At 43.1% G+C, this 57,671-nt stretch carries 49 protein-coding genes and 3 pseudogenes (1 of these 52 running past the window's edge); 26 read left to right on the top strand and 26 right to left on the bottom strand.

Annotated elements, in window-relative coordinates:
- Positions 1-262, bottom strand: a pseudogene (locus HWQ40_RS24315) (hypothetical protein); the annotation flags it as partial.
- Between the two features lie 545 nt (positions 263-807).
- On the opposite strand from HWQ40_RS24315, the gene HWQ40_RS24320 reads away from it, so the two are divergent.
- The 4 genes from HWQ40_RS24320 (at position 808) to HWQ40_RS24335 (ending at position 4,234) form a co-directional block, all read left to right on the top strand.
- Entirely contained in the window at positions 808-1,968 is a 1,161-nt protein-coding gene (locus tag HWQ40_RS24320; protein ID WP_292782889.1) for a KamA family radical SAM protein, read from the top strand.
- 229 nt (positions 1,969-2,197) lie between these two features.
- Positions 2,198-2,584, top strand: a complete 387-nt coding sequence (locus HWQ40_RS24325) for an SET domain-containing protein (RefSeq protein WP_292782891.1) — start codon at positions 2,198-2,200, stop codon at positions 2,582-2,584.
- 90 nt (positions 2,585-2,674) lie between these two features.
- Positions 2,675-3,673: a D-alanine--D-alanine ligase gene (locus HWQ40_RS24330; protein ID WP_292782893.1), complete on the top strand. Its 999-nt coding sequence runs from the start codon at positions 2,675-2,677 to the stop codon at positions 3,671-3,673.
- Between the two features lie 333 nt (positions 3,674-4,006).
- Complete coding sequence (locus HWQ40_RS24335; RefSeq protein WP_099102136.1) at positions 4,007-4,234, top strand: hypothetical protein; 228 nt, start codon at positions 4,007-4,009, stop codon at positions 4,232-4,234.
- Between the two features lie 126 nt (positions 4,235-4,360).
- Here HWQ40_RS24335 and HWQ40_RS24340 read toward each other — a convergent pair whose 3' ends face one another.
- The gene (locus HWQ40_RS24340; RefSeq protein WP_069074674.1) at positions 4,361-4,801 is read right to left on the bottom strand and encodes a Crp/Fnr family transcriptional regulator; all 441 of its coding nucleotides are present in this window, start codon (positions 4,799-4,801) and stop codon (positions 4,361-4,363) included.
- Positions 4,802-5,335: 534 nt separating this feature from the next.
- Between HWQ40_RS24340 and HWQ40_RS24345 the strand changes: the two genes are divergently transcribed.
- The 4 genes from HWQ40_RS24345 (at position 5,336) to HWQ40_RS24365 (ending at position 12,244) form a co-directional block, all read left to right on the top strand.
- Positions 5,336-6,010: a cadmium resistance transporter gene (locus HWQ40_RS24345; protein WP_292782895.1), complete on the top strand. Its 675-nt coding sequence runs from the start codon at positions 5,336-5,338 to the stop codon at positions 6,008-6,010.
- Between the two features lie 250 nt (positions 6,011-6,260).
- Positions 6,261-6,932 (top strand): pentapeptide repeat-containing protein, encoded by a 672-nt coding sequence (locus tag HWQ40_RS24350; protein WP_292782898.1) that lies wholly within the window; start codon positions 6,261-6,263, stop codon positions 6,930-6,932.
- 365 nt (positions 6,933-7,297) lie between these two features.
- Positions 7,298-8,281, top strand: coding sequence for a formylglycine-generating enzyme family protein (locus tag HWQ40_RS35735; protein ID WP_366934027.1), 984 nt, complete (start codon positions 7,298-7,300; stop codon positions 8,279-8,281).
- Positions 8,282-8,683: 402 nt separating this feature from the next.
- Positions 8,684-12,244, top strand: a complete 3,561-nt coding sequence (locus HWQ40_RS24365) for an AAA-like domain-containing protein (protein WP_292782901.1) — start codon at positions 8,684-8,686, stop codon at positions 12,242-12,244.
- 557 nt (positions 12,245-12,801) lie between these two features.
- Here the strand turns inward: HWQ40_RS24365 and HWQ40_RS24370 are convergent.
- On the bottom strand, positions 12,802-14,487 hold the full coding sequence (locus HWQ40_RS24370; protein ID WP_292782904.1) for a SulP family inorganic anion transporter: 1,686 nt from the start codon (positions 14,485-14,487) through the stop codon (positions 12,802-12,804).
- A 306-nt stretch (positions 14,488-14,793) separates the two neighbouring features.
- Between HWQ40_RS24370 and HWQ40_RS24375 the strand changes: the two genes are divergently transcribed.
- The 6 genes from HWQ40_RS24375 (at position 14,794) to HWQ40_RS24400 (ending at position 22,279) form a co-directional block, all read left to right on the top strand.
- Positions 14,794-15,657, top strand: a complete 864-nt coding sequence (locus HWQ40_RS24375; protein ID WP_292782907.1) for an alpha/beta fold hydrolase — start codon at positions 14,794-14,796, stop codon at positions 15,655-15,657.
- A 25-nt stretch (positions 15,658-15,682) separates the two neighbouring features.
- A complete protein-coding gene (locus HWQ40_RS24380) occupies positions 15,683-17,422 on the top strand; it encodes a DnaJ domain-containing protein (RefSeq protein ID WP_292782909.1) in 1,740 nt (579 codons plus the stop codon).
- 57 nt (positions 17,423-17,479) lie between these two features.
- Positions 17,480-18,097 (top strand): Uma2 family endonuclease, encoded by a 618-nt coding sequence (locus HWQ40_RS24385; protein ID WP_292782911.1) that lies wholly within the window; start codon positions 17,480-17,482, stop codon positions 18,095-18,097.
- Between the two features lie 669 nt (positions 18,098-18,766).
- Complete coding sequence (locus tag HWQ40_RS24390) at positions 18,767-20,221, top strand: glycoside hydrolase 100 family protein (RefSeq protein WP_292782914.1); 1,455 nt, start codon at positions 18,767-18,769, stop codon at positions 20,219-20,221.
- Between the two features lie 90 nt (positions 20,222-20,311).
- On the top strand, positions 20,312-21,799 hold the full coding sequence (locus HWQ40_RS24395) for a 16S rRNA (cytosine(967)-C(5))-methyltransferase (RefSeq protein ID WP_292782917.1): 1,488 nt from the start codon (positions 20,312-20,314) through the stop codon (positions 21,797-21,799).
- Between the two features lie 57 nt (positions 21,800-21,856).
- Positions 21,857-22,279 carry a TerB family tellurite resistance protein gene (locus HWQ40_RS24400; protein WP_292782920.1) on the top strand — a complete coding sequence of 141 codons (423 nt, stop codon included), beginning with the start codon at positions 21,857-21,859 and terminating at the stop codon, positions 22,277-22,279.
- 273 nt (positions 22,280-22,552) lie between these two features.
- On the opposite strand, the gene HWQ40_RS24405 is transcribed toward HWQ40_RS24400, so the two are convergent.
- Together HWQ40_RS24405 and HWQ40_RS24410 are read right to left on the bottom strand one after the other, a co-directional pair.
- Positions 22,553-23,251: an aquaporin gene (locus tag HWQ40_RS24405; protein WP_292782922.1), complete on the bottom strand. Its 699-nt coding sequence runs from the start codon at positions 23,249-23,251 to the stop codon at positions 22,553-22,555.
- 450 nt (positions 23,252-23,701) lie between these two features.
- Positions 23,702-23,827: pseudogene (locus HWQ40_RS24410) on the bottom strand (ISKra4 family transposase); the annotation flags it as partial.
- A gap of 80 nt (positions 23,828-23,907) precedes the next feature.
- Between HWQ40_RS24410 and HWQ40_RS24415 the strand changes: the two are divergent.
- Complete coding sequence (locus HWQ40_RS24415; protein WP_292782925.1) at positions 23,908-24,336, top strand: hypothetical protein; 429 nt, start codon at positions 23,908-23,910, stop codon at positions 24,334-24,336.
- 277 nt (positions 24,337-24,613) lie between these two features.
- On the opposite strand, the gene HWQ40_RS24420 is transcribed toward HWQ40_RS24415, so the two are convergent.
- Positions 24,614-26,050: a cobyrinate a,c-diamide synthase gene (locus tag HWQ40_RS24420; protein WP_292782928.1), complete on the bottom strand. Its 1,437-nt coding sequence runs from the start codon at positions 26,048-26,050 to the stop codon at positions 24,614-24,616.
- Positions 26,051-26,285: 235 nt separating this feature from the next.
- On the opposite strand from HWQ40_RS24420, the gene HWQ40_RS24425 reads away from it, so the two are divergent.
- Positions 26,286-26,921 carry a glutathione S-transferase gene (locus HWQ40_RS24425; RefSeq protein WP_292782930.1) on the top strand — a complete coding sequence of 212 codons (636 nt, stop codon included), beginning with the start codon at positions 26,286-26,288 and terminating at the stop codon, positions 26,919-26,921.
- A 368-nt stretch (positions 26,922-27,289) separates the two neighbouring features.
- Here HWQ40_RS24425 and opcA read toward each other — a convergent pair whose 3' ends face one another.
- The 12 genes from opcA to HWQ40_RS24485 all read right to left on the bottom strand — a co-directional run bounded on the left by opcA (position 27,290) and on the right by HWQ40_RS24485 (position 41,691).
- Entirely contained in the window at positions 27,290-28,666 is a 1,377-nt protein-coding gene (gene opcA / locus HWQ40_RS24430; RefSeq protein ID WP_292782932.1) for a glucose-6-phosphate dehydrogenase assembly protein OpcA, read from the bottom strand.
- A gap of 170 nt (positions 28,667-28,836) precedes the next feature.
- Entirely contained in the window at positions 28,837-30,366 is a 1,530-nt protein-coding gene (gene zwf / locus HWQ40_RS24435) for a glucose-6-phosphate dehydrogenase (protein WP_292783529.1), read from the bottom strand.
- Between the two features lie 148 nt (positions 30,367-30,514).
- On the bottom strand, positions 30,515-31,660 hold the full coding sequence (gene tal, locus HWQ40_RS24440) for a transaldolase (RefSeq protein ID WP_292782934.1): 1,146 nt from the start codon (positions 31,658-31,660) through the stop codon (positions 30,515-30,517).
- 377 nt (positions 31,661-32,037) lie between these two features.
- Positions 32,038-33,087, bottom strand: a complete 1,050-nt coding sequence (fbp, locus tag HWQ40_RS24445; protein WP_292782937.1) for a class 1 fructose-bisphosphatase — start codon at positions 33,085-33,087, stop codon at positions 32,038-32,040.
- 420 nt (positions 33,088-33,507) lie between these two features.
- Positions 33,508-33,771 carry a hypothetical protein gene (locus HWQ40_RS24450; protein WP_292782940.1) on the bottom strand — a complete coding sequence of 88 codons (264 nt, stop codon included), beginning with the start codon at positions 33,769-33,771 and terminating at the stop codon, positions 33,508-33,510.
- Positions 33,772-34,240: 469 nt separating this feature from the next.
- Positions 34,241-36,214 carry a response regulator gene (locus HWQ40_RS24455; RefSeq protein WP_292782943.1) on the bottom strand — a complete coding sequence of 658 codons (1,974 nt, stop codon included), beginning with the start codon at positions 36,212-36,214 and terminating at the stop codon, positions 34,241-34,243.
- Positions 36,207-38,357, bottom strand: a complete 2,151-nt coding sequence (locus HWQ40_RS24460; RefSeq protein ID WP_292782946.1) for an ATP-binding protein — start codon at positions 38,355-38,357, stop codon at positions 36,207-36,209. Before HWQ40_RS24460 ends, HWQ40_RS24455 begins: the two co-directional genes overlap by 8 nt.
- The gene (locus HWQ40_RS24465) at positions 38,354-39,361 is read right to left on the bottom strand and encodes an ATP-binding SpoIIE family protein phosphatase (RefSeq protein ID WP_292782948.1); all 1,008 of its coding nucleotides are present in this window, start codon (positions 39,359-39,361) and stop codon (positions 38,354-38,356) included. The genes HWQ40_RS24460 and HWQ40_RS24465 overlap by 4 nt, the downstream gene beginning before the upstream one ends.
- A gap of 1 nt (position 39,362) precedes the next feature.
- Entirely contained in the window at positions 39,363-39,812 is a 450-nt protein-coding gene (locus HWQ40_RS24470; protein WP_292782950.1) for an anti-sigma regulatory factor, read from the bottom strand.
- The gene (locus tag HWQ40_RS24475; RefSeq protein ID WP_292782953.1) at positions 39,748-40,164 is read right to left on the bottom strand and encodes an STAS domain-containing protein; all 417 of its coding nucleotides are present in this window, start codon (positions 40,162-40,164) and stop codon (positions 39,748-39,750) included. The genes HWQ40_RS24470 and HWQ40_RS24475 overlap by 65 nt, the downstream gene beginning before the upstream one ends.
- A 13-nt stretch (positions 40,165-40,177) precedes the next feature.
- Positions 40,178-41,056, bottom strand: a complete 879-nt coding sequence (locus HWQ40_RS24480; RefSeq protein ID WP_292782956.1) for an STAS domain-containing protein — start codon at positions 41,054-41,056, stop codon at positions 40,178-40,180.
- A gap of 197 nt (positions 41,057-41,253) precedes the next feature.
- The gene (locus tag HWQ40_RS24485; protein ID WP_292782959.1) at positions 41,254-41,691 is read right to left on the bottom strand and encodes a DUF202 domain-containing protein; all 438 of its coding nucleotides are present in this window, start codon (positions 41,689-41,691) and stop codon (positions 41,254-41,256) included.
- Positions 41,692-41,772: 81 nt separating this feature from the next.
- On the opposite strand from HWQ40_RS24485, the gene HWQ40_RS24490 reads away from it, so the two are divergent.
- Both HWQ40_RS24490 and msrA read left to right on the top strand, forming a co-directional pair.
- Positions 41,773-41,958, top strand: coding sequence for a hypothetical protein (locus HWQ40_RS24490; RefSeq protein WP_292782962.1), 186 nt, complete (start codon positions 41,773-41,775; stop codon positions 41,956-41,958).
- Complete coding sequence (gene msrA / locus HWQ40_RS24495; protein WP_292782965.1) at positions 41,912-42,580, top strand: peptide-methionine (S)-S-oxide reductase MsrA; 669 nt, start codon at positions 41,912-41,914, stop codon at positions 42,578-42,580. The genes HWQ40_RS24490 and msrA overlap by 47 nt, the downstream gene beginning before the upstream one ends.
- Positions 42,581-42,648: 68 nt before the next feature.
- Here msrA and HWQ40_RS24500 read toward each other — a convergent pair whose 3' ends face one another.
- Positions 42,649-43,842, bottom strand: a complete 1,194-nt coding sequence (locus HWQ40_RS24500; RefSeq protein WP_292782967.1) for a serine/threonine-protein kinase — start codon at positions 43,840-43,842, stop codon at positions 42,649-42,651.
- Between the two features lie 239 nt (positions 43,843-44,081).
- Here HWQ40_RS24500 and HWQ40_RS24505 point away from each other — a divergent pair.
- Together HWQ40_RS24505 and HWQ40_RS24510 are read left to right on the top strand one after the other, a co-directional pair.
- Positions 44,082-44,347, top strand: a pseudogene (locus tag HWQ40_RS24505) (type II toxin-antitoxin system RelE/ParE family toxin).
- Positions 44,334-45,809: an addiction module antidote protein gene (locus tag HWQ40_RS24510; RefSeq protein WP_292782970.1), complete on the top strand. Its 1,476-nt coding sequence runs from the start codon at positions 44,334-44,336 to the stop codon at positions 45,807-45,809. Before HWQ40_RS24505 ends, HWQ40_RS24510 begins: the two are co-directional and overlap by 14 nt.
- On the opposite strand, the gene rfbB is transcribed toward HWQ40_RS24510, so the two are convergent.
- The 5 genes from rfbB to HWQ40_RS24535 all read right to left on the bottom strand — a co-directional run bounded on the left by rfbB (position 45,736) and on the right by HWQ40_RS24535 (position 49,341).
- A complete protein-coding gene (gene rfbB / locus HWQ40_RS24515; protein WP_292782974.1) occupies positions 45,736-46,797 on the bottom strand; it encodes a dTDP-glucose 4,6-dehydratase in 1,062 nt (353 codons plus the stop codon). The two genes, HWQ40_RS24510 and rfbB, sit on opposite strands and share 74 nt — an antisense overlap.
- A gap of 61 nt (positions 46,798-46,858) precedes the next feature.
- The gene (locus HWQ40_RS24520) at positions 46,859-47,854 is read right to left on the bottom strand and encodes a glycosyltransferase (RefSeq protein ID WP_292783532.1); all 996 of its coding nucleotides are present in this window, start codon (positions 47,852-47,854) and stop codon (positions 46,859-46,861) included.
- Positions 47,855-47,969: 115 nt separating this feature from the next.
- Positions 47,970-48,671 (bottom strand): DUF6391 domain-containing protein, encoded by a 702-nt coding sequence (locus tag HWQ40_RS24525; protein WP_292782977.1) that lies wholly within the window; start codon positions 48,669-48,671, stop codon positions 47,970-47,972.
- Positions 48,668-48,925 carry a hypothetical protein gene (locus tag HWQ40_RS24530; protein WP_292782979.1) on the bottom strand — a complete coding sequence of 86 codons (258 nt, stop codon included), beginning with the start codon at positions 48,923-48,925 and terminating at the stop codon, positions 48,668-48,670. The genes HWQ40_RS24525 and HWQ40_RS24530 overlap by 4 nt, the downstream gene beginning before the upstream one ends.
- Before the next feature lie 152 nt (positions 48,926-49,077).
- Positions 49,078-49,341, bottom strand: a complete 264-nt coding sequence (locus HWQ40_RS24535) for a helix-turn-helix transcriptional regulator (RefSeq protein ID WP_292782981.1) — start codon at positions 49,339-49,341, stop codon at positions 49,078-49,080.
- A 362-nt stretch (positions 49,342-49,703) separates the two neighbouring features.
- Here HWQ40_RS24535 and HWQ40_RS24540 point away from each other — a divergent pair, with 362 nt between their 5' ends.
- The gene (locus tag HWQ40_RS24540) at positions 49,704-50,681 is read left to right on the top strand and encodes a carbohydrate kinase (protein WP_292782984.1); all 978 of its coding nucleotides are present in this window, start codon (positions 49,704-49,706) and stop codon (positions 50,679-50,681) included.
- A 513-nt stretch (positions 50,682-51,194) separates the two neighbouring features.
- On the top strand, positions 51,195-52,325 hold the full coding sequence (locus tag HWQ40_RS24545; RefSeq protein ID WP_292782987.1) for a class I SAM-dependent methyltransferase: 1,131 nt from the start codon (positions 51,195-51,197) through the stop codon (positions 52,323-52,325).
- A gap of 38 nt (positions 52,326-52,363) precedes the next feature.
- Here HWQ40_RS24545 and HWQ40_RS24550 read toward each other — a convergent pair whose 3' ends face one another.
- Complete coding sequence (locus tag HWQ40_RS24550; protein ID WP_292782991.1) at positions 52,364-53,044, bottom strand: polysaccharide deacetylase family protein; 681 nt, start codon at positions 53,042-53,044, stop codon at positions 52,364-52,366.
- Between the two features lie 381 nt (positions 53,045-53,425).
- Here HWQ40_RS24550 and HWQ40_RS24555 point away from each other — a divergent pair, with 381 nt between their 5' ends.
- The 4 genes from HWQ40_RS24555 to HWQ40_RS24570 all read left to right on the top strand — a co-directional run bounded on the left by HWQ40_RS24555 (position 53,426) and on the right by HWQ40_RS24570 (position 57,277).
- Entirely contained in the window at positions 53,426-54,265 is an 840-nt protein-coding gene (locus HWQ40_RS24555) for a calcium-binding protein (RefSeq protein WP_292782993.1), read from the top strand.
- Between the two features lie 77 nt (positions 54,266-54,342).
- Complete coding sequence (locus HWQ40_RS24560; protein WP_292783534.1) at positions 54,343-54,783, top strand: M10 family metallopeptidase C-terminal domain-containing protein; 441 nt, start codon at positions 54,343-54,345, stop codon at positions 54,781-54,783.
- 230 nt (positions 54,784-55,013) lie between these two features.
- Complete coding sequence (locus HWQ40_RS24565) at positions 55,014-55,862, top strand: RnfABCDGE type electron transport complex subunit D (protein WP_292782995.1); 849 nt, start codon at positions 55,014-55,016, stop codon at positions 55,860-55,862.
- A gap of 38 nt (positions 55,863-55,900) precedes the next feature.
- A complete protein-coding gene (locus tag HWQ40_RS24570) occupies positions 55,901-57,277 on the top strand; it encodes a DUF2330 domain-containing protein (protein ID WP_292782998.1) in 1,377 nt (458 codons plus the stop codon).
- 375 nt (positions 57,278-57,652) lie between these two features.
- Here the strand turns inward: HWQ40_RS24570 and HWQ40_RS24575 are convergent, their stop codons facing one another.
- Positions 57,653-57,671 carry the 3' portion of a peptidase gene (locus tag HWQ40_RS24575; protein WP_292783001.1) on the bottom strand. Its footprint extends 266 nt past the window's final position, so 19 of the gene's 285 nt are visible here — the last part of the coding sequence; its start codon lies off the right edge, out of view; its stop codon occupies positions 57,653-57,655.

The raw sequence follows: 57,671 nt of genomic DNA on the forward strand, positions 1-57,671 counted from the left end.
TGGGCTTTCTGCATAGAGAAAGGGAATTATAACTAATTAGCCGGACATGATATAATACCTCAAAAACAGCTTTACTCTGTGTTGCAGCTTGAACAAGAAAAGTTACTTCCTCACGGCGCAACAAAGCAAAAGACTGATCGTTGCGAGTAATTGTAATTGGACGTTCTAAAGCTTTGTCTAGAACTCGTCCAGGCTGACGATTCAACTCAGTGCCTGTAATTAGCTCATCTGAGTAGATATTGCCAAAATTCCCGATAGACATAGAGTATGCGTTTTCAGGAAACGCCGATTTAATCAAATCAATATATACGTAATATACGTATAATTATACGTACTATTCATCTAGTTCAATAGGAATTTTTTGGCTCATTTTTGATCGTTGCGACGGCAAGCCACAATTGAGCAGATGCAGCGTGCGATCGCACCCCAAAAAATCCTTAAATAATTAAATATGCGACATTAGTCTATGTATTAATACGGCGCAACAACACAGAAAGACCGACCGACTCAAGCTAACAAAGACACTCTAAAAGCGATCGCTATTATGACAGCATAGATATATTCTGTATAGGAAGATACTTGTTGTGAACCTGGAAGTAGATTTTTTTATTTTACCTAAAAATATAAGTAAACATACTAATACACTGTGACAGAAATTTGCTTACCTTTAACAAGGGACTTGAGTAGGGACAATTCATGAATTGCTCCTACTTGTCTGCTTGCTTAATTGAGATGGTAGCTGGATTTGCGCCGCACTCTATTAGGCTGTGATTTGTTTATTATTCTCAGCTTAATTTCGGTCTAATCATGATCAAAAACACTATTCTAGAGCCTCTAGTAACTAATATTCGGTGTGAAGAAATTTGTCAGATTTTGGGAGAGACTTACAACCAAGAACGCTGGAACGATTGGCGCTGGCAAATGCGGCATCGGTTGACTAAGCTGGAACACTTTCAGAAGTTATTAAGGCTTAGTGCTACCGAAGAACAGGGACTTTTAATTGCACCAGAAAAGTTTGCTGTAGCTGTAACCCCATACTTTGCATCACTACTCGATCCAGAAGATCCGCTTTGCCCATTACGGTTACAGGTGATACCACGGCAAGAAGAATTAATAGCTAGTCCAGCAGACATGGTAGATCCATGCGGTGAAGATAACGACACTCCAGTGCCAGGACTCGTACACCGCTACCCTGACCGAGTGTTGCTGCTTGCTCTAGACAGTTGCGCCGCTTATTGTCGTTACTGCACCCGCTCTCGTTTGGTGAGCCAAGGTGAGATGTACCCAGTAACGCGGCGGTTGGATGCGATCGCTGCTTACCTGGAGGAACACACCGAGATCCGTGATGTGCTAATTTCCGGTGGCGATCCTCTATTGATGGCTGATGAACCTTTAGATAATTTGCTTGGGCGGCTGCGTGCCATTAAGCATATTGAATTTATCCGAATTGGTTCCCGCGTGCCAAGTTTCTTACCACAGCGAATTACACCGCAATTGGTTGCCTTGCTTCGTAAACATCGTGTATGGCTATCTTTGCACTTTTGTCATCTGCGGGAACTTACCCCAGAAGTCGCACAAGCTTGCGATCGCCTAGTTGATGGCGGCATTCCTTTAGGCAGTCAAACCGTGCTGTTAAAAGGTGTGAATGATTCTGAAAAAGCCCTGAAGAATCTGTTTCACGGTCTTCTCAAGCTGCGTGTGCGACCCTATTATCTTTATCAATGCGACCCAGTTGTTGGTACTGCACATCTGCGAACTAGTGTGCAAACTGGGCTTGATTTAATTTCTAAATTACGTGGTCATACTACTGGCTACGCTGTACCAACTTATGTAATTGATGCCCCTGGTGGTGGTGGCAAAGTCCCAATTCAAGCCGAGACTCTAGTTGCTTATGATAAGGGCACAGTTACAGTGCAAAATTGGGCAGGTAAGACGTACACCTATGTAGATCCAGTGGAGCAGGGCTAATATCGCGTCCGACTAAAGACTTATCATTATAGACCGCAATTCTTGCTGGGGAAAGAGGCTTTTCCGATTTTTGCACAGATGCGGTAATCATAAGTGATTAACCGGACTTGATATAACACTATATATTTGTACACGAGTTGATCGCCATCATCTAAAAGAGCCGATTGGAATGTTTCTATTGAGTTCTTGGCAAACCAAAAAGCTAAGTAATAGCAGGAGATTAGTTGGAATGTTGATTGTTGGTAATACAAACCTAAAAGGTCGAGGTGTCTTCGCACAGAAGCGCTTTTTGAAAGGAGAGATCATTGAGAGAGTGCCAGTTGTTCTTATACCCGCAGAACAGGTTGAATTCCTAGATAAAACAATTTTGGGCAACTATTACTACGATTGGGAAGATAAAGCTGCGGCGATCGCTCTAGGTTTATCTTCCTTGATCAACCATTCTTACCATCCCAATAGTTATTATGTGAAAAAATTCGCCGACCGAGAGTTGGATCTGATTGCCTACCGAGATATAGAAGCGGGAGAAGAAATTACTGCCAACTACAACGGTTCTCCTGATGATAAATCTCCTATATGGTTTGATGTTGTTGATGAGATATTTTCACTTAATTAAGGATTTAGTAATCGAAATTCCTTAATTAAGACACCTAATTTGTACATTAAAGCTAACAGAGAAAGCTTTCTCACTGAAAATTATCGGGCTATGGGATTATTCATTGGTCTGTGTTATGACCTGAAGGCGGACTATCTTAAAGCTGGTTTCAGTGCCTCAGAGGTGATGGAGTTCGACGATGAAGAAACTATCATCGGGCTGGAAACTGCACTATTGCAGTTAGGTCATCAGGTTGAACGTGTCGGTCATGGTAGAGAACTTGCTCTGCGTTTGGCAAAAGGCGATCGCTGGGATCTGGTTTTCAATATTGCTGAGGGTTTAAAGGGTCGCTCTCGTGAAGCTCAAGTCCCGGCAATCTGCGAATTATTCGCTCAACCTTACACCTTTTCCGATCCGCTTACCTGCGCCCTGACGTTAGACAAAGCGCTGGCTAAGAGAGTAGTGCGCGATCGCGGTTTGCCGACAGCCCCCTTTGAGGTCGTGAATACTACTGCAGAAGCAGCAGCTGTGTTGCTGCCAATGCCACTTTTCCTCAAACCTATGGCGGAAGGCAGTTCTAAAGGGGTAACTGGACATTCTCTTGTCAAAGAACATCAGGAGCTAGTAAATGCTTATCAAGTGTTACACGAACTTTTTCAGCAACCAATACTCGTGGAAACCTTTCTTCCTGGTAGAGAAGTAACAGTAGGCATTATTGGCAACGGTAGCAACTCACAGGTAGTAGGTGTGATGGAAGTAATTTTTACAGGGCAAGCGGAAGCTTTTGCCTACACCACCCTCAACAAAGATGAGTATCTGGAACGGGTATCTTATCGTTTGCTCATAGATCCTGAACCACTGGCAGCACAGGCAAGGCAACTGGCACTGGATGCTTACCATACTCTTGGTTGCCGTGATGCTGCCCGCGTGGATCTACGCTGCGATGCTAGCGGTGTGTTGCAGTTTATGGAGGTTAACCCATTGCCAGGATTACATCATATCCGCTCAGACTTGCCAATTATGGGACGTTTAGGTGGTGTGACATACACAGAAATCATTGCTCAAATAGTCGAGTCTGCATGGCAAAGATATAATATCATGTCCGCTTAATTGCTTATTAAACCCTAAGAACCCCACCTCGCCAAAGCTACGCTTTGTCTCCCCTCCCCTTAGCAAGGGGAGGGGTTGGGGGTGGGGTGTAATGACTGTGGTTAGATAACTAATTATGCGGACATGATATAAATACTGAACAAGAGGCAGGGGGGTAGGCTGACAGGTACAACTAGGTGCAACAAACCTACACCTGTCAGCTACTTCCCCCGCCCCTCTGCCCTTATTTTATGCAATATGAAGTTGCTCAAACTAAACTACAGAGGGATGTTAGGTGATACGCTCATCTTATAGTGTGTTAAATACTGTTACCTAACTGTGGAGAATATACTCATGAATTTATTATTTATGCAAACAGCAGCACCAGCTATAGATGCTGCCCCTCATTTTCCTGTTGCTTTTACCTTGGTGTATGTCGTTGGTTTTATTGCCGCTGTCACCATTGGGTCAATAGCTTGGTACAACTCGAAACGCCCCGCAGGTTGGGAAAGCAAAGAACGTCCTGATTTTGTGCCTAAAGTTGATAAAGAAGAAACTCCGGGTCTGGGTGAACCTAAGTAATAAGCAGTGATCAGTGCTGAGTTTAATAATCAAACTTACAGCAGTTTTCATTTATTTTGAACCACATTTTACATTATCCAGAACCCTTGTAGAGACGTAGCAGCGCTACATCTCTACATTTGTCTATTAACTCCGCAAAGAGGTTACATTCATATCGTCGTTCAATCTGCGAATCAGACGGGATAACTCACGAATGATATTCACCGCAATTTCGGGAGTTTCTTCGATCGCATCATACAGTTGCTCTTGCGTCAGTTCTAAAAATTCACAAGGTTCTAGAGTCGTGGCAGTGGCAGATCGAGGTTGAGTATCGAATACTGCCATCTCACCAAAATATTTTCCCTGTTCCACCTCTGCCAACTGTTTATTCCCAATGTGAACTTTAACTCGACCGGACACGACAATATAGAGCGATCGCCCTTCTTCTCCCTGTCGAAAGATGGTGTAATTAGCCGGGAATGACAATTCGTTCATCACTGAAGTGAGCCGCACAATAAAATCATCCCGCAATTCCTTAAAAATCGGGACTCGCCGGACAAATAATAAACGGTCAACACTGGTTAGCATAATTACAAGTTAAAAATCCAACATTACTGAACATCTCAAAACTGAAGTCAGAGGGCGATTAGTCATATTACCGATGTTGAATGCTAGCCGTCAAGGATATCCGAGGCTTTACTATCTGACAAGGGTTCTCTTCAATAAGAGCGATCGCTCTTAAACTTCTCAGATACTAACTCAGTATTCGGTATGACGAACTGCTACTTTTCCCTATACGGTTTAGCAGGAAGTGATTTTGTCACTTAAATAGTACAGTTATCAATCACTTTTATTTATCCTTTTAAGAAACAAGAGTATTTGATCTTATTTCGTTGAAAGTCATAATATTGACTCCATGAGCTCCCAAGGTACCTTGCTGAGAAAAAAATCACCAATTTGATTGGAGGCAATCGCCTCTAAAAATTGGGTAATTGGCTGATAAATAACGAATATCGATCAGTTGTCGTTAGGAAAACAGTCACAAAATGTCCTAACCTGCCCTCACATTGAGAAGCAGAGAGGACTAAGACAAACAGCATTGAATTATCGTGAGCAACAATTATGACTTGGCTAATTAGTACATTATTGATTGGAATCTCTGCCGCTTTTGCAACTACCTTTGACGACAACTTATATTTGACAGCTTTCTTCGGGAAAGTCAATCGTAGCTTTCGTCCTAAGCATATTGTTATCGGTGAATTTCTGGGATTTACTACTTTAGTATGTGCTAGTCTCCCTGGTTTCTTCGGCGGTCTGATTATTCCCAGCACCTGGATTGGTTTGCTGGGTTTGCTTCCCGTCGCCATTGGTATCAGTAATCTCATCAGTCGAGAAGAAGAGGGAGAGACAGTACAAGCTGTATCAGTTGACTTAACCTCTGCTGCAAAATCTGTACGCCAGAAGAAATCACTATTAGCAATCATCCGCGATCCGCAAACCTACCGCGTTTCCACTGTCACCATTGCCAATGGAGGAAACAACATTGGAATTTATGTACCGTTGTTTGCCAGTAGCAATCTTCCAAGTTTGGGTGTAATTCTGTGTGTTTGTTATTTCACTGTCGGGGTGTGGTGTTTCCTCTCTTACAACCTGACTCGTAATCCTCTCATGGCTCCCGTTTTAACTCGCTATGGTCGGAAAATCTTCCCCTTTGTCTTAATTTACTTGGGACTCTCTATCTTGATTAAAAGTGAAACATATCGGCTTTTACCTAGTCTGGCAATGCTTGGGAATTAGGTTGAGGCAATCGCCTCCAGTGATGTCCACGCGATCGCAATTCCTGATGGGTGCTATGTCCCTGATGTAAGTAAACAAATCAGCGATCGTTTCCCATCCAAAAAGATTTTTAATCACTTAAATTTATCAATATGAATAACAATAATATTTGCTCTTATCAATCAAGTTATCTAAAGTGAGAATAAAGCACATTATCGATGGCTCTTATAAAAGCAAGCCCACCAATAGGAATCAGATTATGAAGGAACTAATGAATCAATCAAACTCTAAAAAATTAACTCAGTGGCTCGTAACAGCAGTGTTTCTGGTAGTTGTCGCGGGATTTACTCTGCTTATCCAGCCCAGCGCTAGAGCGCAAACACTAACACCATCCGTACCTACAGAATCTGAACTAGCTCCAGTTGAATCACTAATGGAGTCTGTAACAGTACCAGTAATATCTCCGGTTGTATCGCCAATGCAGCCTGTGACAGCACCAGTGATATCTCCGATTGTATCGCCAATAGTGTCTGTAGCAGAAAACGTTAGACATTTATTACAAACCAATGAATGTGTAGGCTGTAACCTGGCTGGGGCAATGTTAAAGGATGCAAACCTGCAAGCAGCAAACTTGGAGGGTGCTAACTTACAAAATGCAGACTTAGAAAGGGCTAACTTACAGCAAACAAACTTACAAGGGGCTAACTTTCAAGGAGCAGATTTAGGGAAGGTAAACCTTTGGGGAGCAAACCTGGTAGGAGCAAACCTTTTTGATGCAGACCTAGAGAAAGCCAACCTCCTGGGAGCAAATCTGCAAACTGCTAACCTACAAAACGCAGACTTGGAAAATACAAATCTGACAAATGCAAACATCCAGGGAGCTAACCTGATGGGCGTTGATTTGGAAGATGCAATCAGACCAGAAGGATTCGCTATTCAGTAACATCTTTTGTAGGGGCGCAAGGCTTTGCGTCCCTAAGTGGAATGCCCCAGATTCTGAGTCTGTGACTTAAGAGAAAGATGATTTTAACAGCGTAAGCCGTAGCATCAATCAAAAATTAAGAAACGCTTGTGATCACAAAACTGTGGATAGCTGATCACAAGCGTTTTTGGTAGGTAATGCTGTGCAACACTTTTGCGGTGTCGGGGCTATTAATTTTGGTATTAACCACTCTCTACGCGCTTATTAACGTATTATTAAGTGTATAAACATTGGCAAATAATCCTGGTCGAAACGGATGATTGCAGGCTGGTTGCTTATAGCCAAAGAGTACAAAGTACACAACTAAATTTGAGTTTGGCAATACTATGATAGATACGCAAGAACAGAAATATCTCTACCGTTTTAGCAAAGCACAGTTATTCTTTGAAAGCGTTGGTAGTCAAGAGAAACTAGAAATGCTTGCAATTCCCAGCGGCATTTTTCAAATGGGATCTCCAGAAACAGAAATGGGGAGGGATGAGCATGAAAGTCCAAGGCACTTAGTAAAGGTAGCGCCTTTCTTCATGAGTAAGTATCCAATCACCCAGTTACAGTGGCGGCTCGTAGCAGCCCTACCCCAAATTAACCGCCCACTTGACCCTGAACCATCCGATTTTTTAGGAGACAACAGACCAGTCGAACGGGTCTGTTGGAATGATGCGGTAGAATTTTGTGCTCGGTTAGCCAAACAAACCGGACGAAATTACCGACTACCCAGCGAAGCTGAGTGGGAATATGCTTGTCGCGCCGGAACCACGACCCCTTTTCATTTTGGTGAGACTATAGTTACTGAATTAGCGAACTATAATGGACGCTTCACCTATGGTTCTGCCCCTAAAATTATATTGAGTCCTGAAACAGCAAGTTTTGAGACTTTTGCAAATGGCAATGGCACTGGACGTGGGGACGATGGCTCTGGAAGTGGGGATAACGATGGCTCTGGAAGTAAGCCTGACAATCCCAGTTCAAAAAATCACTGTGGGGAAAATATATCTTCCTTTCTGCGGAAACACCAAGGCGAATATCGTAAACAGACTACTTCAGTAGGAATTTTTCAGGTTACTAATGCCTTTGGCTTATGTGACTTACATGGTAATGTCAGGGAATGGTGCGCTGACCACTGGCATGATAACTACGAGCAAGCGCCGTCAGACGGAAGTGTATGGCTGTCTAATGATGAGAATCCATTCCGAGTGACGCGTGGGGGTTCGTGGACTGATTACTCAGAGCTATGTAGGGCAGCAAGTCGTGCCAAGACTGGATTGTACGACATAAGCTACTACATCGGCTTCCGAGTTGTGTTTACCTAAGCGGAAGTCTGTCAAGCTAGAGCCACTAGATAGAAATATATTGGCGTTGCTGAATAATGGGATGATTGAGGCGGACGCACAGACGCATAGACACAAAGACGTGGTGATTATTTATTGATGTAAATTCTCAAATCATCCCGCAATTATGCAACGCCAAATTATTAACAGACTTAGAAAGTCAATGTGAAAAATGAAAGGTTTGCAAGGAAACATCCCAATTTTGCACAAATAAATGCCGAACGACTATAAGTCGTGCGCCACATGATTGACTGCACCAAGCTGCAGGGTGAGGCGCTCCCGCAGGGTACGGCCGTTCGCCCCCACCCGTGTACTTCATTTGCCAGAGAAATGCTATAAGTGCTTCATAACTATGCAACGCCTATATTAAATAACTGATTAGTGATGGATAGACAGCTAAACCCGTCTTATGAGTATCAAGTTGGTGGTACTTTACCAAGCGATGCACCAACATATGTGCAACGGCAAGCTGACCAAGACCTGTATGAAAGCCTAAAAGCAGGGCACTTCTGTTATGTCCTCAACAGTCGGCAGATGGGGAAATCAAGTTTGCGGGTGCAGACTATGCAACGTTTACAGAAAGAAGGAATTGCTTGTGCTGCTATTGATATCAGTGTTATTGATGCAACACAAGAGCAATGGTATGCTGGCATAATAGACAGTATTACTAATAGCTTGGAATTATATAGTTTTGATATAAATACTTGGTGGGAAAGCAATAGATTTTTACCATATGTTCAAATATTCAAAAAATTTATCCAAGAAGTATTACTAAAACTAGTTGAGACAAAAATTGTTATTTTTATTGATGAAATTGACAGTATTTTAAGCATAAAATTTAATACTGATGATTTCTTTGCAGTCATCCGAGAATGTTATAACAGCCGTGCAGACGAGCCAGCATATCAACGCCTGACTTTTGCACTTTTGGGTGTGTCTACTCCTTCAGACTTAATTGAAGATAAGCAACGGACACCGTTTAATATTGGTCGAGCCATTGATATAACAGGATTTCGGCTGGAAGAAGCACAGCTACTAGCAAAAGGGCTAGCTGCAATAGGTAATTTACAAGACTTGATGCAAGCAATACTAAATTGGACTGGAGGACAGCCGTTTCTAACTCAGAAAGTTTGTAAACTGGTGGCACAATCTGCAAAGGAAATCAAAGCGGAAAATCGGAATATAGCAGAAGACACAGAAGCACTAACTCCTGATTTTCAATCTACAACATATAAACCGCAAGATTTTGTTGCTCATGTTGTACAAACTCATATTATTAAGAATTGGGAAATGCAAGATGAGCCAGAGCATTTGAGAACAGTACAACAAAGACTGTTGCAAAGTAGCGAACAACGTACTGGAAGATTGCTAGCTTTGTGCCAACAGATTTTACAACAGGGAGAAATAGAAGCTGATGATAGGCCTGAACAAACTGAACTGCGGCTGACAGGAGTAGCAGTTAAACGCGATGGTAAGCTGCGAATTTACAACCGTATCTATGAGCAAGTATTTTCCCTAAATTGGTGCGAACGGGAATTAGTGAAACTACGCCCTTATGCTAATGCATTGAGTCAGTGGCTCACTTCTGGATGTCAAGATGAGTCGCGTCTGTTACGAGGACAAGCCTTGCAAGATGCACAAGCTTGGGCAGTGGGAAAAAGCTTGAGTGATTTAGATCATCAGTTTTTAGCCGCCAGCCAAGAGCTAGACAAGCAAGAAGTCAAGAAACGTTTAGATGTAGAAGAAAAAGCAAGGCTTTTATTGGAGCGAGCCAACAATGTTTTGATAGAAGCAAATCAAAAAGCTAATCGGCTGATACGTATAGGTATTGTAATCTTTGGGTTAACTCTTGCAGGTTCTGTAGTACTGGGAATAGTTACTCTACGGGGTATAGCAATACGTGATATTAATTCCCTTGCTAATGCTTCAGATGATGCATTGAAGTCAGATCCAGAGGAAGCTTTGAAAATAAGTTTAAAAGCTGTTGTGCAAATGCAACGTACACTGTGGGTAGATGCCGATACCCGCAGGGAAGTAGAACTAACATTACTGCACACAATTCACAACGTCGCGGTGCCAAATACGTTAGGAGGACATGCAAAGCGAGTTAATAGCGTCAGTTTCAGCCCAAACGGTAAGATCCTGGCATCTGCAAGTTCTGATAGAACTGTGAGACTGTGGGACATTGCCACTGGCAAAGAAATTAAAACTCTCACTGGACATACAAAGGAAGTTAATAGCATCAGCTTCAGCCCAAACAGTAAGATTCTGGCATCTGCAAGTAGTGACAACACTGTAAAACTGTGGGACATTTCCACTGGCAAAGAAATCAAAACTCTCACTAGCCATACAGATGCAGTTGACAGCATTAGCTTCAGCCCGGATAGCAAGATACTAGCATCTGCAAGTAGTGACAACACTGTAAAACTGTGGGACACTACCACTGGCAAAGAAATCAAAACTCTTACTGGGCAGACAAATCCAGTTATTGGTATTAGTTTTAGCCCGAATGACAAGATACTAGCAACTGCAAGTTCTGATAGAACTGTGAAACTATGGGATATTACTACTGATAAATTACTCAAAACTTTTGAAGGACATACAGACGGGGTTAATAACGTCAGTTTTAGCCCAAATGGTAAGATACTGGCATCTGCAAGTTCTGATAGAACTGTGAAACTATGGGATATTACTACTGGTAAGTTACTCAAAACTTTTCAAGGGCATACAAGTAGCGTTAATAACGTCAGTTTCAGCCCAAATGGTAAGATACTGGCATCTGCAAGTTCTGATAGAACTGTGAAACTATGGGATATTACTACTGGTAAGTTACTCAAAACTTTTCAAGGGCATACAAGTAGCGTTAATAACGTCAGTTTCAGCCCAAATGGTAAGATACTGGCATCTGCAAGTTCTGACAGAACTGTGAAACTATGGGACACTGGCACTGGCAAAGAAATTAAAACCCTCAGTGGACATACAGACGTAGTTCAAGACGTTAGCTTCAGCTTAGATGGCAAGATGCTAGCATCTGCAAGTCGTGACAGAACTGTGAAATTGTGGGATACCACTAATGGTAAGTTACTCAAAACTTTTATAGGACATAAAGAATGGGTTTTAGGTGTCAGTTTCAGTCCGAACGGCAAAATACTGGCATCTGCAAGTCTTGACACTACGCTGAAACTGTGGGATATCACTACTGGCAAGTTACTTAAAACTCTTAAAGGACATATAAAGCCTGTTAATAAAGTTAGCTTTAGTCCAAATGGCAAGATATTGGCATCTGCCAGTGCTGACACAACGATAAAATTGTGGGACAGTGCCACTGGCAAACTACTCAATACTCTTAAAGGGCATAAACTTGAAGTCTGGGGAGTTGCCTTTAGCCCGGATGGTAAGGTATTGGCATCTGCCAGTGCTGACAGAACAGTGAAAATGTGGAATATTACCACTGGCAAAGAAATCAAAACTCTTAGTGGGCATAGAAATGAGGTTAATAATGTCAGTTTCAGCCCGAATGGTAAGGTACTAGCATCTGCAAGTTCTGACAATACAGTGAAACTATGGGACACTACCACTGGTAAGTTACTCAAAACTCTTAAAGGACATACAGAATGGGTTAGTCGTGTTAGTTTCAGACCAGATGGTAAGGTACTGGCATCTGCAAGTGGTGACAATACGGTAAAACTGTGGGATGCTACCACAGGTAAGTTACTCAAAACTCTCACTGGACACACAGACTGGGTTCATAGCATCAGCTTTAGCCCAGATGGTAAGGTATTGGCATCTGCAAGTGCTGACAATACCGTGAGACTGTGGAGGTGGGATTTTAATTATTTACTGAACGAAGGGTGCAATTTTATTGACAAGTATTTTCAAACTAATCCTCCTGATGATCAGAGTGACATGCATATATGTGACGGTTTAAAGAGAAACTCTGACTAAGTGTTACTTACCTTAAAATATATATTCTTATGCGCTAAACAGTACTAACAGAATTTTATAACTAACGAGATTTAAACTGCTTAAATTTTCTTATTTTCAAAGACTTTTACGAATATTTTGTAGTAGAAATTTTATAGTCATACTAGATATTGAACATACTACGAATCAGTACATTCGCTGATTGAATTTTTAAATGTCAAAAAATAAATATAGTAAAATTTAAAATTAATCTATTAGCGTATCTAATTAATCCATGATTCCTAATGAAAGTAATGTGAAGGGCGTGATATACAAAGTCGAATGTTGGAAGTCTAATCTCTCTTTTGTCACTTTCGGCAGAGAATAATCTGTAACTCTTGCCCAGACAGGATTTTGCCTATAGAGCTTTGTTTGGAGGTTTCTATTAGTTTGCGATCGCTAATCTTCTCACCAAATCTAGGTTTCATCATTTAGGCTCAATTTTTATTTCCCCAGAGTGACAAAAGAGGGATTAGGCTTGCTTTTAGGGAAAACAAAGCATCGCTTTAGTTATTTGGGGTTGAATTAGCAAAATATTTTCAGTCATTTAATTCCATCAATTCTTTTGTTTTCAAAATAGCCGCTACAGGTTGAGAACATGCAATCTGAGGAGAGATAGAGCAAATCGCCTCTGTGGTTGTTTCAAAACAATTTGATAACCCAATTGTTTTTAACAATCCTGTGCGTTCTAGTAGTTGTTGGACTTCGGGTTGTAAACCTGTGAGAATTAATCGGCAATTGTGCCGTTCCAAGTCGTGATAAATATCCTCTAAGGCTACTAACCCAGTTGTGTCCATATTTGGCACAAACCGCAACCGGAGAATTAAATACTTTACTTCCGGTTCATCGCGGAGGAAGGTAGCAAATCGTTCAGCAGCACCAAAAAATACGGGGCCATCTACCCGATAAACGGCAATTTCCTTACCTAATTCTAGAGGAGTACCAGGGGGAAATACTTCGGTTTCAGGTATTTTAACTAAACTTAAATCGCTCATCCGTTTAATGAACAAGGCTCCGGCTGCAATCAATCCCACTTCGACAGCGAGAACTAAGTCAAACAAGATTGTCACTAGCCAGGTGAGAATCATCACAGCAAAGTCTGAGTAGGTAGCACGCATCAATAAACCAATGGCTTCCCATTCAATCATTCGCAAGCTAACTACCATCAGAATCCCAGCAAGTGCTGCTAAAGGAATCTGTGCTGCTAGGGGTGCTAAAGTTAAAACGATGATGGCTAAAGCAAGACCGTGAATTACCCCAGATAGTCGGGTTTTACCGCCAGAACGAACATTTACAGCAGTCCGAGCGATCGCACCTGTGGCAGGGATGCCCCCAAAAAATGGCACAATCATATTAGCCAAACCTTGACCAATTAATTCGCGATCGCTATTATGTTTCTCGCTGACTGTCATCCCATCAGCTACCACCGCCGATAGCAAAGATTCAATACTTCCCAGTGCCGCTAAAGCCAAAGCCGGGTTAATTAGTTCTCGAATCACACTAAAATCATTCCAGTGGGGAATACCTTGAGGCATCGGTAAAGATTGAGGAATCGTGCCAATTGTAGGTACATTCAGATGGAAAGCAGAAGCGATCGCTGTTGCTAACACCAGTCCCACTAAAGAACCTGGTATTGTCGTATTGATTCTGGGCCATAAAATATTAGTTGCAATCACCACAACTGCTAAGGCAACTGCTGCCCAATTTAGAGCTTCTACATGAGTTAGACTTTGCCACAGTCCCGGCAAAAAATGTTCGCTACGTGGTAATTTTAAACCAAAGAAATTATTTAACTGACCACAAAAAATAATGACGGCAATACCATTAGTAAAACCTGCCGTCACCGGATAGGGAATAAACTTTACTAACTGTCCAAGTTTGGCAACCCCCAAGGCAATCTGGATAATCCCAGCCATTACCCCAGCAATCCAAACTTTCTCAAGGCCGTACTTGGCGACAATTCCCACCAAAACCACAGCCATTGCACCTGTTGGCCCTGTAATCTGTACTGACGAACCACCAAAAATGGCGGCGACAATTCCCGCCACAATCGCGGTGTAAAGTCCCGCTTTTGGTTCCACACCACTGGCTACGGCAAAGGCTAAAGCCAAAGGCAATGCTACGACTGCTGCTGTTAGTCCTCCCGTGAAATCGCCACGCAGTCCATTAAACAAGCGACTCAGACGCAAAAGCAGTGGTTCTTTGAGGATATCAGATATTGTCATATCGTCATTTTCAACTCTTGTACAGAATTTGTTGAAGCACACACAAATGTTATTCCATCTTTCCGGTAGACTTCATCAGGGTTATCGAGAATTGCCAGATTGCGTATGGGTTTTGGTTCAAGTTCGCCTATTTGCTGATTAATCAAAGCGCAGGTTTGCTTGACATAATGGATATAGTATGTATTGTATGGTGTGCGATCGCTAACTTTGTTCTTTGGGATTTATAATAACGACGGTTGTAGCATTGCCAACAGCAGGAATTATGAACGATGAACATTGCCGTAAAGCTTTAAGTCTTTTTTCAAAATGAATTCATACACTGAAACAGAATTCTTTGTTGGTGCTATTCCGTACCAAATGTATGTTCAATATTACCGACCGAGTCAAGACCAAAATTTAGTTCCGATTGTGCTTTTACATGGTGCCTTTCATACAGGTACTTGCTTTGTCAAAACACCCGATAATCGTCAAGGTTGGGCAGCATATCTGGCAGAACTGGGCCGGGAAACCTATATTGTTGACTGGCCAGGGCATGGTCGGTCGGGCTGTGTGCCAGACTTAGCTGTGATGTCATATCAACGGGTAATCAATGCTACAGTCGCGCTACTCCAACGGATTGGCCCGGCTGTGATTCTTACCCACAGTATGTCTGGTATCGTTGGTTGGCAGACGGCACAAACTCATCCCAAACTTGTTAAAGCTATTATAGGCATTGCACCAAGTTCACCAGCCAATCTATTACCAGTTATCACAAAAAACTCTTCTTTGGCTTTTCCCGAAGACCGTCCACGTATCCAGTCGCGTGAAGATACTAAAAAGTACTTCACCAACTCAGATACTTTTCCGCAAGAGGCATTTGAGAATTACTTTTGCAGTTTGGTCGCTGAGAGTGCGCGGATGAGCAACGAACTCAGAAATGTTGAAGGACGAGGGCTTTATATTGGCGACCCTCAGATACTATATGGTATTCCCATCTGTGTGATTACGGGCGACCAAGACCCGCGCCATCCTCGTGAGACAGATGCAAAAACTGCAAAATACTTCCGGGGTGATTTTATTTGGCTTCCTGAAGTTGGCCTCCCTGGTCACGGTCATCTGCCAATGCTTGAACACGGTAACTTAGCGATTGCTGACCTGTTTATCAATTGGCTGCATAGCAAAAATCTATAGTTGAAGGCTTCAAAAACAAAAACCAGTGACACAAAACTCTAAAACAGGCGCAGCATTTATTGCAGGCGGAACTATAACAGGTGTTGGTGTTTCCGCAACGGTAGGCGGGATGGGACTAGCAGGCGGATTTGGTGCAGTTGGTATTGGTGCAACTCCTGTAGTCGGTGCTGGCGCTGTAGCTGGTGCTGCTACTTATGGTGCTTTTAAAGCCATAGTAGAGGGAGATGCTGCTGCGATCGCTACAATGGGAATTGGTGCAGTCGGCGGTGCTGGTGTTTACAGCGTCGTCGGTGGTATGGGTTTAGTCGCACCGAAAGTAGGGCTGGCATTTGGGATTGGTACAGTACCGATGGCAGGAATTGGTGCAGTAGTAGGACTCGCCGCCTATGGTATTGCCAAACTGTTAGATGAATCGGGAATTAGCGAAACTCCAGCACAGCTTTTTGAGCGGATGGAAGAGAAAGTTTTGCAGATGGGCTACTATTCCGAAGCAGTGATGGAATTAGAAGCATTTTTATCTGGTGACGATCTCAACCAAAAATTTGCTGTTTTGCAAATCGAGGATGAGTTACAAGCGCTTAAGGCTAAATTCAATAAAAAATCAGAATTTGTTACGCCTAAAGCTTCTACTCCCAATATTAAACTAGAAAAAATATCTCCGACAACTCAGCTACCTGAAACCTGGAGATGTGTACGCACACTCAAAGGACACTTAGCCGCAGTTAATGCGATCGCAATCAGTCCTGATGGTAGTACCTTAATCAGTGGCAGTGATGACAGACAAGTTAATTTGTGGAACTTGAAAACCGGAAAATGGCTTTATACATTCTCTGGACAAGCAGAAGCAGTTTTATCTGTTGCTATCAGTCCTGATGGACAGCAGATTGCAAGTGGTAGTGTCGATTGCAAAATCAGCAGTTGGCAGATAGACACAAAAAAATTTCTCCAGACATTCTTTTATTTAAACTCTGCTTATAGTCATAATGGTTTTGTTAACTCGCTTGTCTATAGTCCTGATGGGGCAATTCTTGCTAGTGGTTCTACCGATAAGACAATTAGAATTTGGGGACGCTATACGGGAACAGTAAAACGCACCTTAAATGAACACTCAGATGCAGTTTTGTTTGTCACCATAAGTCCCGATGGTAAAATTCTTGCAAGTGGTAGTGCCGATAAGACAATTAGAATTTGGGATTTCAAAACTTGGGAACAACGCTACATTCTCACTGAACATTTGGATGCAGTGAATACAGTTGCTATCAGTTTTAACAGTCAAACTCTTATTAGTGGTAGCACAGACACCACAATTAAACTGTGGAACCTCCCAACTGGAGAATTACTTTCCACTTTGACTGGACACACAGGGGCGGTTTTGTCTGTTGCCATTAGCCCTGATGGAAAAACCCTCGCCAGTGCCAGCCGAGACGGTACAATCAAACTTTGGAACCTCCACACTGGGGAACTACTACAAAATCTTTCTGGGTGTAATCCCGTTGCTTTCAGCCCTGATGGTAAAACGCTGGTAAGTGGCGCTAATGGCGGAAGCATCAAGATTTGGAGTCAATTTACTCTCGACTCTGAATTATCTGGGGAATGGTGGGAAGTCTTGGGCGTAAATCAGAGCGATCGCCCCAATGTTGTTAAACTTGCCTACCGTCGATTAGCAAGATTGTATCATCCTGATGTTAATAGTTCTACAATTGCAAAAGCTTCAATGCAAGCAATCAATCAAGCTTATAAAGAATTCCAGCAGCAGCTAATATGAAGTTAGCAGTTTATCGATGCTAGTCAAAATATGAATAATATTTGAGGAAATAGTGTTATGTTTCAACATTTAGTAGAAGCGATAAATTTTGAAGATTTTGTCGAATGGAAACCGGAAAACGGCAGATGTGAATTACATAAAGGAGTAATAGTTGAAATGCAGCCGACAGGGGAACATGAGTTAGTCAGAGCATTTCTGATTAGAGAACTCAATTTTGAGATTCGGAGGTTTAACCTAGCTTATTCGATTCCTGCTCAAGCATTAATCAAATCTGTTGATAAAAAATCTGGTTATATTCCAGATGTGCTGGTATTGAGTATCCCTAACTTAATTAATGAACCATTTTGGAAAAAATCATCAACAGTTACTCAAGCCGCATCAATTCCATTGGTAGTAGAAGTTGTGAGTACAAATTGGCGAGATGATTACTTTCTCAAATTCGCTGAATATGAGGAAATTGGGATTCCAGAATATTGGATTGTTGACTATGCTGCTGTTGGTGGAAAACGGTTTATCGGCAATCCGAAACAACCGACGATATCAGTTTACAGATTAGTGGAAGGCGAGTACCAAGTAGCTCAGTTTTGTGGTAATGACCAAATTCAATCGCCAACTTTAATAGAGCTAAATCTAACTGCTGAACAAGTGTTTAAGGCTGCTTCAGGAGAACAGTAATGAATATTGCTTGTTTGCTAATACTCAGTACTTATGTACTTAGTATATTCTCTGTACCTTATGGGCGGTATTTAGACTCAGCACTCTTGATTATTTTTGACGCACTCCGATAAACATCCCATATCATCTGTAAGCAGGGTAAGATATTTAACCCTTGAGAAGTATTGACATATTAAAAATTTTGAGAATTCATCTTGCATATTCTGAAAAAACGTTATAAATTATTAGATAATAGGGGAATAATCTGACTTCTTAGTGTCAAAAACTAATCCTACTCAAGTAAATACACTGCAACCAGTTTTAACTTCACACAACTCCTAAACAGCACTGAAGATATGTTTTTGTTTTGTAAAGCAAAGATTCTGGACAGATAACGGAACAATAAATAATCTAAAAATATATCTTATGTGACTGTTTTTAGGAATTATCTTACTACTTGCGGTGGAGAACAACAACTATAATTCAGCAAAATAGTAATAGATTACAAGCAATTAACTAACAATAAAGTTGGATAAATGTCAGCAAATTTATTCCTTGTTAGTTGATTATTTTTTTGCCCAATTATCTTTGCTATTCAAAGAATCGTTTTTGTTATGCTGAGAATAGTAAAAATAATAAATAAAGACACATCTACCACAAATTCACAATCCTTATGGAGTTATTCTGGCAATGCACCTAAACGAATTGGAAACTACTGAGAATTTAAAAGAAGTGGAAGAAGCATGGCTAGCACTAGAAAAATCAATTCTCTATTATCAAGGTCGCCCTGTTGGGACAGTAGCCGCTTATGATGCCTCTGTAGAGGCGCTCAATTACGATCAGTGCTTTGTCCGGGATTTTGTTTCTTCTGCTCTAATTTTTCTGATTAAAGGTAGAACAGATATTGTTCGTAATTTCTTAGAAGAAACTTTAAAGTTACAGCCTAAAGAAAAGGCATTAGATGCCTATAAGCCAGGACGAGGATTAATACCAGCTAGCTTTAAAGTGGTATCAGACAATGGGCAAGAATATTTAGAAGCAGACTTTGGCGAACATGCGATCGCTAGAGTTACACCTGTAGATTCTTGCTTATGGTGGATTATTTTATTGCGCGCTTATATAGTCGCCACAGAAGATTTTTCTCTCGCCTATCAACCTGAATTCCAAAATGGGATCAGGTTAATTATGGAAATCTGCTTGGCGAATCGTTTTGATATGTACCCAACGCTATTGGTTCCAGATGGCGCTTGTATGATTGACCGTCGTATGGGCATTTATGGGCATCCTTTAGAATTGCAAGTCCTCTTTTACACGGCATTGCGTGCATCTCGCGAACTGCTAATTTGCCAAGGTAATTCTGATATTGTTGAAGCCATTGATAACCGTTTACCTCTTTTATGCGCTCATATTCGCCAGCATTATTGGATAGATATTAATCGCCTGAATGCAATTTATCGCTTCAAAAGTGAAGAATATGGCAAGGCTGCTGTTAATCTATTCAACATATATGTAGATTCTGTTCCCTATTATGAATTAGATAAGTGGCTGCCAAAAAAAGGTGGTTATCTAGCAGGAAATGTTGGCCCGTCGCAGCTGGATACTCGCTTCTTTTCACTCGGAAACTTAATGGCAATCATTTCAGACTTAGCCACCGAAGAACAGTCACAAGCGATTATGACTCTCATTGAAGAACGATGGGATGATTTGGTGGGAGATATGCCAATGAAAATTTGTTTCCCAGCTTTGGAACATGAAGAATACAGAATTGTGACTGGATGTGACCCCAAAAATATACCCTGGTCGTATCATAATGCTGGTAGTTGGCCTGTTTTAATGTGGATGTTGGCGGCGGCTGCTGTAAAAACTAATAGAACAAATCTTGCACAAAAGGCGATTGAAACTGCCCAAGGACGCCTTAGTACAGATGAATGGCCAGAGTATTACGATGGTAAAAAAGGGCGACTGATTGGGAAACAAGCTAGGAAATATCAAACTTGGACAATTACTGGATTCTTATTAGCAAAAGAACTGATGGCAAACCACACATATTTATCATTAATCAGCTTTGGAAAATTACCAGCAGAACAGGTTTCTAGAGCGTGTGAGTTTGAAATTGCCAGTGTAGATCCGTCGTATATGTCTTGATAGGGAAGTTAGGAGTTGGGAGTTAGGAGTTAGAAGTTGGGAGTTGGGAGTTAGAATACAAAAGCCTTCTGACTCCTGAATCATGTTTCCATGACTAATCCCCGTCAATTAGCTTTTATCGCGCTGCGAGATGTTCATAAAGGGGCTTATGCTGATGTTGCCCTAGATAGAGTACTGCAAAAAGTTAATTTGCTTGATTGCGATCGCCGCTTAGTGACAGAATTGGTTTATGGGAGCGTCAGAAGGCAACGCACCCTCGATACTCTCATCGATCAACTCGCTAAAAAGAAATCTCATCAACAACCACAAGACCTCCGCACCATCTTACATCTGGGCTTTTACCAACTGCGTTATCAAGAGCGTATTCCCGCTTCAGCTGCTGTTAATACCACAGTCCAACTCGCTAAAGAAAACGGTTTTTCTGGACTTACGGGTTTTGTTAACGGTTTATTACGACAATACATCCGCCTTGCAGAGAAGATAAAGGGTGATCCGTTACAACTTCCAGAATCACCGGATCTGGAAAACCTCTCTCCAAACCTCTCCCCTAAAAGGGGAGAGGCTTTGAATTCTCCCCCTTCCCTAGTAGGGAAGGGGGCTGGGGGGTTAGGTTTCGCGTTAACTTTTCCAAATGATGTGAAAAGTCAGGTGGAACGCTTGGGTATTTTACACAGTTTTCCTGACTGGATTGTTCAAGTTTGGTTAGAACAACTGGGTTTGACTGATACAGAACAACTATGTGAATGGATGAACCAATCACCAACAATTGACTTACGCATCAACCCACTTCGCGCTTCAATTGAGGAAGTTGAGGTGGCTTTGCAATCTGCTGGTGTTTTGGTAAGACGGATTCCTCATTTACCCCAAGCTTTACGATTTATTGGTAATACTGGGTCAATTCAAAAACTACCAGGTTTCAAAGAAGGTTGGTGGACTGTACAAGATAGTAGCGCTCAATTGGTAGGTCATTTGCTCGACCCCCAACCAGGTGAGGTGGTAATTGATGCCTGTGCTGCACCAGGAGGGAAAACAACCCACATCGCTGAATTAATGGCAGATGAGGGTAAAATTTGGGCTTGCGATCGCACTCCTTCTCGTCTTCGCAAACTCCAAGAAAATTTTCAACGGTTAAATTTACAATCTATTCAAATTTACACTGGCGACAGTCGCCACTTCAAGCAATTTCAAAACACCGCAGACCGGGTATTACTTGATGCTCCATGTTCTGGTTTGGGAACTATGCACCGTCATGCTGATGCGCGTTGGCGACAGACACCAGAATCCGTCCGAGAACTTTCGGTGCTGCAACGAGAATTATTAACACATACATCAACCTTTGTCAAACCTGGTGGTGTACTAGTTTATGCCACCTGTACATTGCATCCCGCAGAAAATGAAGAAGTAATTTCGGCGTTTTTAGCTGAGTCACCTGATTGGCAAATTGAGTCTCCCAGTGGCCTTGAGTTGCCTGATTCTACTGATAGTACACCTCAAGGTTGGTTTAAACTTTGGCCCCATCGACAGGATATGGATGGTTTTTTTATGGTGCGCTTAAGAAAAACCAATAATTCCGAGTGAATACTGTTTGGGATTGTACGATTTGGTGGAGGCCTGAATCTACCAGAGGAGGCAGCAATGGTTTCCCCTTCCAATGTGAAAAACTTAGTTAAAATCCTGATTGGAGCAGCCTGGATCGATGGCAGAATCCAGCCAGAAGAACGGCAATATCTCCGCGAAATAGCTCAAGCCAAAGGTTTAGCTAACGACCCAGAAATTAAGCCTTGGCTATACGAATTAGTTCCTGTACAGCCAAAAGAATGCTATGACTGGGTGCAGGAATATTTAGGCGATCGCCCCAGTCTTGAAGATTGCGAAAATCTGATTGAAGCCATCAGTGGCTTAATTTATAGCGATGGTGAAGTTGCTGTAGAAGAAGCCAGGCTCCTGACAGAATTGCAGGATATAGTGAAGCCGAATGAGTCAACTCAACCAGCTCACACTGCGCTTCTCAAACAAATTCAAAAGCTTTACCGCCGTTGGGTTGAAGTCCAAAACTAACATGGAGTTATAAGTTGGTCGAAGAGGAAGCGGTGAATTCTTTCACCGCGTCTCTTCATCCTCATGTCCCCAGAAACGTCCGCACGTCTTTAGGTGATTTTTATAGCTATTTACCGAAAAGGGAAACGCATTAACATTAGACCTCTTGCATAAATCAAAAATAAAGAACCCCACCCCGCATTTGAGTAAAGCAAACGCTCCCCTCCCCGCTTGCGGGGAGGGGTTGGGGGTGGGGTGTTAGGGACTTTTGCAAGAGGTCTATTGTGATTCGTATTAGATGTCTGGTTCTTGGAGAGATCGGGCGATTATACCCGCCAAAACTCCACCGAAAATTGGGAACACGATGAAAATCCAAAGGTCAGCCAATGCCCAACCGCGAGTAAAGACAGCTGTGGCTAGCGATCGCACGGGATTGACGCTGGCATTTGTGACAGGAATGAGGATAAGATGCGCCAAGATCAGCCCTAAACCGATGGGGATCGGTGCAGACCGTTTGAAAACGGGAGAAGATGTAACGCTCAAGATCAGCAGCACAAAGCCACAGGTAACAATGAATTCGGCTAATGCACAAGCCCACCAGCTATAGTTACCAGGGGAGTGAATTCCCACCCCATTAGAACCAAAGTTAGCTGTTGTAAACTCCGGCTTGCCTATGCAAATCAAAAACAAGATAGTACTCCCCCAAATTCCGCCGAGAATCTGACTCCCGATATATGGCAAAACGTCTTTAGAAGAAAACTGCTTGGCTACCCAAAAACCAATTGTGACTGCGGGGTTGATGTGACAGCCGCTGATCGAACCAAAAGTATAAGCAGCAGTCAACAAACTTAAGCCAAAAGCGATCGCCACTCCAGTAACTCCAACCCAAGGTATTGCACCAGAAATAACCGCAGTACCTACACCCATCAGAACTAACCAAGCTGTACCTAGAGCTTCCGCCAAACATCGTTTTGCTAAAGAGTAACGATTCATTCATCAGAAATGCCATAACTGGCTAGTAGTTCGCCAAGGGAACTTAGCGGGGTAAAGAGGAACGGGAAAAGGGATATATGTGTCTTGTCCCTTTGCCTTTCCCTTTAACCTTTACCCTTTACTCAATCTACACCCGTCAATGGAGAGCGTGGTGAACTACTAAGGGTGATTGATACTTGTACGCATTAGCCGAATCACACTAAGATAAATACTCGTTCTGAATTATTCAGTATAAAACGTAGCAACATCCTGTTGGTTGGCTCCCAATACAGTTTGGATAAGCTCTTGAGGCTCTTAAGGCAAGGGAGGAAAGAGTTGATAGACAATTTGTTTTCCCCCTGCTTCTCTTCTACCCCAGTTTAAGAACAGCTTGCCTCAACGAATAAATTCCTTAACCGAACGGTATTGCATCGGGAGGCATTAAGAGAGCATCCCTCTTTGGCGAAAACATCAAATAGCGAGTGTTCCGTTGAGGTAAGCACAACGAACAGAAAGTATTGAATTAACGTTGTCAACTTTCCACTGCGCTCCAGAAATTTTAATCCTTGTACCAAGAAGCTTAATAGCAGATTCCACTTGACACTATGTTCGGGTCTTGGTAAAAACTGTACTATTTACTAATGTCGTAAAGAACGCATTCCATAACGAAAAGGCTTATGGTTAATAGCAAATACCCAGATGAGAGTAAGTGGATGTTCGTAAGACAGGATAATAACGCACCTGACGGTGAAAAGCAAGACTACTACTATGGCACCTTAGAAGATTGTTTATGGCGTATGCATGTATGTATAGTTGATCAGCTTAATGACGAAGCCATACGAGAACTAGGTTATACATTTGATGAAGTCAGTAGATCAGAAATATGGTTTGAGGAGCAAAAAGATTTTTGGGCGAATACAGAGGATACTTCAAAAACGAGGCAATATGTAGCTGCAATGACAGAAAAGGCTGAACAAATTTTAGACTCTCTTCAAGCTAGAGTAAACGAGAAACTACAAAGGATCAAAACCCAGTGTCTAACAGCAGGAATTGTTAGTAGTACAAATTGGTTTATTAAATATAACGGCAATGACAATGAGGGGTAAAAGTAGCGAGCGTGACATGAGCCGCCACGTAACGTCTGAAAGTCTTTTTATAAAAGGGTTACAAAAATAAAATAGTTCTTTAACCCGAAATTCTCAGAAAAAGCTTGTTTTTGCAGTACCAATACAAGCCAACGCATTGGCATTGCAGGGTATTGCCAAATTTAATTCGCTACAAATTAATGAAATGCTGTACTAACAGAATCTCTAGACAGGGGTTACGATTAATAGAGTCTAAAACTTTTTTATTCATCCTAATGGGTTTGGCGCTGGCTTAAATCTATGTTCCTGAAGATGCTACTTTTAGACATTCTTTAAGAAACTGCTGGGGAATTTCTCTACTTTCTCCCCAATGCAGATGAACATAAGAAGCATAAATATTTGCAGGTAAACCCCATCCTTCGCATCCCATATTTTCTTCACAATCGTAGCGAGAAGTTTCAAATAGAGGCTTAGTGGGAGTTAAGGTTAAATGAGAACGATGAAATTCGTGTCCGTAAACAGTTGTATTTGCCTTAACTAATAAATTATCTTGCAAAGCGACTGCACGACGATAGCCTAAAGTTAAACGCCCACCCATTAGAGCAGATGTTGGTAGTACTCCCGCCATCGACCAAGATTTACCCTCAAAATCGATAATTTGCTCACACAAATACATCAATCCTCCACATTCGGCAACTGTAGGCATTCCTTTAAGTATTGCCGTTTTCACTGCATCACAAGCGCTGGTATTTTCTGCTAGTTGCTGGGCAAAAACTTCTGGGAAACCACCGCCAAAATACATTCCCTGGATATCTTTTGGTATACCAGCATCTTCTAAGGGACTCCAGAAAACCAATTCTGCACCAAGTTGTTGCAACAAATCGAGATTGTCCTGGTAATAAAAATTAAACGCGCGATCGCGGGCTACTGCAATCCTAACTGGGGATGAGGGAGATAAGGATGATGAAGTAGAGCCAGAAAGAGGTTCTGATTTTAACAAAGGTAATAAGCGTTGCCAGTCGAAGCAAGTATCTCCTAAATCGGCGAAGCGATCAATTAAAGCGTTGAGTTCGGGAAGTTCGGCTGTGGGTACTAAACCCAAATGGCGATCGGGAATTGTGATATTATCTTGACGCCGCAGTACGCCGAGAATGGGTAATTGTAAAGGTTCTAAGGAATCTTTGAGAAGAGAGAGATGGCGATCGCTTCCGACGCGATTTAATACTACCCCAGCTATTTTAATTCGGGGATCAAAAGATCGATAGCCGTGAGCGATCGCAGCTACAGAACCAGATAAACGACTGCAATCAATCACCAACACCACTGGCAAATCTAACAGCCGTGCGATGTGGCCCGTACTGGCAAAATCAGTTAGGCATTGAGCATTGTTATTTTTCTCCTTCTCCTCTGCTCCCCTGCTCCCCTGCTCCCCTACTTCTTCGCCACTCCCCTTCACTCCATCAAACAACCCCATTACCCCTTCCACTAGGGCATATTCACTCAGTTGACTATGACGGGCAAAACATTGCTGAACGTAGGTTTCAGAAGTCAATACGGGGTCTAAATTGCGACAAGCACGACCAGTTACGTGTTGATGAAACATCGGATCAATGTAGTCTGGCCCCACCTTAAAAGATTGCACCAGGCGATCGCGACGGCGTAAAGATGCTAAAAGGGTGAGCGTGACTGTTGTCTTACCCACCCCACTACGTTCCCCAGCAATGACTAAAGCCATAAATGAAACAAATTAGGTTTTTATGCAGCAACTATTTCGATTATTGGCTGTGTGTCTATCGTCACTTTTTGTAAAAGCAGATGCACCAGTTTCTCCAACCGACTAACTCAAACTTATACCAATTAGAAACAAGAAAACCAGCCAATTAGGGGAGTTAGGCTGAAAAAGTCTAATAGTATAGTTGGAAATTAGCCCAGAGTCAGATCGCAATAAGCTACCAGAAGAGGAACATTTTATGATAGTTGTGCATCATCTTAACAATTCGCGATCGCAGCGTGTGCTGTGGCTGCTTGAAGAATTAGGTATCGAATACGAGATCAAATTCTATGAACGCGATCCAAAGACGATGATGGCACCGGAGTCGCTGCGCCAAGTTCATCCCCTCGGCAAATCACCAGTAATCACAGATGCAGACTTGACGATCGCTGAGTCGGGTGCAATTATCGAATACCTAGTCGATCGCTATGGTAATGGTCGGTTAGTCCCAACATCCGCTACACCAGAGCATCTGCGCTACAAGTATTGGCTGCATTACGCCGAAGGCTCTGCAATGCCACCACTGGTGATGCGGCTGGTATTGAACAATTTTGGGGCAGGTGACAGCAGCGTGGTTAGCGGATTCGTCGCGCCCCAAATCAAACTTCACTTTGACTACATAGAAGGCGAACTCCGTAAAAATACGTGGTTTGTAGGCAATGAATTTACCGCCGCCGATATCCAAATGAGCTTTCCCCTAGAAGTAGTTGCTATGCTCCCCGAAGAGGTTAAGAACCGGCCAAAGCTCAAAGAATTTGTCGAGCGCATTCATGGACGACCTGCTTACAAACGCGCCCTGGAGCGTGGAGGTAAATACGACGTATCCTTTCAATAGATTTCTTGCATGAATCAAAATCCTCACCCTAAATCCCTCTCCCGCGCACGATTATTATTTTCACTCAAGAAATTTTTGAGTATTTTAGCTGATTGACAAAATGCCCTTTATTTTAAACTCTCACGGATGGAGTTGGGGTAATACGGATCGGTTAAGGTTTTTTGATGAAAATTATTGATCGCCAAAGACGCCACGCGATAAATCATCTTCTCTAGAAAGGACTGATTATTGTAGAGACGGCAATTCATCGCGTCTCTTGCCTCCAAGAAAAATAGAAAAACCCTTCAGATTATTGAAATATCTAAAAATCTGAAGGGCTTGTATTTAATTTTCGCAATTTTGGTAACTTTTATGCTTTCCAAGCGAAACTAACTATTTGTTTCCAATTTGAAAATATTCGCTGTCACTCCCAGACTTTCTTCAAAAAGTGACTCACGACCCCAGCGTTGTACCTGCTGACTCAGCAATGCTTCCGCCTTTTGTTCTGAAAGTGAAGTCACCTGTTGAAACAGACCGGCAGATTGAGCACCACCGTGGGTTTCCATCCGCATACAACCACCAGTTTCCGAGCAAATTACTGTACCACAGTCTGCCTTCGGATTAGTCGAACTGAGGCGCAAAGCAATCAAGTCGCCAGCAATCTCACCCACATCAGCAAGGGGAACGCCCGCTAATTCGGTTTCTACTTGCCGTTGGTCTTGGGCAATAAAATTAATGCGAGTGATGTCATAATCTCCGGTTTCCTTTTGATAGGAAACTGGCTGCCATCCTAGACGACTTGCCAACCAACCCAAAAACAGCAATGCTTGAGCGGGGTTGCCTTTTTCGTAATCAATAGTTACTCGGTCAACTTCCCGAAGGGCAGCCCGACGATGAGGTGAGTCGTAAGCTTCAGCTGTCAATTCTTGCCATGCTGAGAGGCGACGCCAGTTGAGGTCAGCCAGGGGAACACCACTTTCCACTAATTCTTGGAGACGGAGTAAATCACTTTCTGGCTCGTTAAAGCGGCAAGAATCCACAATCACATTATTGCAGACGTCTGCCAGCCGCTTGAATAGAGTATTGTTGGGGTCTGGTGTTGCTTTCCACCAGAGAAACTTTGGTAAGCCGCCAATTAACAATGCTGGAATCATGCCCCCTACCCGTTCCAAGGCAGCAGCAGTTCCACTGAGAGTGATGTATTCGCAGCAAATTAGTGTACTTGACGATTGCTTTTGGATTGGGCAATAGGCAGAAACTTGAGCCTTGACCCCTTTATCTTCGCCAGTAATGGGAAATAGCGCGATGATGCGGCAAGGGTTGCGGAGGGCGATTTCATCGGCAATTCTGGGGCTTGGGGCATTTAAGCTGGGAAGTTCAATAGAAACATTGTCTCCCGCAGCGCCGTTTCCTTGACGTTTGATGAATTCTTCTCTCAAGATAGCCAGGGTTTCACCTGTTGCTGTTCCAGTATCTGGCAGTGCATATTTTTTCTGCACTTGCCGCAAGGCAGATACCATCTGAGGCCCTAAAATCCCGTCAAGCGGGCCGTTGTAAAATCCCAAAGTAGCCAAAAGATACTGGGTTTCTTCGGGTTCATAAACCACTAAGGTAAATGTCGTGGCCCGAGTAGCAGCAGGAAGCCCACCGTCCTCGCCAGTAATGCCGTAACTTTGCCAAATTTGATTAAGTTCCGCTTCTATTTCGTTAAGCGAAATATCTTTTGGCGCCTGAAGTGAATAAATTGTAGAAGCTTGGGGAGCCATAGGAAGTTTTGGATTTTGGATTTTGGATTTTGGATTTGAGATTTGAGATTTTGGATTTTGGATTAAGAACTAGTAATTTGGTAATTAGTAATAGTTTTTCATATTCCCTATTATCTATTCCCGATTTCGCCGTCCCCAATCTAAAATCTAAAATCTAAAATCTAAAATTGTTAGAGTCTGCGCCAGCGACGGCCATCCTGGTTAATTAAGAATTCTGCTTCTGTTGGTTCCCAGGTACCGGCTTCATACTGGGGAATAGTATTTGCGTCGGCGGGTGCATCCCAAACGGAAAGGGCTGGTGTTACTACCTGCCAAGCTGCTTCTACTTCGTCTGCGCGGGTGAACAATGTTTGATCGCCCATCATACAATCAAGGAATAAGCGATCGTAGGCATCAGATGTTGCTTGGATGCCAAAGGAACCATAACTAAAGTCCATGTCAACGGAACGGGTACGGAATTCTGCCCCCGGCATTTTCACATCAAAACGCAGGGAAATACCTTCATTTGGCTGAATCCGCATCGTCAAAATATTGGCGTTTGTCTGTTGGGCGGCAGATTGGAACATCCGAGACGGAACTTCGCGGAAGTGAATGGCAATCTCACTGACTTTTTTCGGCATCCGCTTCCCGGTACGCAAGTAGAAAGGAACACCTTTCCAGCGCCAGTTATCTACCAAAAACTTCATGGCGACGTAGGTGGGTGTGGTGGAGTTGGGAGCAACGCCTGGTTCTGTCCGATACCCTGGCGCTGCTTGACCCTTCATCCAGCCAGCACTATACTGACCGCGTACTGCTGACCGTGACAGATTGTGAACATCAGCTAGACGAGTAGCTTGAAGTACCTTCACTTTTTCTGTGCGGATGCTGTCGGCATCCATTGCGTTGGGTGCTTCCATCGCCGTTAGGCAGTAAAGTTGCATTAAGTGGTTTTGCAACATATCCCGTAGTGCGCCGGCGCTTTCATAGTAACCAGCCCGGTCTTCCACTCCCACGGTTTCTGCCACGGTAATTTGCACGTGGTCAACAAATTGACGATTCCACAATGGCTCAAAAATCGCATTGGCAAAGCGAAACACCAGCAAATTCTGGACTGTCTCTTTACCCAAGTAGTGGTCAATGCGGTATACTTGGTTTTCTTTACAATATTTCTGTACGACTTGGTTAAGACTCTGGGCAGAAGCCAAGTCTCGACCAAAGGGTTTTTCAACTACTAGACGATGTTTGTAGGGATCTTCTAGCATCCCGGCGCTTCCTAGCTGCTTAATAGCTTCCGGAAAGAATGAGGGGGCAACCGAGAGGTAGAACATACGATTCCCTCGTGTGCCCCGTTTTTCGTCTAATTCAGTCAATAGGTTTTTCAGTTTCTGGTAGCCTTCGGGGTTATCGATATCCCCAGGGCTGTAGAACAGACCTTGAGAGAAATCTTGCCAAAGTTCTCCTAAATCGACATCAGCATGTGCCTCTTCCATGCCCTTTTGCATTTGTTCGCGGAAGTACTCATGGCTCCATTCTCGACGTGCCACACCGACAATGGTCGTTTCTGGTGGAATACGCCGTTCTCGCCGCAATTTGTAAAGTGCTGGCACTAGTTTGCGCCAGGTGAGATCGCCAGAAGCGCCAAAAATGACTATAATCTGGGGTTCGGGCATCCCTTGTTGTTGCAGACCAACGCGCAAGGGATTTTCTAGCAGACTAACCATAACAATTTTGGATTTTGGGTTTTGGATTTTGAGATTGGGCATGGGGCATGGGGCATGGGGCATTGGGCATGGGGCATGGGGCATGGGTTATTCTCCTTGTCCCCTTGTCTCCTTGTCCCCTTGTCCCCTTGTCCCCAATACCCAGTCCCTACACTGGTGACAATACCTTGATCTTTTCTTCTAAAGAGTTCATCAAGGACTGGAAGGGCTGGATAAACTTGTCAATACCATCGACTAACAGTTCATCCATTACGTTATCGAGATCGATATTGATGTCAGGATCTTTGAGGTTTTCGATCAGCGTGTAAGCATTATCTAAATCTGTTTCTAAGCGATCGCTTACGTTACAATGATCGGCACAAGCTTTAATCGTCGCTGGTGGTACGGTGTTGACGGTATCACGCCCAATCAACTCTTCGATATACATCACATCTCTGTAGTTGGGGTCTTTGGTGCTGGTGCTAGCCCAAAGTAGCCGTTGTACTGTGGCCCCTTTTGCTGCCAAATCTTGCCAACGCTCGCTTCTAATGATTTTCTTGTATTCCTGATACGCAATCTTAGCGTTAGCGATCGCTACTTTTCCTTTAACAGCTCTTAGCTTTGCTTCCACGGAAATATCATCAACGCCTTTTTTCAACTTAGCATCAATCTTGCCGTCAATGTTGCTATCGATCCGACTGAGGAAGAAGCTACCGACTGAAGCAATTTTACTGATATCCTTCCCTTCAGCCACCCGTTTTTCTAAGCCCCGAATATAAGTCATTGCTGTGTTTATATAGCTTTCTACAGAAAACAGCAGCGTAATATTGACATTTATCCCTTCGGCTATTACCTGTTCCACTGCTGGCAAACCAGGTTCTGTGCCGGGAATTTTAATCATCAAATTTTCCCGACCAACTTCTTGGAAATAGCGACGGGCTTCAGCTATGGTTGCTTCAGTATCATGAGCAATGGTTGGCGGTACTTCGATACTCACATAACCATCTAGTCTATTCGAGGCTTCATAAACAGGGCGTAAAATATCACAGGCATTACGGATATCTGCAAAAACTAGGGATTCGTAAATTTTGTCTATGGGTAAGCCAGCCCGAACTCCGGCTTCGATATCGGCATCATAAATAACGTTACCAGCGATCGCTTTTTCAAAGATCGCTGGATTAGAGGTAATCCCAGATATTCCTTGATTTTCAACCAGGTTTTTGAGTTCCCCTGATTGAATAATGTCACGGCTCAAATTATCCATCCAGATACTTTGACCGTATTGGTTAATTTCTAGTAGATGATTGGTAGACATAGCTCTAATTTATTTCACTCCTGTATAGTGATGCTTCTAAGTAAAGTTGGCAAAACCCATCAAATGCTGATGGTTACTTTTGAATTGTGGCGTTGCCAATCACTTATCGCATCGGCCAGCTGAGATAATCTTTAATACATCTTCAAGAAGTGCTATTCTGCATTCCCAATCCTAAATCACCATGATTAACTTTTAATTAATGCCATATAGACGCATCCTTGATGCTTTTGTCAACCTTGTTTAGTACGGCATAGCGGAAATAGTTATCTAGTTAAAAAAGATAAAGAAGCCAATGAAACAAGCAATATTCCTTCTGCCTCCTGCCAACGCTCGCGGACTCGCTAACGCTGCGCTATCCTGCCTTCTGCCTTCTTACACTAGTGTCCGTTTTGAATAAAAGACTCCACCTTTGCGACATCCTCTTTGCTACCAATAATTAAAGGCGTGCGCTGATGCAGTTTTTTTGGTACTACATCCAAGATATTTACCAGTCCTGTAGTAGCACGGCCACCTGCTTGTTCAATCAAAAAGGCGAGAGGAGCCGTTTCATAAAGCAAGCGTAATTTTCCTTCTGGGTTTTGAATTGTGCCTGGGTAGAGAAACACGCCGCCTTGAACCAAAATTCTATGGATGTCGCTCACCATTGCGCCGCTATAACGAGCGCTGTAGCCTTCTGTGCGATGAACGTAGCGGATGTATTCTCGAATTGATTCTTCCCACTGCCAAAAGTTACCCTCGTTCACGCTGTAAACAGAACCGTGGTTAGGAATGCGAATATTTTCTTCTGTGAGAATAAACTCTCCTAAGCTGGGATCAAGAACAAAGGAATGAACGCCCTTACCTATAGTATAAACCAGCATCGTGCAGGGCCCATACAGGATGTATCCGGCAGCGAGTTGCTTACGTCCATTGGTGAGGAGGTCAGTTGCCTTACCATCGCTATCAGTTCCTTCTTGTTGGCGAATGGCGAAAATGGAACCTAAGCTAAGATTATTATCAGTATTGGATGAGCCATCAATTGGGTCATACAGCAGGGTATAGCGGCCAATCGGGCAATTTTCGGGAATGTAGTAGGGATTTTCCATTTCCTCAGACGCGAGGCGACACACTAAGCCGCTTTGCTTAAACACTGAGATAAATACATCATTGGCATAAACATCCATCTTTTTGACGGATTCGCCTTGGACATTAACTTCTCCAGTAAATCCAAGAACGCCTTCCATTAAACCGGCGCGGCTCATGCGACGAGCAACCAGTTTCCCGGCCAGGGCGATGCGATTCATCAGCGCACTCAAATCCTGTGCATCTGGCGAAAAACTCTGAAGTTGTTGGAGGACGTGACGGGATAAGGTTGTACAGTCACGATCTAAAGCTCTGTCTGTAGCATCGTAGGTAGATAAGTCTAAAGATTCTGGCGCTTTAGCCATTTTTATGTTCTCCGCAGCCACTAGCTGTTAATTGGGTTTTAGTCATCTATAGCAACTTATAGTTGCTGCTTCTATCTTAGAAAGGTAATTTGATAACTTAGATGCGACTTTAGATAAACTAAAGAAATGAGTTTTTGCTGACCCCCTGCACCCAGAGCCTAGTACTGCAAGGCGGAAGTCAAAAGTCACGCATAATTATATTCCAAGCTCTTGCGCCATTTGAAATGGTATATTTATTTACGCCATGCTGTACTAGATAGTTCGACTGAACACGACTTTCTCAAACAAGCGGGTATGCCTACACATCCTAGTCAACAAACTAAAATCCCCAGATTTGCGGCAGGGACTATAGGTTTACTCTGAAACATTAATACGAAACTACTATCAGATTTGCCCAAGGCAAGCAATCTGCCTGGTTAACTAAGATACTTTTGGTTGCTGCCATAGGATGAGTTTCAATTCAGAGCAGTAGTAAGCCTCATCACTGATTTGGTGTTGGTGGTCAGCTATCCAATCATAAATTTGTGTTGCTTTTGCTAATGCCACTTTTTCTGAACGATAAAGCTGAGGAGTAGGGCAGTAGGCTTGGCCATTGATGTGTATAGCTGCAATCTGCCAATAATCGCTCTCTGGTACAACTTCTAAAAACCCGTTACTGTAAGGCTGGATTATTCCTATGTTCATCTACAACCATCAAACTTTCTAACATTGGTCACAACAAAGCCGATACCAGCCAATTCTTCTGAGTCAAAGCTGGAATCACCAGGGAATGCAGTCGCAACCCCTGCTAATGATTTTGGGTTCGTAGTCAATGGAAATCTGAATTATTGGTCACTTTTTTGGCTTGATTCCTTTATTGGCAGCAACAATAGCACAAGGCAGTGGCCAGCGCGGCTACATTGTGATTGCCCAGGGAGCATCCCAATTTTGCCAAATAGACACAGGACTGGTACAAAAACCCTTTACAAACCTATTTCCTTTGCGTTCTTTGCGTCCTTTGCGGTTCGTTATTTCATTCTCCGCATTTGATTTGAGCGATTTCTTTATAAGTGCTTTATAGTTAATGACAATAAGCGACAAAAAAATGGGACTTTGGGATAGGGCTTAGAGGAGCTACCCCATGCTTTCAAAAGATAAGGCAAAAGTCAGGTTGCTAGACCGTTACTATAGTTAAAATAGCCTGTATTAATACTTCTAGGTCAATTGGTTTAGAAATATGCTGTTGAAATCCGGCCGCTAGTGCCTGTTGTCGATCGATTTCTCCCGCATAAGCAGTCAGGGCGATCGCTGGAATTTCTCCGCTTTGATCGGGTGACTGCTTTCTAATTTGACGAATTAGTGTGTAGCCATCCATATCGGGCATACCAATATCACTAATTAACAAATCAAATTTTGCTTGCATCAAATTGCTCAGAGCATCATGTGCTGAGTCTGCTTCAGTCACTTGTGCCCCGTACTGTTCTAGCACGAAGGCAATGAACTCCCGCGAATCTTTATCATCGTCTACAAGCAGCACTTGCAATCCATTGAGATTGAAGTCTGAGCGATCGCGATCGGCTGTATTATCTTGATTCAATTTTGAAGCAGCGATGAGTGGAAGTTTGACTGTAAACACTGCTCCTTGCCCTTCTCCAGGACTGGCTGCCTGAACGGTTCCGCCATGTAATTCAACCAAATGACGCACGATCGCTAACCCTAACCCCAACCCGCCAAATTTTCGAGTCGTTGTCCCATCGGCTTGGCGAAAGTAGTCAAAGACGTAGGGCAGAAAGTCACCAGAGATCCCCCTACCAGTGTCGCTGATAGTGATTTGAGTGTATTCCGCAGGATGAGTATCTACTTCATCCTTTGTACTTTCTAACCGTACTTCTACTTGACCACCCTGTGAGGTAAATTTAATTGCATTAGAAAGTAGATTCCAAACAACTTGTTGCAGGCGACCAGAATCACCCAATACTTGCCCAACGTTCGGTTCAAATATTGTTTGAATCTGAATAGATTTAGCTTCAGCAGCAAGCCGCACGGTTTCAAGGGCAGCTTTGATGGTAAAAGTTAGACCGACTGGAACTGTGTTTAAACTCAACTTGCCTTGGAGAATGCGCGACACATCGAGCAAATCTTCGATTAATTGTGCTTGCAGTTTAGCGTTGCGCTCGATTGTTTCGAGGGCGTACTGAGTTTTAGCTGCGTCCTGGTGACTCTTTTGCAGAATTCTTGCCCAACCCAGAATTGGATTCAGGGGCGATCGCAATTCATGAGACAGCACTGCCAAAAACTCATCTTTGATTCGGTTGGCTTGCTGCGCTTGTTCAGTTTGTTGTTGCAAAGAAATCATCAATTGATTGAGGCGATCGTTTTGATCTTGCAGCAATCCTTCTGCTCGCTTACGTTCGGTGATATCGGATAGGATGAAAACGGCGCCTGTGAGAGTCCCATGCTCATCAAATACCGGGTCGAAGGTTTTGGCAAACCATCGTCCTTTCGACTGAAATTCGAGAACTTGCCGTTGGTGAGTTTCTTTCGCCCGGCGAAAACAAGTGCCATCGCCGATTCCCAATTCTGCGCCCATCAATTCATGGTGGGCATAACCTAAAATTTCTTGGTAGGGCTTGCCAAAAAGCTGCATCATCGCTCGATTACAGCGCAGAATTATACCTTCTTGATCTACCAGAGATACACCGTCATTGATGGAGTCAAAGGTGGTTTGCCACTCCCGCGCTGAGGACAAAGCAGCTTCCTCTGCCCGGCGAATTCGCAGCAGCGATCGCAAAGTGGCAAGCAGTTCAATAGGTTCAACAGGTTGTGCTAAATAGGCATCAGCACCACTGTTCAAGCCTTCTGCTTTATCCTGGCTTTGGACAAAACTTGCAGAAAGGTGTAGCACAGGGATAAAAGCCGTTTCCGGGTTTGCCTTAATTTGGCGACAGACTTCAAAGCCACTGATATCTGGTAGTTGGACATCTAAAATTACTAAGTCAGGCTGAAAGTTAGCAACGATTTCTAATCCTGCCGCTCCGGTTGCCGCTTCCACGACACTAAAACCTGCATTTTGCAAAATACGGGTAACAATGTAACGATTGGCTTCGTTATCGTCAATATGCAGGATCGTAACTCGTGGCTCAGACATGACTTTTCCCTGAAACCTCTAGAATAAGTCCGGCTTTGACAAGGGCATCTTGAAGTTGGGCGATCGCCGTCCTTTGAGAGCCTGTTTCTTTGGAAACAATGGCGATGCTTTGTGCCGCTAACTGGCTCTGCACTTCTGCATCCAGTTGAGCAGATGAATGGATGATCACAGGAATCGACTGAGTGAGGGAATTGTTTTTAAGCTGCTTGAGTACATCAAACCCGCCCATCTCTGGCATCTCCAAGTCCAGCACGATCGCGTTTGGTTGCTCGTATTGTGCCAAATTTAATCCTTCCTGTCCGTTCGTGGCTTCTAAAATACTCAACGGTGTATTTATTAACAACTGTTTCACCAGATACCGATAGGCGGGGTCATCATCAATTAACAAGATTTTTTGAGGCTTGTTCTCAGTAATTAGCGTATTAAGTTTATTCAACAGGGGCAATCTGTCTACCGGCTTAATTAGAAAACCGTCTGCTCCTAGCGCCAGTGCTTGTTTTTCGTTATCAATGATGGTAATAACGAGTACAGGGATAGTACGGGTTGTTTCATCTCCTTTGATTTCTCGCAAGAACGTCCAGCCGTTTTGCCCTTCCAGCAGAATATCTAGCATAATCGCCGCCGGCCGAAATTGTTGTAAGGCAAGCCTTGCCTGAGCTAAGGTGCGGGTCGCAATCAATTGATAGATTGATTCCTGAAGATGCTTTTCGTAAATAAATAGAGTTTCTGGATGATCCTCAACCACCAGAATGGGCAGGCGAGTTGGCTCAACTGATGCGATTGGTTGCAGTACGGTGGTCAATTCGGTGGTATGTGGGTAGACGATGGGAATCAAGGCTGTAAAGGTAGAGCCTTCACCCAGCTGACTTTTCACCGAAATGCTGCCGCCAATTAGCTCCGCTAGCTTGCGCGATAACGGCAATCCTAAACCGGTTCCCTTCACCTGCTTTTGTAGAGGGGACTCAATTTGCATAAAATCCTCAAAAATCCGCTCTTGATCGGCGGGAGCAATGCCGATGCCCGTATCAGATACAGAGAAGGTGACGGTATGACCCGTTTGCACCGCGCTGACGCGCACCTCTCCCTGCTCGGTAAATTTGAGCGCATTCGAGACAAAGTTTCTCAGAATTTGAGCGACTTTCCCCTCATCGGTATAGAGCGGCGCAATACCTTCAGGTTCCTCGACAATCAGTGCCACAGAGGAGCCTTGAACCAATAATGGGCGCAGCATCCCCCGCAGCGTACCAAACAAGTCACTCACTTCAAAAGAACTGGGATGCACTTCAATTTTTCCAGCTTCCACTTTTGCTAAATCCAGCAAGTCGTTGACCAATTCTGATAATCCGCTTGCCGCCTTTTGGATGAATGTCACCTGCTTTTCTTGCTCGATGGTCAAATCGCCATCCATCCGGGCCAGCAGCATCCGAGAGAGGGAGAGAATTGAGTTGAGCGGCGTGCGAAACTCGTGGCTCATGTTCGAGAGAAAGCGGGTTTTTAGCTCGTTTACCTGTTGCAGGGAGCTTGCCTTTTCATCCAGTTCTGCATATAGGGCAACCACACCGCGATTAGTATCTTCCAGTTCCTGATTGAGTTGGCTCAGTTCTTCCTCGCGCTTGCGTAGCTCTGCCATTGCCCGGAGTAATTCTTGGTTTTGCTGCTGGATTTCTTGATAGGGATTTTCGGGCGATCGCCCAATTACGGTTTCTCGAATCTGCTGCAATTGCGAATTGGTGAAAGTGGGTGTGCGCTTCGACAACTTTTTGCCGATTGTTACCGTTGTTCCTTGCTCGGGAAGCGATTCAATCTCAAAGAAATCCATCAACCTGCGGGTGCCCACGATGCCTAGCCCCATTCCTGTATCGGAGGTGTAGCGTCCTGCCAAAACGTCTGCCAAATGAGGAATGCCCCCACCCCGATCCTGAATCCGAATCAGAAACGTCTGAGGCTCTCCTGCCACGGAAAATTCAACTGTTCCGCCTTTGGCATATTGAAAGGCGTTGCGGGCAATTTCGGAAACTGCCGTTGCCAATCGCGCCCGATCTTGAGCATCAAAGCCCAACTGCTCGGCGATCTCACGAGTTCGTTGCCGAGCTTGCACAACATCCTGTTCGTACTGGATGGCGATCGTGAAAACGCTTGTCATCTGCCCATTCCTTTTGCGACCAACACAGTCACATCGTCTCGCTCTCGGTTAAAGTCTCGGTATAGCACACCTGCAATCAAGCTGGGATGTTTTTGAATTAAGCCTGGATAGCGATCGATCTGCCACTTAGCGCCTAATCCGTCAGAATGCATAATTAAAAGTCCGTTGCCATACCAGGGATAGCTAAACTCTTGAATTTTGCGGATTTCATGTCCGACTGTGCCATTATGAGAGACCAGATTGTGATGCTCAGTAAATGAGAAAATGCTGGCAGCGATGTTGCCAATTCCGGCAAAGCGGACAGACTGTTGGTCAAAGTCGATTTCGGCAATGGCCAGTGCGGCTCCTCGCGTACTTCGCAAGGCGGCGTGGGCAGCTTCGACGATCGCACCAGGAGAACGATGAAGATGTTCTTGAAAGATTCTCACGGTTGCGTCAGCAGCACTGGCAGCCGCAGGCCCATGCCCTAAACCATCGGCTACTAGCAACAGGCTACGGCAACAATCGACTTCACAGACCCAGGTATCTCCTGAAACCTCTTCTCCCCGTATAGGCAAACAGATCGCTCCAATTTCTAAAACCTTTTCAGGTAGATGGGGTGCTGAGTCTGGCCAGAGGTGAGCGAGGAGCGCTGTTCCTTGGTTGGGAATGGAGTAAATTTCAAATAAACCAGAAAGGCGACGAATTGCACCCATACCATTACCCAAGGTTCCGGCTGTGGAAAAGCCATCTTGCAAACACTCATCCACATCGACCATTCCCCGTCCTTTATCTAGCGATAAAATTTCAATGCCAATTTTGGAATGTTGCTTGAGCGATCGCAGCAACACAACTCCGCCGTGGGCGTGCTGTACCAGATTGTTCGCAATTTCTGTCACCACAATCCCAACCTTGCCCCGTTCTGTTTCCTCAAAACCGAGCCGAGTTGCTAAAGCCATCGCTGCCCGTCTGGCTTCCCCGGTCTGGCTAGATTCAGTAATTGTGACAGCGACAGATTCTTTCATTTTATTTCCATCGTACAATTTTTATCAGTGTCCCTTCTCCCACCACAGACTGAATCTCAAACTCGTTGGCAAGTCGTTTGGCACCACCCAGCCCCATACCTAAACCACTGCCCGTGGTGAACCCATCCTTTAGAGCCAGTTCGATATCGGAAATTCCTGGCCCCCGATCTTCAAAGGTCAGCCGGAGTCCTCGTCGTCGCCCTTCCTGAAGCGTTTCTAGCTTGACTGTGCCGCCCCCTCCGTAGTCTAGGGTATTGCGGGCTAACTCACTGGCAGCGGTAACAATTTTAGTTTGGTCTACTAAGCCAAAGCCAATTTCCACGGCCAGCTGGCGCACGGCTTGCCGAACTAAAACTACATCACCAGAAGATTGAATGTTGATCGTTTCAGTCTTCTGCATCATCATCTGCTGCACGCCATTTAATAGCAGTGCTTTGATTTCTGGTTTCACTGAGTGACGATCGCAACAATGCCATACCCTTTTCTACGTTTAGGGCAGTGCGAATGCCCGTCAGCGACATCCCCAATTCCACTAGGGTAATTGCCACGGCAGGCTGCATCCCGACGACAACTGTCTCAGCATCCAGCACCCGTGACATTTTGGCAATATTACCTAAAATCCTACCAATGAAGGAATCAACAATCTCTAATGCAGAAATATCAATCAATACACCGTGAGCGTGAGTTTCAGTAATGCGGCTGGTCAGGTCGTCCTGTAGCGTCATTGCGAGGCGATCATGCATATCTACTTGGATTGTCACAAGTAGAAAATTGCCCATTTTAAGTATAGGAATGCTTTCCATTGCTTTCTTCCAGCTATTTGGATTGAGAGCGGGTAATGGTCGTTCCCAACTGTTTTAGTGCCGTCAGAAAGGCATCGGCTAACGTTGCTTTTGTGACTACATTTGTCAAATCAATGCCGAGATAAACGATTGTTTGGGCAATTTGCGGACGAATGCCACTGATCATACAATCAGCTCCCATGAGACGGGCGGCGGTAACGGTCTTGAGCAGATGTTGAGCAGTCAGGGTATCGACAGTGGGAACCCCGGTAATGTCAATGATGGCAACTTCGGAACTGGTTTCGACAATCTTCTGCAATAACGACTCCATCATCATTTGAGTGCGGGCACTATCCAGAGTGCCGATAATCGGCAATGCCAAAATTCCCTCCCAGAGTTTAACCACTGGGGTAGACAGCTCCATCAACTCTTCCTGCTGCCGCAAAATCACCTCTTCTCGCGCCTTTTGATAGACTTCAATTGTCAGCAATCCTAGCTGATCCAGTAAGTTTGTGGCTAACCAGATATTTTCACCCAACTCAATGGGGTCTTTCAATTGCTGACGCATTCGTTTGAAGAGGGGTTGCTTGAACGAAAAGACGAATGTAGCCGTTTCTGAGGGTGTGAAGCCATTTTGCGATCGCGATCGAGAAATGCTGTTCAGCATCTCCCGCATTTCCTGCCACGCCGCTGCCTGAATATTGGTAAAGTTGCCCCGCCCAACGGCAACTCGAAACAAACTAAGGAATTCCCGGCACTCCTCCTTTAGCTGGGCTTCTTTAATCAAGCCTCTGCGAATATTGACAATGGCTAGTTCCTGAGTCCACTCCGACAGCAAGTCTGCCTCGAAGGTTTCTAATATCTCTGATATCTTACTTTCGCTCATCGTTTCTCTGAGGGCAACCGCTTTCATTAGTTAAAAATCAGTGTATGACGATTCAGCCCAAGGTGAAAGCGATGATTACAAAAAGCCTAAAAGCTTGCTAGGTATGAAGTGCAATAAATTGTGCAGGCATAGAGCAATGACTGCGGTAAATGCTCGCCTACGCTAAGATTGATTGAGAATCGGCAAAGAAGTTACAAAAAAATGCGATCGTCTAAAAAGTGTATTTAATGCAAATTTCGAGACTGTGGTTGAATGGGAACTGGAGAACGAGAAGGTACTTTATCGCGCCTTAATAGTAAAGGAATACTGAAAAATCCTAAAATAATTACTACTCCAGTCATTATCCAAACCATTAACCTATTTGGTCTATAGTCGCCTCGTTCAATTTGCCAGAAAACTTGGTTGTATCGCCACGCAGCTAAGGCAATAGTCGAAATTCCAAAAATTACCAAAGCAACACCCAAATTTTCCGAGTTAGATAATGGACTTACCGGAGGCTCTTGTTGAGTAATAGCAATATTCAACTGGCGCAGAAATATACCAAATCGTGCGATCGCAAAACCAAAACCAATCAATGCAATAGAAGTGCGTAACCAAGCCAGAAATGTACGTTCATTCGCTTGATGCTCCCTTTGACGGTCAATTTTCGGTATTTTATCCATAATTATCTTCTGAGGCTAAGTTTGCCTTAAAAAGTATTCATAACATTGATGAATAGCATGGACTAACACCACACAGGACTTATGCAACTCGCAGAATCGCCCTCGCTGCGGCGAAAGCGCACCTTCAATATCAACAAGGTATTAATACTTATAGCCCAAGCGATCGCTAGAATCTTTACAATATTAAATAAGGTAAAGATGTATATCAGAGTCAAAATCAATGGCACTATTCGGATTTGGCAAAAAGGCAGTTATGCCCACGCCTGAGGAAGCTTTGTCAGGAAGGGCACAATCTATGTCAGTACCCGCCGCTCATTATGTCAATAAGAATCCCTTAAAACCTCCTTATCCCGATGGATTAGAGAAGGCAATCTTTGGCTTGGGCTGTTTTTGGGGTGCAGAACGCAAATTCTGGCAACTTAAAGGAGTTTACACCACCGCAGTCGGTTACGCTGCTGGTTTAACACCCAACCCCACTTATGAAGAGGTATGTAGTGGGCGAACGGGTCACAATGAAGTGGTATTGGTTGTGTTTGATCCCAAAGTGATTAGTTATGCCGAACTACTCAAAGTCTTTTGGGAAAGCCACAATCCCACACAAGGTATGCGCCAAGGAAATGATACTGGCACTCAATACCGTTCGGGAATTTATGTATATTCCGAAAATCAAAAGCAGCTAGCAGAAGCATCGCGGGAAGCTTATCAGCAAGCCCTCAACAGCGCAGGTTATGGCAAGATTACTACAGAAATCTTGGATGCGCCGGAATTTTACTACGCTGAAGCTTACCATCAGCAATACCTCGCTAAAAATCCCAACGGGTATTGTGGTTTGGGAGGGACAAATGTTTCTTGTCCCGTGGGTGTAGTTGAATCGCAAGTTAGTAGTTAGAAGGAAGCAGGGGAGCAGAGGGGCAGAGGAGCAGGGGAGAATAAATAATACCAATGCCCAATGCCCCACTAAAATGCAGCTTTAAGCAAAGCGATCGCTCGCACCCACAACATAATACTAATAGGCGCTCCAAGTAGAATCCCAGCGATCGCCCAGCCTCTTTGATGGGCTCTGAATTGTTCAATACTGCGCCACCGTCTACTTTTCCAAGCCCATTCATTGCCTTTTGCACCAAGTGCGATCGCCATTAACCACCAGGCATTAGGTACAAAACAGAATAAACCATACCACACTTGATTCGGCCACATCCACAACCAAGGCATCAGAAAAGCGCCCCAATTCCAACCGAGAATTTCCTCTGGGACTGTTTCGTTCTGATTATTGATCCCACACCCAGAATTGTTGATGATTTCTTTTAGCGGCAAAAGCTGATGCTTATTTGCAGATTTGACAGTTAGTCCTGATTTGAGGGCATTCAGCGCAACGCTTGCACTAGTAAATCTTTGTTCGGGAGCGGGTTCTATCAACTTTTGTAGCCAGCTGACAAAACTGGGACTGAGGTTAACTCGGTCTGTAAATTGCAGTCGCAAATCCTGCTGGGGTAAATCACAGGGGGAAGTTCCAGTCAGCAAATGAATCAAAGTCGCTCCCAGTGCATATAAGTCTGAAGCCGCAACTGCTCGACCACCAAATTGTTCCATTGGGGCATAACCATAAGTACCGACAACGGTAAAAGTAACGCCCTCTCTTGCCGCTTTATCTTGAACTGCGCCAAAATCAACTAAATAAATCCGATTATCGTCGCCCCAGATTAAATTGCTTGGTTTAATATCTCTATGCAACACTCCAGGATTTAACTCATGTAGATAGGTGAGAATATTTAAAACTTCAACAGCAATTTTTCTCGCTCGCTTTTCACTAAACCTTTTGCCAACAGCAAGTTTTTCCTTAAGCGACTCACCAGGAATATATTCTTGTATTAAGCCAAACCAGAGTGTGCGATCGTCGATACAAAAATAATCTATATATCGAGGGATGCGGGGATGATTTAGCTGTTTAAGAATTTGTGCTTCCCTCTCAAAAAGTTTCAGGTCATCCCACTGTACAGTACCGCCAAAGGCCAAAAGTTTAACCACAACAGTGGAATTTTCGCCATTAGAGGCTTGTAAATCTTTTGCTAGCCAAGTTTGACGAATTCCATTGTTGCCGAGTTGGCGCTGGATTTGATAACGATCTTGTAATATTTGTTCTGGTTGCAGCATCTTACACCTGCTGGCAATTTACGTTGATCTGATTCCCTTATATTCAAGGATAGTCATTATCTACAAAAACTGTGGCAGCCTGATAATTTCTTGAAAACAGTTGAAGATTCCAATTTTGGGGTTCTCTAGAAAATTAGTGCGAATTATTGTTCGCATCGGCTATAAATAATAGTAGAGATTAAAAGTGGCCAATTATCATCTATGCCAATCAAGACGGTTACGAGCCGTTTGCAGAGTGGATGGATAATTTACGCGATCAACAAAACGACGCATACTGCAACGCCTACGCCGCCTTGAACAAGGCAATTACGGCGATGTTGCGCCAATAGGAGATGGTTTAAGCGAGTTGCGAATGTTCTTTGGTTCTGGTTATCGCGTCTATTTCGGTGAAGATGCTGAAAATATTGTTGTCGTACTGTGTGGAGGCGACAAAAGCACACAGAATCAGGACATCGAAGACGCAAAAGCTTACTGGAAGGAGTACCTAAGCGGTGAGAAAATTTAGAACACTTGATGAATTTGAAGAAGAGTACTTCCGTAAGCACCCGGAAGAAATCGACAATTATTTGACGGAGATATTTCAGGAATATTCAGAAGACAACGACTCCGGTGCGTTGTTGGCATCCTTGCGCGTCGTTGCTCGTGTACGAGGAATTAGTGAGATAGCCGATCAAATAGGCATGACACGCCGGGGATTGCAAAAAGCCTTATCCAGCAATGGCAACCCGCGCCTTGAAAACGTCAATTCCATCATGAAGGCACTGGGATATTTTCTCACACCAACTACCACTAACCAAGGCAGTAGGAGAAACAGCAATATTAGCCAGAAGCTAGCACCAGCAAGATTACCAATACCAGGAAAAATTTTAAGTCGAGAATTAGAAGCCCGTGGCTGGACACAGAAAGATTTAGCAGAAATTATGGGGCGTCCAGTTCAAACCATCGATGAAATTATTCGGGGAAGCAAGCAAATTACACCTGAAACAGCTATCGAACTCTCTCAAGCCTTGGGTACTTCTCCAGAGTTTTGGACAAATCTTGAAGCAAAGTATCGGCTTCATCTAGTAGGAAAAGCAAAAAAGGAGCAAGATATAGTTCGTAAAAGCCGATTGTATACAATTGCTCCCATCTCTGAACTAATCAAAAATAAGTGGATTCAAGCAGCAGATTCAATTGATGACTTAGAACGGCAAGTATGTGATTTTTTCGGCGTATCTTCTTTAGATGAAACACTCCAGCTAGACGTTAATTTTCGTTGTTCCGAGCATCGAGAGCCAGAGGAAACTTCTCGCATAGCTTGGGTAAAACGAGTTGAGAATCTAGCGAAACAACAAAAAGTTGCTAGTTTTGAACGCAAAAAACTTGAGACTGCTATCCCTGAAATTCTTGCTTGTGCTAAACAAGTAGAAAGTATTGTGCAGATTCCTAAATTGCTGGCAGATTTAGGTGTACATTTTATAATTGTGCCGCATTTAAGCAAAACCTACTTGGATGGTGCAGCCTTTTATTTAAATAGTAATCCCGTTATCGCGTTGACATTGAGATCTGACCGGATAGATTCATTTTGGTTCACCCTAATGCATGAGTTAGCACATATTGTTTTAGGACATCAAGGAGCTTATTTAGACAACTTGGATGCATTAGAAGAGAATGATGAGGAAAGAGCAGCTAACGAAAAAGCGGCTGACTGGTTAATAAATCCTCAGACATTAAATGAATTTATTATTAGGAATAAAAAAGTCTTTTCTCGTAAAGCAATTGAACAATTTGCTCAAAATCAAAATAGACATCCAGGCATAATTCTTGGGCGTTTACATTATGACAAATTAGTTCCCTATAAAAATTTGAAACCATTACTTTTACTTGTTGGAGTTAGCCCGATTTTAAGTCATTTTACAGATAATTTTTGCGATAGTAAGCTTGATATTCCGCAGACAGCAGAGGTTCCCACCAATGACGATGATTGAGATACCATTCAACAGTTAAACGTAAACCCTCAGCAATTGTTACTGAAGGCATCCAACCAAGCTGAGTTTTAATTTTGTTCGCATTAATTGCATATCTCCGATCATGTCCTTGTCTATCTTTGACAAAAGTAATCAACTGCTTTGCTGGATGTACTGGTAAATCAGGTGCTAATTCATCCATCATTTGACATAAAAGTTGGACGAGGTTAATATTTTCCACCTCATTATTGCCACCAATATTGTACGTTTCTCCTGGTTGACCATAATTGATTACTACATCTAAAGCACGGCAATGATCGCCCACATAAAGCCAATCCCGTACATTTTTACCATCACCATAAACAGGTAATGGTTTCCCTATCAAAGTGTTGATACACATCAGGGGAATTAGTTTTTCGGGAAACTGATAAGGGCCGTAATTATTAGAGCAATTTGTTATAATAGTTGAAAGTTGATAAGTATGATAATAAGCACGGACTAAATGATCGCTACCCGCTTTTGAAGCTGAGTAGGGACTATTGGGAGCGTAGGGTGTCGTCTCACAAAAAGCTGCGTCATCTGCGCTCAGGCTACCGTAGACTTCATCAGTAGAAACGTGTAGAAAACGATAATCAGATGGCTGTGCTTTCGCATCCCAATGTTGTCGAAAAGCTTCTAGTAAAGTGAAAGTTCCCACCACATTAGTTTGCACAAAAGCAGCTGGACCAAGAATCGAACGATCGACATGAGATTCAGCGGCAAAATGGGCGATAGTATTAATATTTTCCGTTGATAATAGGTTGTCTATGATGGTGCGATCGCAAATATCCCCCTGCACAAACCGAAAATTCTCTTTTCCCTCAACCAGCGCCAAATTCAGACGATTTCCCGCATAAGTAAGAGCATCCAACACCACCACGCGATCGTCTGGATAAACCTGACACCAATGATGGACAAAATTCGCCCCAATAAACCCCGCACCCCCAGTAACTAATAACCGCCGATTCATTCAATTTCCTCTCTTGTCTCTGTGATCTGTGCACCTCTGCGGTTCGTTTGTATTATTCGTATTACTTAAAATATTTCTTCCTCAGTTTCCCATATATCCTCTGAGCGAGTAATTTCGCCATCCGTATTTTCGTCAAACTCTTAATATTAGACGGCTGATGAATTTTGTGGTCAAAAAACTCATTTAACTCATCCAAAATAACTTGGAAACGCTTAATAATATTTTCAGTCCGATGCTCAACCAAAAAGCCTTCAGATAAGCTAAAATCTACTGAAGATTCAATTATTTTCAAAATACGTTGCACATCATATTCTTGAGAATATCCAGCAATTTTATAGCAATTAAATCCAGGGTCTAAGTAATCAGCTAGTCCACCGTTGACACTAGAAAATACTTGACAACCACAAGCAAGAGCTTCCATTGGTTGTAGACCAAATCCTTCACTCACACGCTGTTGTGCCCAGTACTCAGCAGAATCATATAGGTAAACCTTAGCTCGGTTGAATAGTCCGGGTAAATTCTCTATGTATGAGTCAACAACCAAGACTTTACAACGTTTTTGCAATGCTGGAATTAATTCTTTAATTAAATACTCAGAAGACTTCCGAGCTTGAACTAAAACATCAATATCCCGTTCCAAACCTAAATTTTGAAACTCATCAGAAATTTGATTGGGCAAATAATAAATCAGAGAATTGGGTGATTTTTCTCCCCAATATCCCATTGTATAGCGGCTAACAGTCATAATTGGAATACTTGCAGGTAGCCTAAATGGATAACCTGCACTATGTGCATGGTAAACGACATTGTATTGCTTAAGTTTAGCCACGAGTTGAGCTATATCAAATCCCCAACTGATCACAAAAATTACATCATTTAAATTTTTCTCTTTTAGCAAATCATCAATAAAAAGCTTATCTTTTTCCCGTTGACGGTAAGTTACAACATCAGCACTACAGAAATTCTGAGCTAGATTAAGTGCTTTTAACTCAGCCCAAAGACCACCACAGGCAAATTTGCTATCTGTACCTGGGAGTAAGAAGTAAAGTTTTCTCATAATTTTTTTAGGGGAGTGGGAAGTAGGGAGTGGGGAGTGGGGGGATGGGGGAGCAGGGGGAGATGAAGGAGCAATATCTTCTTCATCCTCCTCATCTCCCTCATCACCCTCATCCCTACTCTTGCCAGCCCACTTTAACAAAATGTGCCTCACGCCCCCAAACATCTCGTGTACGGGTAATATTTTCAATTGCTAGGTTAAAAGGAATAGCAGTTGTTAAGTAACGCTGCGCTATGGAACCTAAATCAGGTGCGAGTTCAGCGGCTGTCGTTGCTGCTAACCCCAAACCTATAAGTTGCTCGATTGGTCGAAATGGTAGTAATAGATGCACACCGACAGCTAGTCCAGCCGTTAAGAGCATTGCTACTGATAAATTTGTGCCACAACGGGGATGTACAGCCAAATCCCACTCTCCACTGGTGATGCGATGTCGAGCAAGTGTGACTGCACGCCGCAAATCACTAATATTTACCTCACCATAGAGGTAGAATCCCTGCTCAGTAGATAAACCGCCTAATAGTTCATTATCTAGTTGAACGTTAGTGGATTCTGCTGGGCCAGAATAGGCGCTTTTTGATTCGCTAAGAACCCAAACAGTAGCATGTTCTAAAGCATGAACCTGCCGCAGCATCAAAATTTCTTTCAACCCTGGAATAAATGATAGCTGTCTGAGTAAGTCGGTATCTTGTATGGGTTGCGGAAAGTCTGAAGATTGGTCTTCTAGACTTGGAACCTTCTCAGATACAGGTATCGTAAAATCAAAGTTAAAAAATTCAAAGGGAGACGAGCTACCCTGAAAAGAAGCGGAAGTATTCATTGGAACACTACTCCCAAAGCCGATGGGGCAACATAGATTTCTTTCAAATGTAACGCTTGCACCACTGAATTGTTGCTAATTTTTGTAGATGATTGTTTTGTTAGGGTATTGGGCATTGGGCATGGGGCATTGGGCAGAGGGGAAAGACTTGCAGCAACTTCTCCCCTGCTCCCCTGCTCCCCTGCTCCCCAATCAATTTGGAAAGGAATTCTGATCTTTGATAGTTTCCGAGTCCGAGGGTCAGCTGGCTCCACTAATATAAACTCCGGCTGAGTGATGGACTCGGAACTTTTGGTAGAGTGTTCACACTGAAAACTTAGGCGTAAAGAGGGGAACAATCAGTAAAACTCAAAATTGGCTTGTAATTTACTAGACCAAGGCAATTACGCTTCTACTAGTAAATTGTTTATTCAATCTGGTTAGGCAGAGTACAGCAATTGACATCATTCAAACAGACTTTGCCCCACTGTAAAGCCCAGCGGAGAAGAGCTACTCGATTATCTGTCTCAGTCTTAGTGAGAATATTACTGATATGGTTATCAACTGTACGCTTGCTAATCTCCAGTTTTGCTGCAATCTCTTGGTTAGTTAAGCCAGCGGCTACTAAGTCGATAATTTGCAGTTCTCTGTCTGACAGACTAACGGGGGTCTCAGACTTGCCACCAGCCATGACTATTTCTATCCTCCCTTGGTATATGTACTTAATCGCTCTTTCTAATTCTAGAAGATTCTTTTCTTGGTAGGGGTTTCAAGTGTTAGCAGTAATCCGATTGTCAATATTTTCTTTGGATTTCAAGTTGCTAAAAATATAACCTACGCAGCATTTGAAGTAATAAATATGTCTTTTTTTGATAAATATATTGTCTAGGTACTGAGATAAAATAAGCGAGAATTAGAAGCATATACATGCTATAGAGTAGTAAAAATTGCTATTTAATTCTATGAAGGACTGGCGACAGATTAGCAAAAACTATTGTAGATTTTATACTGTAAATTCCTAATCCGAAATCAAAATCTAAAATTGAAAATGAGATGAGCAATCCCCGTGTTTTGTGCCTTGGTGAAATTTTGTTTGATTGTTTAGCCGATCAATTGGGGCTAAAGCTGGAAGAAGTGAAATCTTGGACTCCTTACCCAGGAGGGGCACCAGCTAATGTAGCCTGTGCTTTAGTCAAGCTGGGAATGTCAGCGGGATTTATCGGAGCTGTTGGCGAAGATGAGCCAGGGAATACACTGGTTAAGCTATTACAAGATGTAGGTGTAGAGACGACGGGAGTACAACGCCATCCCACAGCACCAACGCGACAAGTTTATGTTACACGGGATCTGGCTGGTGATCGCACCTTTGCCGGATTTGGTCAGTATGACACCGCAGAATTTGCCGATACTCGCCTGCAAGCTAAACAATTGTCAGATTCGCTGTTTCAAGAGGCAGATTTTCTGGTTTTGGGTACTTTGGAATTAGCCTATCCTGAAAGTGAAGAGGCAATTCATCGCGCTTTAGAGTTAGCAGAACATTACGACTTAAAAATTGTGCTGGATGTTAACTGGCGTCCTGTATTTTGGAAAGAGCCAAACATTGCCCATCAAAAAATTCCAGAATTATTTAAGCGAGTCGATTTCCTCAAACTCTCCAAAGAAGAAGCTGAATGGCTATTTGAAACCGCAGATCCCGGAGCCATTACTTATCGTCTAGCTTCAATTGAGGGAGTACTGGTGACAGATGGCGAAAACGGCTGCACTTATTGTCTGGGTGAGAACGAAGGCAAATTACCCTCGTTTTCCATCCCTGTAGTTGATACAACTGGTGCAGGAGATAGCTTTTTGGCAGGATTCATCCACCAACTAAGTCAGTATGGTATCCACAGCTTGCGGGATGCAGAAACAGCAAAACGCATTGTCACTTATGCCAGTGCTGTTGGGGCATTGACTACCATTAAAGCAGGTGCGATCGCTTCTCAACCTACTGCTGCTGAAGTCAAAGCTTTTCTAGCCGCACATCAACTCTAGGAACTAGCATAAGCCACTGGGATATCAGCTATTAAAGGCTGATACTCCTGGCTAGAAAATGGAAGAAAATCCTCATGCCATTCTGCTTTCATATTGCACAATAAATGTAAATGCAATTTATCAAATAGTTTTGCAACCCAAAGATCAATACTTTTGGATGAGATGCAAATGCTTCAAATGGAAGCAAGGAACGTAATGTTTTTGCATACGACCCTGAGAAATTAGTTTGGAGCCGTGATTATGCTTCATAAGATAATAAAATATTAATTTTTAATACAATAAATTTGTTTTATAAGTCTCAATTTTATTTAGTTTTATCATAAGTCTACAACCCTTCTGTTCTCTACTCTCTGACTTGAAAGAACAGGGGGAGAAAGACATTTTCATGCTTGGCGGTGAAACTTGTTTCATAGGAACTGCCTTATGCCTTAACCAGCCATTTATTGCTCGCTAAAATCTGACAATAACGCTAAGAAAACTAAAAATTTAAATAGAAATATCGGGGCTATATACATGACTTCCAGCATTCCAAAAGATATCCAAAGACATACTCCTTTAGTAGGAGATGTAAATAATAAAAGTGGAATTGCTTACCAAGCAAGCCGCACAGCGATCGCCGGATTTAATGCAATCTTAATGGCAGGAGCAGAGGTTTATATCAATGGGCTAAAAATCCCCGATCCTCTGCTTAAAGCCCTTTTAAATCTCTCCATACAAATCAGCTACAAGTATTTTCCTGCTCTTTTAGTTCCCTATGAATGGTTGTTGCAAGAAAGCGATCGCCTTGCAGAAGGGTCACACGAACTAATGAAGGTTCAATACAACCTACCCGAAAAAATGTTCAGTTTGATCTTGAAAGAGACAGAACTTTTATATCCCAAATACACGATGGCTTTATGGGAAAAAGGAGCATCCAACCTTGAGCAAGCTCAAATTGATATGCTCGACGATTTGATTGCAAAAGCAGGTATTGAAGACGGAGACGAAATCTTAGATTTGGGATGCGGTTGGGGTTCTGCATCAAATTACATTCTTTCCCGGTTTCCGCATGTGAAAGTAACGGCTCTGAATTTGAGCCACGAGCAATGCGAATATATGCGGAAAAAAATGCAAGACCCTAGCAGTTACCTCAGTTCAGATAGATTCACTCTATATGAAAAGGACTTTAATGATATTGATTTGGAGAATAAGTTTGATAAAATTATCGCGATTGGGCTGTTTGAACATGTAGGTAATTTAACAAAATCATTCTCAAAACTGGCTTCTATCCTCAAAGATGATGGTAAGGTTTTAATTCATATAATCACAACCAAATTACCTGACAATATAACTCATCCTTTTATCAATAAATATATTTTCCCCAATATGCGGGTGTGGAATTATGATGTCATACCAAAGATTAATACAGACTTGAAAACCATTAATCGATGGTATTTAAATGGTGATAACTACTCAAAAACCCTCAGAAATTGGTTGATGAATTTTGACCAAAATCAAGCAAAAATCAAAGATTTGAATTATGGTATGAACTATGCCAAGTTCTGCCGGATGTGGAGACTTTATTTGCTCTTGTGCATACAGTATTTTGACGGTTGTAATGGTGAAATTCTTGGTAACGGTCAATATCTATTGGTTCATGCGTAAGTCCTAATAATTTAGCGATCGCTCAACCTATCGAGTTATCAATGGGTTGTCTTAGCTTGCTGCCATAGAGTATCAACAGTCACAAACTCATAACCTTGTTGTAGCAGTTGCGGAATGAGAATTTGAATTGTAGCAGCAACATCTTGTCCACCACAAGCACCATCATGCAAAACAATTATTGAACCATTTTTGACCTGCTGCATAATTCGCTGTACCACGGTGGTGACACCTGGCTGCACCCAGTCTTCTGGTACAACACTCCACATAACTGGGCGGTAATTCCACTGAAAGAACAATTTTAAAGTAGCAGGTGTAAATAAACCATTGGGAGGGCGGACATCTTGCACTTGTCCAGGTTGCAGATTGCAGGCATTGTAAATGGCAGCTTGGGTTTTTTCTAAACTGTCCTTCAGGTCATTTGGGGAAAGCATGGGAAAAGAGCGATGATCGTAGCCATGCAATCCGATCCAGTGTCCGCGATCGCTAACGGTTTTAGCAATGGCTGGTGAACGGTTGACGCAAACACCCAACCAAAAAAAACTCGCTGTAATGTTGTAACGATCTAACACTGCCAAGACTTCGGGCGTGTATTGCGGATGGGGCCCATCATCGAATGTGAGTGCGATCGCTTTAGTATGGGGATTTCCACTCCAAAGGCAGTTGGGAAAACTCGGCTGGAGAATGCGGTAGAAAATTGGAAACAGGGGAGCTAGCTGCATAAAGTTTTTTGTTTTTCCGTAATCTTGCGTAACTACACTGATTACTTAATATAGGGCTGTTAAGCATGATTCGCACACTTAACAGTCTTAATATCTAGAACTTACACGCTGTACAAATGGACAGTTATATGAATTAGCATTCCTTGTAATGTTAGTAAATTTTACCTTGTTCCTGTTTCCAAGTTGGAAATGTAGTTTCCACTCACGATCTATTCCTGCCTAGCTGACTCAACTTATTTTTTTAGTTGTCAGATCAACAGGAAATATCGCAGTCACAGAAGTAGGTGGAAAAGAAAATTACAGCCTCTTTCACATAATTGTCTTTTTGTCAAATTGTAAGTCCTAATATTAACAATTAATCTTTATTAAGGATAAACTTTCGTGGCAATTAATTATTACGGAACTAATGGCAATGATGTTGTCTTCGGCAGTAGTGACAACGATACCCTTAGAGGCTTTGATGGTGATGACAAACTGTTTGGTGGAGCAGGTAATGACTTCATAGATGGTGGCTTTGGCTTTGACACCATTGATGGCGGTACTGGAATTGATACCACATCTTATGCTTTCTTTTCCGGCCCAATTGATGCCAATCTCTCCACTGGTGTAGTTAGCTTTCCGGGAAACTCTACTCTCACGGATAAATTAGTCAGCATTGAGAATTTAATCGGTACAGCTGGCAACGATACGATTGTTGGTAATGATGCCAATAATGTTCTCAACGGTGGAGCAGGTAATGACTTCATCGATGGTGGCTTTGGATTTGACACCATTGATGGTGGTGCTGGAACTGATACCACATCTTACGCTTTCTTCTCTGGCCCAATTGATGCCAATCTCTCTACTGGTGTAGTTAAGTTTCCGGGAAACTCTACTCTCACGGATAAATTAGTCAGCATTGAGAATTTAATCGGTACATCTGGCAACGATACGATTGTTGGTAATGATGCCAATAATGTTCTCAGTGGTGGAGCAGGTAATGACTTCATAGATGGTGGCTTTGGCTTTGACACCATTGATGGCGGTACTGGAATTGATACCACATCTTATGCTTTCTTTTCCGGCCCAATTGATGCCAATCTTTCCACTGGTGTAGTTAGCTTTCCGGGAAATTCTACTCTCACGGATAAATTAGTCAGCATTGAGAATTTAATCGGTACAGCTGGCAACGATACGATTGTTGGTAATGATGCCAATAATGTTCTCGTAATGACTTCATAGATGGTGGCTTTGGCTTTGACACCATTGATGGCGGTACTGGAATTGATACCACATCTTATGCTTTCTTTTCCGGCCCAATTGATGCCAATCTTTCCACTGGTGTAGTTAGCTTTCCGGGAAATTCTACTCTCACGGATAAATTAGTCAGCATTGAGAATTTAATTGGTACAGCTGGCAACGATACGATTGTTGGTAATGATACCAATAATGTTCTTGACGGTGGAGCAGGTAGTGACACTCTCGTTGGTGGTTATGGCACTGACGTACTCACAGGTGGTGCTGGCGCAGATAAGTTTGTCTTCAATAGCAAATTTGAAGGTATCGATATCATCAAAGACTTCGAGTGGACAGAGGGTGACAAAATCCAGATTTCCAAGTCTGCATTTGGTGCTAGCTCTAACAACCAGTTCAGCTACAACAGCACTAATGGTAACTTATTCTTCGCAGGGGATCAATTCGCCACCATTGAGAACAAGCCTTCTTTCTTCTCAGTTAATCTAGATGTTGTGCTGGTATAAATCTTTTCCTTTTATTCCATATCTTCATACTTCGATCAATTAACTTGAAAAAGTAGGGATGCGATCGCATCCCTACCTTTTTTGATTATCTTTAAGTTCAAACATCACAGCGATCGCTTTAGTCTGTGAATGCATTATTTTGTAACAAAATCTGTAACAGCAATGCTATTTTACCTAGTACTCGTCTAAATTGATGAGAAATCTACGGGGAATCCCTGAATTAAGGGTTGATGTTACTAAAAGATATACGAGATTATCAGATTTTATTTTTGGGCTTGTTCCTAGTCTTGGGAATTGGTACACGAGATTGGACGCTGCGACCAGAGTTAATTGGGGTAGCGATCGCCACAAGTCTAGCAACTCAATGGATATTGTCATTAGTCATTGGTCATTGGTCATTAGCAAACAACAAAGGACAAAACCCAAATTTGCGCAGTGCTTTAATTACCTCACTGGGACTCAGTTTACTGTTGCGGGCTGACCACTCGACAACAATGGCAATAGCCGCAGCAATTGCGATCGCCAGCAAATTTATCTTCCGAGTCGGCGATAAGCATTTCTTCAATCCTGCCAACTTTGGCATCATATCTGCCTTGATTCTCACTCCCGATGCTTGGGTTTCGCCGGGACAATGGGGTGAAGAGTGGTGGTATGGGCTATTATTTCTCGGTACTGGCGGCATGATTTTGCAGCGCGTTGGTCGCTGGGACACCACAGCAGCTTTTTTGGGTTCCTACTCTTTGCTAGAGGCGATTCGCAATCTCTGGCTGGGTTGGACTTGGGATGTTTACTGGCATCGATTGATGAGTGGGTCTTTGCTGCTGTTCGCCCTATTTATGATTACAGATCCGCGATCGATCCCCAATTCCCGAATTGGGCGCGTAGTTTGGGCAGTTTGTATCGCTGGATTAACTTTTATCCTGCGAAATTATTTCTTTGTTTCCACAGCAGTTTTCTGGGCGCTGTTTGCCCTTGCACCGTTGAGCATCCTGCTAGATGTTTTCTGGTTAGCCCCAAGGTTTGCTTGGCAAGAGAAAGATGAGGAAGCAGGGGTAGAACTTCTAACTCCTAACTCCTAACTTCTGACTCAGCACTAAAAAAGATAGAGGTATAAAAAATGAAGTTTTTTCGACTTTTAACACCATTATTGTTGGCAATTGTAGCTGTTTTGTGCTTTGCACCAGCAGCTTGGGCATTTTGTGGATTTTATGTAGCCAAAGCTGATACAAAACTGTATAACAAAGCTTCTCAGGTGGCGATCGCGCGGGATGGCGATCGCACTATCCTAACAATGGCAAACGATTTTCAAGGCGAAGTCAAAGATTTTGCAATGGTAGTACCAGTGCCAACGGTGCTGCAAAAAGAACAAGTTCACGTCACTGAACCCAAGATTATCGAGCGCCTAGATGCTTTTAGTGCGCCGCGATTGGTAGAATATTTTGACCCAGATCCTTGTGCCCCAGTTTACGATAGAGAGTTATCAGCAGCACCAGCGCCAGCAGCAGCGAGAAGTGAGGCAGTGAGTGCAAGGGGCGATGCTAGTTTGGGTGTGACGGTTGAAGCACGTTTTAACGTTGGCGAATACGACATTGTGATCCTCAGTGCGAAAGAATCTGGTGGATTGGAAACTTGGCTTAAACGCAATGGCTACAAAATCCCCAGAGGTGCGAAACAGTTACTTCAGCCTTATATTCGCTCCTCAATGAAATTCTTTGTTGCTAAAGTCAACTTGGATAAATTCGAGCAATCTGGCTACCAGTTTCTCCGTCCACTACAAATTTCCTACCAATCGCCTAAATTCATGCTGCCAATTCGTTTAGGCATGATCAATGCTACGACAGAGCAAGATTTGATTGTCTACATCCTCTCGCCCCAAGGACAAGCAGAAATCACCAACTATCGGACGGTGAAAATTCCCTCCGACGCTAACATTCCCTTATTTGTCAAAGATGAATTTGGTGAATTCTACAAATCCATGTTTCAAACTATCTACACCAAAGAAGACAGGAAAGTTGGTTTTCTAGAATACGCTTGGGATATGGGTAGTTGCGATCCTTGTTCTGCTGAACCCCTGACTCCAGAAGAACTCAAGCAAGCAGGGGTATTTTGGCTAGATGATAATTCTACAAGTAATGTGCCAGTACCCCCCAGTTTTCGTCGTCCCTCTCCTAGAAGTAACGTCTTCATCTCTCGATTGCATGTTCGCTATACCCGTGACAAATTCCCTGAAGATTTGATATTTCAACAAACTGCCAACAGTGAATCTTTTCAAGGACGCTATGTTTTGCAACATCCGTTCCAAGGGGAACTTAAATGTCAGGCTGGTAGACAATATAAGCAGTCTTTACCCAAACGTTTTGAACAAGAGGCGCAAACTCTAGCTAAACTAACCAACTGGAAAATTCAAGATATTCGCAACAAAATGAAATTGAGTGTAAGTAATCTAAGATATTCTTGGTGGGAAAATGTCCTATCCTGGCTGGGATTATATTAATAAGAGTGGGGAGTGAGGAGTAAGATTAATTTAAAAAATCAAATCTGATACAGCAGAATTCAGCAGTAAAATCTGCTTTGGATTTGGGTAACATACTTAGCTTTTGTACCTCCCCAACTTGAAATCTGCTGTAATTTATATCATGTCCGCTTGATTACTTATCAAACCCGAAGAACCCCACCCCGCCAAAGCTACGCTTTGTCTCCCCTCCCCGCTTGCGGGGAGGGGATTAAGGGGTGGGGTGCAATGACTGTGGGAATCATAACTAATTATGCGGACATGATATTACTTCCCTTATTTTTTATCAACTGATAAGTCTTAAAGTATTGTTGGAATACTCCTCCGAGAACCTCCTAAATCTCGAATCAGCTAATCTTAGTTATTGATGTTGCTC

This window comes from Nostoc sp. NMS9, from assembly GCF_017114995.1.
Lineage (GTDB): Bacteria > Cyanobacteriota > Cyanobacteriia > Cyanobacteriales > Nostocaceae > Nostoc.

Bases quoted from the DNA above. Each gene is read 5' to 3' on its own strand.
- HWQ40_RS24420 (WP_292782928.1), bottom strand. From the start codon at position 26,050: ATGGCTTTAGTCATTGCTGGGGAACGTAGTGGGGTGGGTAAGACAACA.
- HWQ40_RS24340 (WP_069074674.1), bottom strand. From the start codon at position 4,801: ATGCTAACCAGTGTTGACCGTTTATTATTTGTCCGGCGAGTCCCGATT.
- HWQ40_RS24465 (WP_292782948.1), bottom strand. From the start codon at position 39,361: ATGAAAGAATCTGTCGCTGTCACAATTACTGAATCTAGCCAGACCGGG.
- HWQ40_RS24485 (WP_292782959.1), bottom strand. From the start codon at position 41,691: ATGGATAAAATACCGAAAATTGACCGTCAAAGGGAGCATCAAGCGAAT.
- HWQ40_RS24490 (WP_292782962.1), top strand. From the start codon at position 41,773: ATGCAACTCGCAGAATCGCCCTCGCTGCGGCGAAAGCGCACCTTCAAT.
- HWQ40_RS24565 (WP_292782995.1), top strand. From the start codon at position 55,014: ATGTTACTAAAAGATATACGAGATTATCAGATTTTATTTTTGGGCTTG.
- tal (WP_292782934.1), bottom strand. From the start codon at position 31,660: ATGTCTACCAATCATCTACTAGAAATTAACCAATACGGTCAAAGTATC.
- HWQ40_RS24335 (WP_099102136.1), top strand. From the start codon at position 4,007: ATGAATTTATTATTTATGCAAACAGCAGCACCAGCTATAGATGCTGCC.
- HWQ40_RS24390 (WP_292782914.1), top strand. From the start codon at position 18,767: ATGCACCTAAACGAATTGGAAACTACTGAGAATTTAAAAGAAGTGGAA.
- HWQ40_RS24450 (WP_292782940.1), bottom strand. From the start codon at position 33,771: ATGAACATAGGAATAATCCAGCCTTACAGTAACGGGTTTTTAGAAGTT.
- HWQ40_RS24320 (WP_292782889.1), top strand. From the start codon at position 808: ATGATCAAAAACACTATTCTAGAGCCTCTAGTAACTAATATTCGGTGT.
- HWQ40_RS24405 (WP_292782922.1), bottom strand. From the start codon at position 23,251: ATGAATCGTTACTCTTTAGCAAAACGATGTTTGGCGGAAGCTCTAGGT.
- HWQ40_RS24385 (WP_292782911.1), top strand. From the start codon at position 17,480: ATGTTTCAACATTTAGTAGAAGCGATAAATTTTGAAGATTTTGTCGAA.
- fbp (WP_292782937.1), bottom strand. From the start codon at position 33,087: ATGGCTAAAGCGCCAGAATCTTTAGACTTATCTACCTACGATGCTACA.
- HWQ40_RS35735 (WP_366934027.1), top strand. From the start codon at position 7,298: ATGATAGATACGCAAGAACAGAAATATCTCTACCGTTTTAGCAAAGCA.
- HWQ40_RS24365 (WP_292782901.1), top strand. From the start codon at position 8,684: ATGGATAGACAGCTAAACCCGTCTTATGAGTATCAAGTTGGTGGTACT.
- HWQ40_RS24535 (WP_292782981.1), bottom strand. From the start codon at position 49,341: ATGGCTGGTGGCAAGTCTGAGACCCCCGTTAGTCTGTCAGACAGAGAA.
- HWQ40_RS24545 (WP_292782987.1), top strand. From the start codon at position 51,195: ATGACTTCCAGCATTCCAAAAGATATCCAAAGACATACTCCTTTAGTA.
- HWQ40_RS24540 (WP_292782984.1), top strand. From the start codon at position 49,704: ATGAGCAATCCCCGTGTTTTGTGCCTTGGTGAAATTTTGTTTGATTGT.
- HWQ40_RS24460 (WP_292782946.1), bottom strand. From the start codon at position 38,357: ATGACAAGCGTTTTCACGATCGCCATCCAGTACGAACAGGATGTTGTG.
- HWQ40_RS24570 (WP_292782998.1), top strand. From the start codon at position 55,901: ATGAAGTTTTTTCGACTTTTAACACCATTATTGTTGGCAATTGTAGCT.
- zwf (WP_292783529.1), bottom strand. From the start codon at position 30,366: ATGGTTAGTCTGCTAGAAAATCCCTTGCGCGTTGGTCTGCAACAACAA.
- HWQ40_RS24325 (WP_292782891.1), top strand. From the start codon at position 2,198: ATGTTGATTGTTGGTAATACAAACCTAAAAGGTCGAGGTGTCTTCGCA.
- HWQ40_RS24475 (WP_292782953.1), bottom strand. From the start codon at position 40,164: ATGGAAAGCATTCCTATACTTAAAATGGGCAATTTTCTACTTGTGACA.
- HWQ40_RS24525 (WP_292782977.1), bottom strand. From the start codon at position 48,671: ATGAATACTTCCGCTTCTTTTCAGGGTAGCTCGTCTCCCTTTGAATTT.
- HWQ40_RS24345 (WP_292782895.1), top strand. From the start codon at position 5,336: ATGACTTGGCTAATTAGTACATTATTGATTGGAATCTCTGCCGCTTTT.
- HWQ40_RS24500 (WP_292782967.1), bottom strand. From the start codon at position 43,842: ATGCTGCAACCAGAACAAATATTACAAGATCGTTATCAAATCCAGCGC.
- HWQ40_RS24400 (WP_292782920.1), top strand. From the start codon at position 21,857: ATGGTTTCCCCTTCCAATGTGAAAAACTTAGTTAAAATCCTGATTGGA.
- HWQ40_RS24350 (WP_292782898.1), top strand. From the start codon at position 6,261: ATGAATCAATCAAACTCTAAAAAATTAACTCAGTGGCTCGTAACAGCA.
- HWQ40_RS24480 (WP_292782956.1), bottom strand. From the start codon at position 41,056: ATGAAAGCGGTTGCCCTCAGAGAAACGATGAGCGAAAGTAAGATATCA.
- HWQ40_RS24415 (WP_292782925.1), top strand. From the start codon at position 23,908: ATGGTTAATAGCAAATACCCAGATGAGAGTAAGTGGATGTTCGTAAGA.
- HWQ40_RS24550 (WP_292782991.1), bottom strand. From the start codon at position 53,044: ATGCAGCTAGCTCCCCTGTTTCCAATTTTCTACCGCATTCTCCAGCCG.
- HWQ40_RS24520 (WP_292783532.1), bottom strand. From the start codon at position 47,854: ATGAGAAAACTTTACTTCTTACTCCCAGGTACAGATAGCAAATTTGCC.
- HWQ40_RS24370 (WP_292782904.1), bottom strand. From the start codon at position 14,487: ATGACAATATCTGATATCCTCAAAGAACCACTGCTTTTGCGTCTGAGT.
- opcA (WP_292782932.1), bottom strand. From the start codon at position 28,666: ATGGCTCCCCAAGCTTCTACAATTTATTCACTTCAGGCGCCAAAAGAT.
- HWQ40_RS24375 (WP_292782907.1), top strand. From the start codon at position 14,794: ATGAATTCATACACTGAAACAGAATTCTTTGTTGGTGCTATTCCGTAC.
- HWQ40_RS24455 (WP_292782943.1), bottom strand. From the start codon at position 36,214: ATGTCTGAGCCACGAGTTACGATCCTGCATATTGACGATAACGAAGCC.
- msrA (WP_292782965.1), top strand. From the start codon at position 41,912: ATGGCACTATTCGGATTTGGCAAAAAGGCAGTTATGCCCACGCCTGAG.
- HWQ40_RS24395 (WP_292782917.1), top strand. From the start codon at position 20,312: ATGACTAATCCCCGTCAATTAGCTTTTATCGCGCTGCGAGATGTTCAT.
- rfbB (WP_292782974.1), bottom strand. From the start codon at position 46,797: ATGAATCGGCGGTTATTAGTTACTGGGGGTGCGGGGTTTATTGGGGCG.
- HWQ40_RS24425 (WP_292782930.1), top strand. From the start codon at position 26,286: ATGATAGTTGTGCATCATCTTAACAATTCGCGATCGCAGCGTGTGCTG.
- HWQ40_RS24330 (WP_292782893.1), top strand. From the start codon at position 2,675: ATGGGATTATTCATTGGTCTGTGTTATGACCTGAAGGCGGACTATCTT.